61 protein-coding genes and 1 other RNA gene (2 of these 62 running past the window's edge) are annotated in these 53466 nt (G+C 71.0%); 26 read left to right on the forward strand and 36 right to left on the reverse strand.

The genetic code is table 11. The features are described from left to right. Both J3P31_RS15310 and J3P31_RS15315 read right to left on the reverse strand, forming a co-directional pair. A protein-coding gene (locus J3P31_RS15310; protein WP_210529360.1) for an extracellular solute-binding protein crosses the window boundary here: on the reverse strand, positions 1–1438 show its 5' portion. It extends 509 nt beyond the left edge of the window; only the first 1438 of its 1947 coding nucleotides appear in the window; its start codon is at positions 1436–1438; the stop codon falls past the left edge of the window. Positions 1439–1591: 153 nt separating this feature from the next. Then, a complete protein-coding gene (locus J3P31_RS15315; RefSeq protein WP_210529361.1) occupies positions 1592–2137 on the reverse strand; it encodes a c-type cytochrome in 546 nt (181 codons plus the stop codon). Between the two features lie 140 nt (positions 2138–2277). Between J3P31_RS15315 and J3P31_RS15320 the strand changes: the two genes are divergently transcribed. Further along, complete coding sequence (locus J3P31_RS15320; RefSeq protein ID WP_210529362.1) at positions 2278–3114, forward strand: prephenate dehydratase; 837 nt, start codon at positions 2278–2280, stop codon at positions 3112–3114. 30 nt (positions 3115–3144) lie between these two features. Here J3P31_RS15320 and nudC read toward each other — a convergent pair whose 3' ends face one another. Further along, a complete protein-coding gene (gene nudC / locus J3P31_RS15325) occupies positions 3145–4044 on the reverse strand; it encodes an NAD(+) diphosphatase (RefSeq protein WP_210529363.1) in 900 nt (299 codons plus the stop codon). A gap of 110 nt (positions 4045–4154) precedes the next feature. Between nudC and J3P31_RS15330 the strand changes: the two genes are divergently transcribed. Both J3P31_RS15330 and J3P31_RS15335 read left to right on the forward strand, forming a co-directional pair. Next, on the forward strand, positions 4155–6029 hold the full coding sequence (locus tag J3P31_RS15330; RefSeq protein ID WP_246849573.1) for a bifunctional 2',3'-cyclic-nucleotide 2'-phosphodiesterase/3'-nucleotidase: 1875 nt from the start codon (positions 4155–4157) through the stop codon (positions 6027–6029). A gap of 59 nt (positions 6030–6088) precedes the next feature. Next, positions 6089–6742 carry an HAD family hydrolase gene (locus tag J3P31_RS15335; protein ID WP_210529365.1) on the forward strand — a complete coding sequence of 218 codons (654 nt, stop codon included), beginning with the start codon at positions 6089–6091 and terminating at the stop codon, positions 6740–6742. On the opposite strand, the gene J3P31_RS15340 is transcribed toward J3P31_RS15335, so the two are convergent. Next, entirely contained in the window at positions 6739–7329 is a 591-nt protein-coding gene (locus J3P31_RS15340; RefSeq protein ID WP_368373089.1) for a histidine phosphatase family protein, read from the reverse strand. The genes J3P31_RS15335 and J3P31_RS15340 overlap by 4 nt on opposite strands. A gap of 119 nt (positions 7330–7448) precedes the next feature. After that, a complete protein-coding gene (rpsU, locus tag J3P31_RS15345; RefSeq protein ID WP_037282216.1) occupies positions 7449–7655 on the reverse strand; it encodes a 30S ribosomal protein S21 in 207 nt (68 codons plus the stop codon). A gap of 107 nt (positions 7656–7762) precedes the next feature. Between rpsU and J3P31_RS15350 the strand changes: the two genes are divergently transcribed. The 6 genes from J3P31_RS15350 to J3P31_RS15375 all read left to right on the forward strand — a co-directional run bounded on the left by J3P31_RS15350 (position 7763) and on the right by J3P31_RS15375 (position 11824). Further along, positions 7763–8473, forward strand: a complete 711-nt coding sequence (locus J3P31_RS15350) for a COQ9 family protein (protein WP_210529366.1) — start codon at positions 7763–7765, stop codon at positions 8471–8473. Further along, positions 8470–9453: an NAD(P)H-quinone oxidoreductase gene (locus tag J3P31_RS15355; protein WP_210529367.1), complete on the forward strand. Its 984-nt coding sequence runs from the start codon at positions 8470–8472 to the stop codon at positions 9451–9453. The genes J3P31_RS15350 and J3P31_RS15355 overlap by 4 nt, the downstream gene beginning before the upstream one ends. A 66-nt stretch (positions 9454–9519) precedes the next feature. Further along, positions 9520–9750: a hypothetical protein gene (locus J3P31_RS15360; protein WP_210529368.1), complete on the forward strand. Its 231-nt coding sequence runs from the start codon at positions 9520–9522 to the stop codon at positions 9748–9750. 48 nt (positions 9751–9798) lie between these two features. Further along, the gene (locus tag J3P31_RS15365) at positions 9799–10008 is read left to right on the forward strand and encodes a hypothetical protein (protein ID WP_210529369.1); all 210 of its coding nucleotides are present in this window, start codon (positions 9799–9801) and stop codon (positions 10006–10008) included. Positions 10009–10139: 131 nt separating this feature from the next. Continuing rightward, complete coding sequence (locus tag J3P31_RS15370; RefSeq protein WP_210529370.1) at positions 10140–10898, forward strand: electron transfer flavoprotein subunit beta/FixA family protein; 759 nt, start codon at positions 10140–10142, stop codon at positions 10896–10898. Then, the gene (locus tag J3P31_RS15375) at positions 10898–11824 is read left to right on the forward strand and encodes an electron transfer flavoprotein subunit alpha/FixB family protein (RefSeq protein ID WP_210529371.1); all 927 of its coding nucleotides are present in this window, start codon (positions 10898–10900) and stop codon (positions 11822–11824) included. The genes J3P31_RS15370 and J3P31_RS15375 overlap by 1 nt, the downstream gene beginning before the upstream one ends. On the opposite strand, the gene J3P31_RS15380 is transcribed toward J3P31_RS15375, so the two are convergent. Further along, positions 11808–12569: a DUF6473 family protein gene (locus tag J3P31_RS15380; RefSeq protein ID WP_210529372.1), complete on the reverse strand. Its 762-nt coding sequence runs from the start codon at positions 12567–12569 to the stop codon at positions 11808–11810. The genes J3P31_RS15375 and J3P31_RS15380 overlap by 17 nt on opposite strands. A gap of 159 nt (positions 12570–12728) precedes the next feature. On the opposite strand from J3P31_RS15380, the gene J3P31_RS15385 reads away from it, so the two are divergent. Continuing rightward, positions 12729–13616, forward strand: coding sequence for a 3-hydroxybutyryl-CoA dehydrogenase (locus J3P31_RS15385; RefSeq protein WP_210529373.1), 888 nt, complete (start codon positions 12729–12731; stop codon positions 13614–13616). Between the two features lie 30 nt (positions 13617–13646). Here the strand turns inward: J3P31_RS15385 and J3P31_RS15390 are convergent, their stop codons facing one another. The 6 genes from J3P31_RS15390 to J3P31_RS15415 form a co-directional block, all read right to left on the reverse strand. Further along, positions 13647–13916 (reverse strand): HPr family phosphocarrier protein, encoded by a 270-nt coding sequence (locus tag J3P31_RS15390; protein ID WP_210529374.1) that lies wholly within the window; start codon positions 13914–13916, stop codon positions 13647–13649. Then, positions 13916–14329 (reverse strand): PTS sugar transporter subunit IIA, encoded by a 414-nt coding sequence (locus J3P31_RS15395; protein ID WP_210529375.1) that lies wholly within the window; start codon positions 14327–14329, stop codon positions 13916–13918. The genes J3P31_RS15390 and J3P31_RS15395 overlap by 1 nt, the downstream gene beginning before the upstream one ends. Before the next feature lie 81 nt (positions 14330–14410). Continuing rightward, the gene (rapZ, locus tag J3P31_RS15400) at positions 14411–15343 is read right to left on the reverse strand and encodes an RNase adapter RapZ (protein WP_210529376.1); all 933 of its coding nucleotides are present in this window, start codon (positions 15341–15343) and stop codon (positions 14411–14413) included. After that, complete coding sequence (locus J3P31_RS15405; protein WP_210529377.1) at positions 15340–15786, reverse strand: HPr kinase/phosphorylase; 447 nt, start codon at positions 15784–15786, stop codon at positions 15340–15342. Before J3P31_RS15405 ends, rapZ begins: the two co-directional genes overlap by 4 nt. A 10-nt stretch (positions 15787–15796) precedes the next feature. Continuing rightward, positions 15797–17596 (reverse strand): sensor histidine kinase, encoded by a 1800-nt coding sequence (locus J3P31_RS15410; protein WP_210529378.1) that lies wholly within the window; start codon positions 17594–17596, stop codon positions 15797–15799. Positions 17597–17600: 4 nt separating this feature from the next. Then, positions 17601–18305 carry a response regulator transcription factor gene (locus tag J3P31_RS15415; RefSeq protein WP_210529379.1) on the reverse strand — a complete coding sequence of 235 codons (705 nt, stop codon included), beginning with the start codon at positions 18303–18305 and terminating at the stop codon, positions 17601–17603. A 300-nt stretch (positions 18306–18605) separates the two neighbouring features. On the opposite strand from J3P31_RS15415, the gene J3P31_RS15420 reads away from it, so the two are divergent. Beyond that, a complete protein-coding gene (locus J3P31_RS15420; protein ID WP_210529380.1) occupies positions 18606–20204 on the forward strand; it encodes a phosphoenolpyruvate carboxykinase in 1599 nt (532 codons plus the stop codon). A gap of 39 nt (positions 20205–20243) precedes the next feature. Here J3P31_RS15420 and J3P31_RS15425 read toward each other — a convergent pair whose 3' ends face one another. Then, positions 20244–20747 (reverse strand): lipocalin family protein, encoded by a 504-nt coding sequence (locus J3P31_RS15425; RefSeq protein ID WP_210529381.1) that lies wholly within the window; start codon positions 20745–20747, stop codon positions 20244–20246. 159 nt (positions 20748–20906) lie between these two features. Continuing rightward, positions 20907–21947: an aldo/keto reductase gene (locus tag J3P31_RS15430; RefSeq protein ID WP_210529382.1), complete on the reverse strand. Its 1041-nt coding sequence runs from the start codon at positions 21945–21947 to the stop codon at positions 20907–20909. A 155-nt stretch (positions 21948–22102) separates the two neighbouring features. Between J3P31_RS15430 and J3P31_RS15435 the strand changes: the two genes are divergently transcribed. Both J3P31_RS15435 and metG read left to right on the forward strand, forming a co-directional pair. Then, a complete protein-coding gene (locus tag J3P31_RS15435) occupies positions 22103–22843 on the forward strand; it encodes an SDR family NAD(P)-dependent oxidoreductase (RefSeq protein ID WP_210529383.1) in 741 nt (246 codons plus the stop codon). 71 nt (positions 22844–22914) lie between these two features. Further along, a complete protein-coding gene (gene metG, locus J3P31_RS15440; protein WP_210529384.1) occupies positions 22915–24645 on the forward strand; it encodes a methionine--tRNA ligase in 1731 nt (576 codons plus the stop codon). Positions 24646–24658: 13 nt separating this feature from the next. Here the strand turns inward: metG and J3P31_RS15445 are convergent, their stop codons facing one another. Together J3P31_RS15445 and J3P31_RS15450 are read right to left on the reverse strand one after the other, a co-directional pair. Next, on the reverse strand, positions 24659–25909 hold the full coding sequence (locus tag J3P31_RS15445) for an AI-2E family transporter (RefSeq protein ID WP_210529385.1): 1251 nt from the start codon (positions 25907–25909) through the stop codon (positions 24659–24661). Positions 25910–25973: 64 nt separating this feature from the next. Continuing rightward, complete coding sequence (locus J3P31_RS15450) at positions 25974–26594, reverse strand: ribonuclease T2 family protein (protein ID WP_210529386.1); 621 nt, start codon at positions 26592–26594, stop codon at positions 25974–25976. 125 nt (positions 26595–26719) lie between these two features. Between J3P31_RS15450 and J3P31_RS15455 the strand changes: the two genes are divergently transcribed. After that, positions 26720–27499: a DUF1013 domain-containing protein gene (locus J3P31_RS15455; protein WP_210529387.1), complete on the forward strand. Its 780-nt coding sequence runs from the start codon at positions 26720–26722 to the stop codon at positions 27497–27499. An 18-nt stretch (positions 27500–27517) separates the two neighbouring features. Here J3P31_RS15455 and J3P31_RS15460 read toward each other — a convergent pair whose 3' ends face one another. The 5 genes from J3P31_RS15460 to J3P31_RS15480 all read right to left on the reverse strand — a co-directional run bounded on the left by J3P31_RS15460 (position 27518) and on the right by J3P31_RS15480 (position 31883). After that, entirely contained in the window at positions 27518–27925 is a 408-nt protein-coding gene (locus J3P31_RS15460) for a CopD family protein (protein WP_210529388.1), read from the reverse strand. A 57-nt stretch (positions 27926–27982) separates the two neighbouring features. Further along, entirely contained in the window at positions 27983–28576 is a 594-nt protein-coding gene (recR, locus tag J3P31_RS15465) for a recombination mediator RecR (RefSeq protein WP_210529389.1), read from the reverse strand. 2 nt (positions 28577–28578) lie between these two features. After that, positions 28579–28929 (reverse strand): YbaB/EbfC family nucleoid-associated protein, encoded by a 351-nt coding sequence (locus tag J3P31_RS15470; RefSeq protein WP_210529390.1) that lies wholly within the window; start codon positions 28927–28929, stop codon positions 28579–28581. Positions 28930–28990: 61 nt separating this feature from the next. Next, complete coding sequence (locus tag J3P31_RS15475; protein ID WP_246849558.1) at positions 28991–30748, reverse strand: DNA polymerase III subunit gamma/tau; 1758 nt, start codon at positions 30746–30748, stop codon at positions 28991–28993. Between the two features lie 58 nt (positions 30749–30806). Further along, positions 30807–31883 (reverse strand): flavodoxin family protein, encoded by a 1077-nt coding sequence (locus tag J3P31_RS15480; RefSeq protein WP_210529391.1) that lies wholly within the window; start codon positions 31881–31883, stop codon positions 30807–30809. A gap of 225 nt (positions 31884–32108) precedes the next feature. Here J3P31_RS15480 and J3P31_RS15485 point away from each other — a divergent pair, with 225 nt between their 5' ends. Beyond that, positions 32109–32705: an NADPH-dependent FMN reductase gene (locus J3P31_RS15485; protein WP_210529392.1), complete on the forward strand. Its 597-nt coding sequence runs from the start codon at positions 32109–32111 to the stop codon at positions 32703–32705. 57 nt (positions 32706–32762) lie between these two features. On the opposite strand, the gene rsgA is transcribed toward J3P31_RS15485, so the two are convergent. The 3 genes from rsgA to J3P31_RS15500 form a co-directional block, all read right to left on the reverse strand. Continuing rightward, on the reverse strand, positions 32763–33797 hold the full coding sequence (rsgA, locus tag J3P31_RS15490; protein WP_246849557.1) for a ribosome small subunit-dependent GTPase A: 1035 nt from the start codon (positions 33795–33797) through the stop codon (positions 32763–32765). 145 nt (positions 33798–33942) lie between these two features. Continuing rightward, positions 33943–34040, reverse strand: an RNA gene (gene ffs, locus J3P31_RS15495) — signal recognition particle sRNA small type. Between the two features lie 49 nt (positions 34041–34089). After that, positions 34090–34548: an Lrp/AsnC family transcriptional regulator gene (locus J3P31_RS15500; protein ID WP_210529393.1), complete on the reverse strand. Its 459-nt coding sequence runs from the start codon at positions 34546–34548 to the stop codon at positions 34090–34092. A 130-nt stretch (positions 34549–34678) separates the two neighbouring features. Between J3P31_RS15500 and ald the strand changes: the two genes are divergently transcribed. Next, positions 34679–35791: an alanine dehydrogenase gene (gene ald, locus J3P31_RS15505; RefSeq protein ID WP_210529394.1), complete on the forward strand. Its 1113-nt coding sequence runs from the start codon at positions 34679–34681 to the stop codon at positions 35789–35791. Positions 35792–36206: 415 nt separating this feature from the next. Here the strand turns inward: ald and mscL are convergent, their stop codons facing one another. After that, the gene (gene mscL, locus J3P31_RS15510; RefSeq protein WP_210529395.1) at positions 36207–36695 is read right to left on the reverse strand and encodes a large conductance mechanosensitive channel protein MscL; all 489 of its coding nucleotides are present in this window, start codon (positions 36693–36695) and stop codon (positions 36207–36209) included. 146 nt (positions 36696–36841) lie between these two features. Between mscL and J3P31_RS15515 the strand changes: the two genes are divergently transcribed. Continuing rightward, positions 36842–37537 (forward strand): glutathione S-transferase family protein, encoded by a 696-nt coding sequence (locus J3P31_RS15515; protein ID WP_210529396.1) that lies wholly within the window; start codon positions 36842–36844, stop codon positions 37535–37537. A 39-nt stretch (positions 37538–37576) separates the two neighbouring features. On the opposite strand, the gene pheT is transcribed toward J3P31_RS15515, so the two are convergent. From pheT to pheS, 4 genes are all read right to left on the reverse strand, one after another. After that, the gene (pheT, locus tag J3P31_RS15520) at positions 37577–39973 is read right to left on the reverse strand and encodes a phenylalanine--tRNA ligase subunit beta (RefSeq protein ID WP_210529397.1); all 2397 of its coding nucleotides are present in this window, start codon (positions 39971–39973) and stop codon (positions 37577–37579) included. A gap of 31 nt (positions 39974–40004) precedes the next feature. Further along, a complete protein-coding gene (locus J3P31_RS15525; RefSeq protein ID WP_210529398.1) occupies positions 40005–40334 on the reverse strand; it encodes a DUF167 family protein in 330 nt (109 codons plus the stop codon). Positions 40335–40411: 77 nt separating this feature from the next. After that, positions 40412–40951 carry a hypothetical protein gene (locus J3P31_RS15530; RefSeq protein WP_210529399.1) on the reverse strand — a complete coding sequence of 180 codons (540 nt, stop codon included), beginning with the start codon at positions 40949–40951 and terminating at the stop codon, positions 40412–40414. A 7-nt stretch (positions 40952–40958) separates the two neighbouring features. Next, on the reverse strand, positions 40959–42026 hold the full coding sequence (pheS, locus tag J3P31_RS15535) for a phenylalanine--tRNA ligase subunit alpha (RefSeq protein WP_438270303.1): 1068 nt from the start codon (positions 42024–42026) through the stop codon (positions 40959–40961). A 187-nt stretch (positions 42027–42213) separates the two neighbouring features. On the opposite strand from pheS, the gene J3P31_RS15540 reads away from it, so the two are divergent. Together J3P31_RS15540 and J3P31_RS15545 are read left to right on the forward strand one after the other, a co-directional pair. Continuing rightward, on the forward strand, positions 42214–42453 hold the full coding sequence (locus J3P31_RS15540; protein WP_210529401.1) for a hypothetical protein: 240 nt from the start codon (positions 42214–42216) through the stop codon (positions 42451–42453). A 240-nt stretch (positions 42454–42693) separates the two neighbouring features. Next, a complete protein-coding gene (locus J3P31_RS15545) occupies positions 42694–42906 on the forward strand; it encodes a hypothetical protein (RefSeq protein ID WP_210529402.1) in 213 nt (70 codons plus the stop codon). A gap of 120 nt (positions 42907–43026) precedes the next feature. On the opposite strand, the gene rplT is transcribed toward J3P31_RS15545, so the two are convergent. The 3 genes from rplT to pyk all read right to left on the reverse strand — a co-directional run bounded on the left by rplT (position 43027) and on the right by pyk (position 45164). Next, a complete protein-coding gene (rplT, locus tag J3P31_RS15550) occupies positions 43027–43392 on the reverse strand; it encodes a 50S ribosomal protein L20 (protein WP_210529403.1) in 366 nt (121 codons plus the stop codon). A gap of 14 nt (positions 43393–43406) precedes the next feature. Continuing rightward, positions 43407–43607 carry a 50S ribosomal protein L35 gene (rpmI, locus tag J3P31_RS15555; protein ID WP_139077809.1) on the reverse strand — a complete coding sequence of 67 codons (201 nt, stop codon included), beginning with the start codon at positions 43605–43607 and terminating at the stop codon, positions 43407–43409. Positions 43608–43715: 108 nt separating this feature from the next. Further along, the gene (gene pyk, locus J3P31_RS15560; RefSeq protein WP_210529404.1) at positions 43716–45164 is read right to left on the reverse strand and encodes a pyruvate kinase; all 1449 of its coding nucleotides are present in this window, start codon (positions 45162–45164) and stop codon (positions 43716–43718) included. 110 nt (positions 45165–45274) lie between these two features. On the opposite strand from pyk, the gene J3P31_RS15565 reads away from it, so the two are divergent. The 3 genes from J3P31_RS15565 (at position 45275) to J3P31_RS15575 (ending at position 46715) form a co-directional block, all read left to right on the forward strand. Next, the gene (locus tag J3P31_RS15565) at positions 45275–46054 is read left to right on the forward strand and encodes an N-formylglutamate amidohydrolase (RefSeq protein ID WP_210529405.1); all 780 of its coding nucleotides are present in this window, start codon (positions 45275–45277) and stop codon (positions 46052–46054) included. Next, positions 46047–46364: a DUF1244 domain-containing protein gene (locus tag J3P31_RS15570; RefSeq protein WP_210529406.1), complete on the forward strand. Its 318-nt coding sequence runs from the start codon at positions 46047–46049 to the stop codon at positions 46362–46364. The genes J3P31_RS15565 and J3P31_RS15570 overlap by 8 nt, the downstream gene beginning before the upstream one ends. A gap of 174 nt (positions 46365–46538) precedes the next feature. Next, on the forward strand, positions 46539–46715 hold the full coding sequence (locus J3P31_RS15575) for a hypothetical protein (RefSeq protein WP_210529407.1): 177 nt from the start codon (positions 46539–46541) through the stop codon (positions 46713–46715). Between the two features lie 9 nt (positions 46716–46724). Here J3P31_RS15575 and J3P31_RS15580 read toward each other — a convergent pair whose 3' ends face one another. After that, positions 46725–47585 (reverse strand): D-amino-acid transaminase, encoded by an 861-nt coding sequence (locus J3P31_RS15580; RefSeq protein ID WP_210529408.1) that lies wholly within the window; start codon positions 47583–47585, stop codon positions 46725–46727. 2 nt (positions 47586–47587) lie between these two features. Beyond that, the gene (dgcA, locus tag J3P31_RS15585; protein ID WP_210529409.1) at positions 47588–48553 is read right to left on the reverse strand and encodes an N-acetyl-D-Glu racemase DgcA; all 966 of its coding nucleotides are present in this window, start codon (positions 48551–48553) and stop codon (positions 47588–47590) included. A 122-nt stretch (positions 48554–48675) separates the two neighbouring features. Here dgcA and J3P31_RS15590 point away from each other — a divergent pair, with 122 nt between their 5' ends. After that, positions 48676–49461, forward strand: coding sequence for a uracil-DNA glycosylase (locus tag J3P31_RS15590; protein WP_210529410.1), 786 nt, complete (start codon positions 48676–48678; stop codon positions 49459–49461). Positions 49462–49470: 9 nt separating this feature from the next. Then, complete coding sequence (gene moaB, locus J3P31_RS15595) at positions 49471–50010, forward strand: molybdenum cofactor biosynthesis protein B (RefSeq protein ID WP_210529411.1); 540 nt, start codon at positions 49471–49473, stop codon at positions 50008–50010. Positions 50011–50013: 3 nt separating this feature from the next. Here moaB and J3P31_RS15600 read toward each other — a convergent pair whose 3' ends face one another. Next, positions 50014–50814, reverse strand: a complete 801-nt coding sequence (locus tag J3P31_RS15600) for a protein-disulfide reductase DsbD domain-containing protein (RefSeq protein WP_210529412.1) — start codon at positions 50812–50814, stop codon at positions 50014–50016. A gap of 158 nt (positions 50815–50972) precedes the next feature. Here J3P31_RS15600 and J3P31_RS15605 point away from each other — a divergent pair, with 158 nt between their 5' ends. Continuing rightward, positions 50973–51542, forward strand: coding sequence for a YqgE/AlgH family protein (locus tag J3P31_RS15605; protein ID WP_246849556.1), 570 nt, complete (start codon positions 50973–50975; stop codon positions 51540–51542). 38 nt (positions 51543–51580) lie between these two features. Here J3P31_RS15605 and J3P31_RS15610 read toward each other — a convergent pair whose 3' ends face one another. Beyond that, on the reverse strand, positions 51581–52132 hold the full coding sequence (locus J3P31_RS15610; protein WP_210529413.1) for a TlpA disulfide reductase family protein: 552 nt from the start codon (positions 52130–52132) through the stop codon (positions 51581–51583). 19 nt (positions 52133–52151) lie between these two features. Between J3P31_RS15610 and argH the strand changes: the two genes are divergently transcribed. Beyond that, a protein-coding gene (gene argH, locus J3P31_RS15615) for an argininosuccinate lyase (RefSeq protein WP_210529414.1) crosses the window boundary here: on the forward strand, positions 52152–53466 show its 5' portion. 77 nt of this gene lie beyond the right edge of the window; only the first 1315 of its 1392 coding nucleotides appear in the window; its start codon is at positions 52152–52154; the stop codon falls past the right edge of the window.

The following is a 53466-nucleotide window of genomic DNA, read 5'->3' on the forward strand; positions in this document are numbered from 1 at the left end:
GCATGATCTCCAGCGAGAAGCGCTGCCCGTCCTTCACGAGGTGGCCGGTGTCGTCGGGCGTCCAGCCCGCCTCCTCCATGAGGCGCAGCGCCTGCCGCAGGTTGCCGCGGTCGAACTGGCTTTCGGCCGAGGATTCGTGCGGCACGGTCACCGGCTCGGTCAGGATGGCGGGGTCCACGAGGTCGGCCACCGATTGGAGGTAGTCCAGCTCCTTGCCCTCGGGGACGCCCCGGGCCTGCAGCTCGCTGTTCTGCCAGAAGCTCTCGCGCTGCTGGAAGAGGCCGTATTGCAGCGTTTCGTTGGTCCAGGCGAAGTTGAACATCAGGGCCAGGGCCTGCCGGACCCGAAGGTCCTGGAACTTGGCGTCGCGCAGGTTGAACACGACGCCCACCGCCGGGGGCAGGTTGCCGTTGGGCAACTCCTCCTTGAGGACCCAGCCCTTCGACAGCGACGGAAAGTCGTAGCGCGTCGCCCAGACGAGCGAGCTGTTCTCCTGACGGAAGGTGTATTCGCCCGCCTTGAACGCCTCGAAGGCCACGTCGGTGTCGGCGAAGTACTCGACCCGGATGCGGTCGAAGTTGTAGCGGCCCACGTTGATGGGCAGATCCTGGCCCCAGTAGTTGGGGTCGCGCCGGTACACGACGCGGCGGTTCACGTCATAGCTGTCTAGGACATAGGGGCCCGACCCGGGGCTGATGTCGTAGCTCGTCTTGTCGAGCCGCGACCCGGTCTTGTCGAACCACGCCTTGGACCAGACGGGCGTCCCCCCGGCCAGGCTGAAGGCGTCGCGCGGCTCGGCCCCTTCGGCGAGGGTCCATTTCACCGTGTGCTCGTCGAGCGCCTCGACCTTGGCGATCAGCGTCTTGGCGATCGCGGCGTAGGACGGGAGCCCCTGCTCGACCAGCAGGTTGTGCGAAAACACCACGTCCTCGGCCGTGATCGGCGTTCCGTCCGAGAAATGCGCCTCGGGCCGCATGTGGAAGGTGATCCAGGAGCGGTCCTCGGGGTATTCCAGCGTCTCGCAGAGCAGGCAGTAGAGCGAGCTCACCTCGTCGGCGGTCCCGGTGAGCAGGCTCTCGTAGCCGATGTTCGACAGCGCGGCGGCCCGACCCTCCCGGGAATAGGGGTTGAAGGTGTCGAAGGTGCCCTGCGCCCAGATCGAGATCTCGCCGCCCTTGGGCGCCTCGGGATTGACGTAGTCGAGATGCTGGAAGTCGGCGGGATACTTGAGGTCGCCGAAGGTCGAGTAGCCGTGGGACACGGTGACGCCCTGCGCCTCCACGCCGGCCGCAGCCGTCACGTCCCCCGCGACGTCCTGCGAGAGCGCGGGCCAGGCCGCAAGCGTGGCCGCCAGCGCCAGGGCGCCAAGGCCGGCCCATCGCATATCGAGGGCGGGCGCGAGCGCGAGCGCCGTGGCGCGGCGGCGGGGTCCGGGCATTCTGAGCCTCCTGTCGGCCTTGGTCGAAGCCAACTATCGGCCCGTCCCTCCGGGATTCAAGCCGAGATTGCGTGAGGTTCCGTGAGCCGGACGCGAAAAGGCCGCGCCCTTTGCGGGGGCACGGCCCATGTCTCTGCCGGTCGGGGGAACGGATCAGCCGCCGGGGTTCGTCGCCAGGTAGGCGATCAGGTTGGCGCGGTCCTGCACGTCGCGGATGCCGTTGAAGTTCATCTTGGTGCCCGGGGCGTACTGCTTGGGGTTGGTGATGAACAGGTTCAGGTGCTCGGGCGTCCAGACGTCGTTCACCTTCTCGATGGCGCCCGAATAGTCGAAGCCTTCGATCGAGTCGACCGGACGGTCCACGACGCCATACAGCGACGGGCCGGTGCGGTTCTCGCCCTGGGCGAGGCTGTGGCAGGCGGAGCAGGGGCGGAACTCGCCTTCGCCGGCGGCCGGATCGGCGGCGGCGAACGCTTCCTGGAACTGGGCGGTCAGTTCCTCGGGCGTGGGTCCCTCTTCGGCGGCGGCGCCCCCGGTCGCGTCCTCGACGGGGATCACGTAGGCCTGTTCCTCGCCTTCGCCATGGCCCCCTTCGCCCCCGCTGTAGATCGCTTCGGCCGCCCAGCCCCCGAGCAGGAAGACGAGGAAGGTCCCGCAGAAGCCTCCGACGATCTTGGTGAGGGTCATCGTGTCGAACATGTCGCGTTCCGTCCCAGGGTGCCGTGTCGCGCGCCATGTATCCGCTTCCGCCGGGGCTCCGCAAGGTGTAGGCGCCGTGGGACACGCAGGAGGGGTGCGGCATGACCGCGCTGCACCGCCCGTCACCGAAAGGGGTTTCCATGCCGCGCATCGCATTCCAGGGCGAGGTGGGCGCCTATGGCCACCAGGCCTGCCTGGAGGCTCGCCCCGATTTCGACCCCCTTCCCTGCCCCACCTTCGAGGATGCGCTCGAGGCCGTGCGCTCGGGCGCGGCCGACCTGGGCATGATCGCGATCGAGAACTCGACCTACGGACGTGTGGCCGACGTGCACCAGCTCCTCCCCGAGAGCGGGCTCCACATCGTCGACGAGGCCTTCCTGCGCGTGCGCATCAGCGTGCTGGGCGTGAAGGGCGCCCGGATCGAGGATCTTCGCCGCGTGCGCGGCATGGCGATCCTGCTGGGCCAGGCCCGCGGCTTCGTCCGCGCCCACGGGCTCCAGACCCTGGCCTGGTCCGACAACGCCGCCGGCGCGCGCGAGGTGGCCCGCCTGGGCGACCCGTCCGAGGGCTCGCTCGCCCCCGAGATCGCGGCCCGGGTCTACGGGCTCGACATCCTGGCCTCCGGGGTGGAGGACCACGAGGGCAACACCACCCGCTTCCTCATCATGTCGCGCGAGGCGGACCAGTCGCGGCGTGGCGACCTTGGCATGATGACGAGCTTCGTGTTCCGCGTCCGCAACATCCCCGCCGCGCTCTACAAGGCGCTGGGGGGCTTCGCGACCAACGGCGTGAACATGACCAAGCTCGAATCCTACATGGTCGAGGGCCGCTTCTCCGCGACCCAGTTCTACGCCGAGGTCGAGGGGCACCCCGAGGACGCCCCCGTCGCCCGCGCCCTCGAGGAGCTCCACTACTTCTCGGACCGGCTGCACCTGATGGGGGTCTTTCCGGCCGCGCGGCTGCGCCACGAGGGCTGACCCGGGCGCTGACACGGGCGCTGACCCCGGTCAGTCGAGCCGGTCGGCCAGCCACCCCTGCATCAGGAACGCCGCGATCGAGCCGTGGCGCGGCGCCCGGATCGCTTCGTCCTGCCCCATGAAGGCGCGCGCCAGCCGCTCCCGCGAGACCCAGAGCGCGGATTCCAGCTCCTTCGGATCGACCGAGATCTCGTGGGACAGCGCCTCGCCCCGGCACCCCAGCATCAGCGAGGCCGGAAAGGGCCAGGGCTGGCTGGCGAGGTAGCCGACCCGCCCCACGCGCACGCCGGCCTCCTCCCAGACCTCGCGGCGGACGGCGGCCTCGACCGTCTCTCCGGGCTCGATGAAGCCCGCGAGGAGCGAGTGCATTCCTTCGGGCCAGCCGGGCGACCGGCCCAGGAGCAGGTCGTTGCCGCGCGTGATCAGCATGATGACCACCGGGTCGGTCCGCGGGAAATGCTGCGTCCCGCAGGCGGGGCAGTCCCGGCGCCAGCCGGACTGGGTGATCCCGCTCGCCGCCCCGCAGGCCGCGCAGAAGCCGTGGCTCCGGTGCCAGCCCAGCACCGCCTTGGCCGTCGCCGCCAGCTCGGCGTCGCGCGGCGACAGGCGCGCCATGACGGACCTCAGCTCGGTCCAGGTGCCCTGCTCCGGCTCCATCCCCTCGGGGGCCGCCGCCGCCCAGATCCCCTCCTCGCCCTCGCGGCCCAGGAACACCGGCGCAGCCCCCGCCTTGGGCGCGCCGGACAGGGGCAGCCGTGTCAGGCGGGGCGCCTCCTCCGGGCCTTCGATGAGGGGCTCACCCCCGCGCAGGAGCACGAGCCGCGCCCCGGGCCGCGCCGCCAGCGGGCCAAGGGCCGCCTCGTCGCCGCGCAGCTCCGCCGCCCGGTCAAGCCCCGATCCGCCAAAGGTCACAAGTTCCGCTGTTTCCATGTCTCTGCTCGTTCTTTTCACAATTGCGCCTTGAAAAAGGGCGCGTCCCGCAGGATTCAACCAAAGATTGCGCTTTGCGCCAGAACAGGAGTCGTGGGACTGTGAAGGAGATGCGGCCGGGGACCGGCGGTCCTGTCACGGCACGGCTGCGCCTGCTGGCCACCACGGATCTCCATGCCCACTTGCTGCCCTATGACTACTATGCCGATCGGCCAAGGCCCGCCACCGGTCTCGCCCAGGCGGCGCGGCTGATCCGGCAGCTCCGGGCCGAGATGCCGGAGGGCGCCTGCCTCCTGCTCGACAACGGCGACTTCCTGACCGGCGGGCTCCTGTCCGACCTGCTCGCGGCGCGGTTCAAGGTCCTCGCCCCCGATGCGGCCGAGGGGCGGCGCCCGGCGCATCCCATGGTCATGGCCATGAACGTCCTGGGCTACGATGCGGCAGCCCTGGGCAACCACGAGTTCGACCACGGCCTGGCCTTTCTGCGGGCGGCCCTGGCGGAGGCCGGGTTTCCGGTCCTGTCCGCCAACCTGAAGCCCGCCGACGGGCTTCCCCTCGCCCAGCCCTCCACCCTGATCGCGCGCAGGGTTCCGGGATCGGACGGGACGTGGCACGACATCACGGTCGGGGTCCTGGGCCTCACGCCGCCCCAGGTCGCGGCCTGGAACGCCCTCGTGATGGGCGGAGGCATGGCGACCCGCGACATCCTCGACGCCGCGCGCGACGAGATCCCGCGGCTGCGCGCCGCCGGAGCCGACCTGGTCGTGGCGCTCTGCCATTCCGGCATCGGCTGCGCCATCCCCGAGCCCGGGATGGAGAACGCCGCCCTGCCCGTGGCCGCCCTGCCCGGCCTCGACGCCCTGGTGGTGGGGCATACCCATCGCACCTTCCCGGACCGGGGCTGGCCCCGCTCGGAGGGCGTCGACCCCATCGCGGGCACGCTGCATGGCCGGCCCGCCGTCCAGCCCGGCTTCTTCGGCAGCCATGTCGGCGTCATGGACCTCGATCTGACCCGGGACGCGGACGGCTGGCGCATCGGCCGCCATGCCGTCCGCCTCGTCCCCGTCCCGCCCGAGACGCCGCCCGACGACGGGGTGGCCGCCTCCTCCGCCGAGGCGCACCGGATCCTTCACGCCTTTGCGCAATGGCCGGTCGGCGCCTCCGAGGTCCCGCTCCAGAGCTACTTCTCGCTGGTGGCCGCGGACGCCACCCTCGACGTGGTGGCCGACGCCAAGCGGTCCGAGGCCCGGCGGCTCCTCCGCGGCCGGCCCGAAGCCGACCTGCCGATCCTGTGCGCGGTGGCGCCCTTCAAGTCGGGCGGGCGGGGCGGCCCGACGAACTACATCGACATCCCTGCCGGCCCCCTGGCGCTCCGGCAGGCGGCGGACCTTTACATCCACCCCAACACGCTCTGCCTCATCGAGGTCACGGGCGCGCAGGTCCGCGACTGGCTGGAGCGCAGCCTGTCCCAGTTCAGCACCCTGCGCCCCGGGGTGATGGACCAGCCGCTGCTCGACCCCGCCTTTCCGTCCTACAACTTCGACGTGATCGACGGGGCCTCCTGGGCGGTCGATGCCAGCCAGCCGCCCCGCACCGACGCCGAGGGGCGCATCCTGGACCGCAGCGCCTCGCGCGTCCGGGACCTGCGGCACGACGGGCGGCCCGTCGCCGACAGCGACCGCTTCCTCCTGGCGACCAACAGCTACCGCCTGGGCGCCGGGGGCGGCTTCGGCGCGGTCGAGGGCGCGCGCGTCGTGCTGCGCAGCGCCATCCTCATGCGCGACATCGTGCTGGCCCACCTGCGAACGGTGTCGCTCGCGCCCCAGCCGCGGCCGCGCTGGCGCTTCGCCCCCCTGCCCGGCACCGCCGCCTGGTTCGACAGCGGGCCCGGCGCGGCCCGTCACATCGAAGCGGCCCAGGACAGGGCCATCGAGCCCATCGGCCCCGGCGAGCCCGGCTTCCACCGGTATCGCCTGCACCTCTGACCCTCGACAGCGGGGGACAGGGCCGGTATCACCACCGCCGTCCGCCCTCCGGAGGCCCGATGTCCCCCCGCTTTGACGCCGTCGTCTTCGATCTCGACGGCACCCTGATCGATACCGAACACCTGTGCAACCTTGCCGGAGTCGAGGCCTGCGCGAACCTCGGCTTCCCCGTCTCCCAGGCCTTCTTCGAAAGCCTGGCCGGGATCGACGACCGCACGCGCGCCCGGATGATCGAGGAGCATGTGGGCTCCACCGTCGAGTTGGGGGCCTTCCTGGCCGAATGGGACCGCCTCTGCTCCGAACGGTTCGCGCAGGGCATCCCGATCAAGCCCGGCGCGGTCGAGCTGCTCGAGCGCCTTGGCGCGGCCGGGGTGCCCGTGGCGCTCGCCACCTCGTCGCGGCGCGGCCCCGCCGAGGAGAAGGTCGCGGCGGCCGACCTGGGGCGGCACTTCCGCACGCTCGTGACCTTTGACGACGTGGCCGCGCCCAAGCCCGCGCCGGACCCGTATCTCCTTGCCGCCGAGCGGCTGGGCGTCCCGCCCTCCCGCTGCCTGGCCTTCGAGGACAGCGAGACGGGCGCCCGCTCCGCCCATGCGGCCGGGCTGACGGTGGTGCAGGTGCCCGACCTCCACCCGACCAAGGGCGCCCATGCCCACCACGTCGCGGCGACGCTTCTCGAGGGCGCGACGGCGGCGGGCCTCCTCGACGGCTAGGCCTCCGGCGGCTGTTCCATCGGCCGCCAGTCATGGATCAGCGTGGCGGGGCCCAGGGCGAACCCGATGTGGTGCCCGCCCCCGGGGGGCTGATCCTCGCGCCGGGCGATGGGACGGCCGGCCAGCGCGCATTTGAGCAGCGTCCCCACGGCGCCATGACCCACGAACAGGGCGGGACGGTCCGGAGCCTGGGCGACCGCCGCCCGCACCGCCCCGAGGATTCGCGCCTGGGCGGCGCGGGCCGTCTCCCAGCCGCGCACCGACCGGTCGGGATCGGCGAAGAACTGGTCCGCGACGGCCTCGAAGGCCTCCGGCGGCAGATAGCCGGTCGCGCTCCGGTCGTTCTCGTGGAGCCCGGGGCGAACCTCGACCACGAGGCCCAGAGCCTCGCCCAGGAGGGCGGCGGCCTCGCGGGCCTTTGTTTCCTCGCTGGACAGGATGCGCCGGACGCGGCGGACCCAGGGCTCGGCGCAAAGGCGGCCCATGCGCGCGCGTCCGACATCGGACAGGCTCCAGAGGGGAACCGGCCGGGCGGGATCGATCCGCACCTGGGGATGCGTCAGGTAGAGATGGATGTCAGCCCCCACGGGCCCGGACGGCCCTGCCGCAGGCGTTTCACGGATCGTCTGCCGTCCGGACAAACGAAAACCCCCGGAGCGCAGGGCTCACGGGGGTTGAATCGCTCGTCAGGCGACGCGCAAGGGGCTCAGAGGAGCCCTTCACGCTGAAGCTTCTTGCGGGCGAGCTTGCGCTGGCGACGAATCGCCTCGGCCTTCTCGCGCGCCTTCTTTTCGGAGGGCTTCTCGAAATGCTGCTTGAGCTTCATTTCGCGGAACACGCCCTCGCGCTGCAACTTCTTCTTGAGCGCACGGAGCGCTTGGTCGACGTTGTTATCGCGGACGGAAACCTGCATCGGTTGTCACCACCTTTCCGGGTTTGAGTTTCGCATGGCAATGCAGGAGGTCCGGCCTATAGCAAGAGGGAAGCGGCCTGTCCAGCGCCGCCGCCAGGGGGACAAGAATGACCGACATCGATCCGGCCACCGATTTTGGCACCGACCCGACGCGGACGGCACTCCTTCGCGCGATCCTACCGCATGTGCCGTTCGATGGCTGGTCCGACAAGGCCTTTGCCACGGCGGCGCGGGAGGCCGAGGTCACCCTGGCCGAGGCGCGGGGCGTGGCGCCGCGCGGCGCGCTCGACCTTGCGGTCGAGTGGCATCGCGAAGGGGACCGGCTGATGCTGCGCACCCTGCGGACGTCCGACCTGTCCCAGATGCGGATGCGCGACCGGATCGCCTTTGCCATCAAGGCCCGCATGGCCGCCCTGCCCGAGCGCGAGGCCCTGCGCCGCTCGGCCGCGCTGTTCGCGATGCCCCAGAACGCGGCCCTCGCGGCCAGCCTGCTCTGGGAAACCGCGGACGCCATATGGACCGCCCTGGGCGACACCTCGCGCGATGGGAACTGGTATTCCAAGCGGGCGACGCTCTCGGCGGTGCTGGCCTCGGTGGCGCTGTACCGCCTCGGGGACGAATCACCCCGGCTCGACCGGACGGGCGAGTTCATCGACCGCCGCATCGACGGGGTCATGGCCTTCGAGAAGTGGAAGGCCGGCGCCCGGGACAACCCGGTGCTCCGCCCGATCGCCCGCCCGCTGGGCTGGATCATGCGCCAGATCCGGGCCCCGATCCGTCCGCCTGACCTCCCAGGAGGATGGAGACCCGAGGAATGACCCCCCTGATGCGCGCGGTCGAGATCTCGCGGCCCGGCGGGCCGGAGGTGCTCGTCCCGGTCCAGCGCCCCCGGCCCGAGCCCGGCCCCGGCGAGGTGCGGATCAGGCTGGCCTATGCCGGGGTGAACCGCCCGGACGCGCTCCAGCGTGCCGGGGCCTACGCGCCGCCGCCCGGCGCCTCGGACCTGCCGGGGCTCGAAGGCTCGGGGACGGTGGACGCCCTTGGCCCGGGGGTGACCGGCCTCGTGCCGGGGGACGAGGTCTGCGCGCTCCTGCCGGGCGGCGGCTACGCCGAATACGCCATCGCGCCGGCGGCCCACTGCCTTCCCGTCCCGCCGGGCCTGCCGCTGCGCGAAGCGGCGGCGCTGCCGGAAACCGCCTTCACCGTCTGGTCGAACGTCGTCATGCGCGGGGGCCTGCGCGCCGGAGAACGGTTCCTCGTGCACGGCGGCGCCTCCGGCATCGGGACGACCGCGATCCAGATCGCCGCCGCCCTGGGCGCGCGGGTCTGGGCCACGGCCGGCGGGCCCGATCGCGCCCGCGCCTGCGAGGCGCTGGGGGCCGAACGCGGCATCGACCGTCACGCCGAGGACTTCGTGGAGATCCTGCAGGCCCAGGGCGGCGCGGACGTCATCCTCGACATGGTGGGCGGCCCCTACCTGCCCCGCAACCTCCAGGCGCTGGCCGAGGATGGCCGGCTCGTGCAGATCGCCTTCCTCCAGGGCCCCAGATCCGAGATCGACCTCAATGCGGTGATGCGGCGGCGGCTGACCATCACCGGCTCGACGCTCCGCCCGCAATCCGTGGCCGCCAAGGCCCGCATCGCCGAGGAGCTTCGCCGCGAGGCCTGGCCCCTGATCGCGGCCGGGCGCGTCCGCCCCGTGATGGACGCCGAGTTCCCGCTGGACCAGGCCGGGGAGGCGCACCGGCGGCTCGAAGCGAACGGGGTGGTGGGCAAGGTCGTGCTCCGCATCGCGTGATCCGGCCTTGGCGGGGGCGGCGGGGGCTCTAGCTCCCGCCTTCCACCCCCTGAAGGAGGGCGCATCATGGCAGGCACGACCGACGATGAGGGCGACGCCGAACTCACCGCCAACCCGGGCGGGATGTTCGCCGGACAGGGCGACCCCGAGAACGGCAAGAGCAAGGACTGGATCCAGGGCGCGGGCATGGGCGGCACCGCCGCCCAGGACCATGCGGACCGGCGCGGCAAGGCCGGCAAGGGCATGGTGGACAAGGGCGGCCCGCTCGAAGGCAGCACCGACACCCCCAGCCAGTGACGACCCCGGCCAACGGCTGCCCCAGCCAGTGACGGAAGGAGATACCCCATGACCAAGACCGGCGTGACGCACACCAACACCTCGACGGGCGACGGCCACGGCCAGTTGTCCGAGAACCCGAACCCGCCCTCGCCCGAAGGCGGCTCCCAACCCCAGACCCAGGCCCCCGCGCCGTCGTCGGGCTCCTACTACGAGGCCGAGGACGACACCCGGCACGAATCCGGCAAGTCGGACAAGGGCCAGGGCCAGCAGGGCTGACCCCGGCGGCAGGGACGCCGCTCTTCGACCCGCGCGGCGTCCCTGCGACCCATCCTGTCGGTTTTGCCCTGTCCCTCGGGGCGCGGGCGGGCTAACACCTGCCGCAAAGGTCACCCCCAGGGAGAGCGCAGATGAAGGTCCTCGTGCCGGTCAAGCGCGTGATCGACTACAACGTGAAGGTCCGCGTCCGCGCGGACGGCTCGGGCGTCGATCTCGCCAACGTCAAGATGTCGATGAACCCCTTCGACGAGATCGCCGTCGAAGAGGCCATCCGCCTCAAGGAGGCCGGAACGGCGACCGAGGTCGTCGCCGTCTCCATCGGGGTGAAACAGGCGCAGGAAACGCTGCGCACCGCGCTCGCCATGGGCGCGGACCGCGCGATCCTGGTGGTGGCCTCCGAGGACGTCCACCAGGACATCGAGCCGCTGGCCGTCGCCAAGATCCTCGCGGGCGTCGTCAAGGACGAGGCTCCGGGGCTCGTGCTGTGCGGCAAGCAGGCCATCGACAACGACATGAACGCCACGGGCCAGATGCTGGCCGCGCTCCTGGGCTGGGGCCAGGCGACCTTCGCCTCCGAGCTCAAGGTCGAGGGCGAGACCGCGACCGTCACCCGCGAGGTCGATGGCGGCCTCCAGGCGATCAGCGTCAGGATGCCCGCGGTGGTCACCGTGGACCTCCGCATGAACGAGCCGCGCTACGCGTCGCTGCCCAACATCATGAAGGCCAAGAAGAAGCCGCTCGAGGAAAAGACCCCCGCCGACTACGGCGTGGACGTCGCGCCCCGGCTGACGGTGATCAAGACGACCGAGCCCGCCAGCCGCAAGGCCGGCGTGGTGGCCAAGTCGGTCGATGAACTCGTGGACATGATCAAGGGCGCGGGGCTGGTCTGATGGCTGTTCTTCTTCTGGCGGACGTGAGCGAAGGCAAGCTCGTGCGTGACGCGGTGGCCAAGGCGCTCAGCGCGGTGGCCCCCCTGGGCGAGGTGCATGTCCTGGTCGCGGGCCAGGGCGGCGACGCCGCGGCGGCCGAGGCCGCCACGCTGCAGGGCGTGTCCAAGGTGCTTTTCGCGGGCGACCACGCCTACTGCCACGGCATGGCCGAGCCGACGGCGGCGCTCGTCGTGGGCCTGGCGTCGGGCTACAGCCACGTGGCCGCCCCGGCGACGGCGGATGCCAAGAACATCCTGCCCCGCGTGGCCGCCCTTCTCGACGTGATGGTCATCACCGACGTGACCGCGATCCAGGGCGCCGACACCTTCGAGCGGCCGATCTACGCCGGCAACGCCATCCAGACGGTCAAGTCCTCCGATCCGGTCAAGGTGCTGACCATCCGCACCGCGGGCTTCGAGGCGGCGCCGGCCGGCGGATCGGCCCCGGTCGAGGCCGTGCCGGGCGCGCAGGACCCGGGCCTGTCCCAATGGATCGAGGACCGCGTGGCGCATTCGGGTCGCCCCGAGCTCACCTCGGCCCCGGTCGTGGTCTCGGGCGGGCGCGGCATCGGCTCCAAGGAAGGCTTCGAGATCGTCGAGAAGCTGGCCGACAAGCTGGGCGCGGCCGTGGGCGCGTCCCGCGCCGCCGTGGACGCGGGCTATGCCCCGAACGACTGGCAGGTGGGCCAGACCGGCAAGGTGGTCGCGCCCAACCTTTACGTCGCGCTGGGCATCTCGGGCGCCATCCAGCACCTCGCGGGGATGAAGGACTCCAAGTTCATCGTCGCCATCAACAAGGACGCCGAGGCGCCGATCTTCCAGGTCGCCGACTTCGGCCTCGTGGCCGACCTGTTCACCGCCGTCCCGGAACTCACCGAGAAGCTCTGAGCGCCTCGGCCAAGGCGGCCGCGACGGGACCTTCCAGGGCGGCCGCCACCTCCCGGTGCGCGGCCGCCTTGCGATTGCCGCCACGCCACGCCACGGTCACCACGTCGCGCACCAGCGGGCGCAGCGCCTCCACCATCCGGTCCGTCACGAACAACGGCGCCGGGCCGAAGGGACCCGCCACCTCGTCGCCCTCGATCCGGAGGAGGATGACGCGCGATCCGATGCGGTCCAGGAACGCCTGCATCCGCGCCAACCAGGCCAGCCGCAACTCCTCTTCCACGATGTCGAAGCGGTCCGGGGCCACCTCGTACAGATGCCGCAGCAGGTGCCGGGTGAAACAGACCTCGGCCGTGTCGGCCTCGGGGAAGATCGCCCGCAGGGCCGGGGACACGCGCAGGAAGCGGTCGTTCCGGCGGGGATGCACCGTGTAGAGCCGGTTGGACAGGTTGGCCGCGCCCATGACCTCCAGCACGGTCACGTCCGCCGCCCGGCAGGCCGCCGGCACCACCGGATCGGCCAGGAAGGCCTCGACCGAGGCGTTGGCCTGCCCGAAGTTGACGCAGACCCCGCCCACGGCCTCTTCGACCAGCGCCGGGAACGGCCGGACGACCCCTTGGCCAAGCGTCGTGCTCCCCCCGACGAAGGCCGTGAACCGGCCCCGGAGCGGTCGCCCCGGCCCCCGGAACACGGCGCGCGAGGGCTCGTAGCGGCATGTCTCGTAACCCAACTCCGGACTGGCCAGCATCCCGCGCCCCATCGCCCTGCCATGAAACGATCACCCATGTGACAGGATGTCGGCCGATGCTTGCGAAATGGCTAAAGATCGGATTGTCGCGATTTCCCCGGCCTTGCACGGTCGCAGTCCCTCCCCCATGCTGCGGGGCGGCATGAGGGAGAGGGCGCAATGACAAGGGCCGAGGGCATTGAACGCGTGGGCGTCGTGGGCGCGGGCCAGATGGGCAACGGCATCGCCCATGTCTTCGCGCTGGCCGGCTACGAGGTGCTGGTCACGGACACCAACCCCGAGGCCCTGGCCGCCATCCCCGTGATCGTCAGCCGGAACCTCGACCGGCAGGTGAACAAGGGCGCGATCACCGCCGAGGCCAAGGCGGATGCCCTGGGCCGGATCCGCGCCACGCCCGACATGCCGGACCTCGGCCCGCTCGACCTCATCATCGAGGCCGCGACCGAACGCGAGCCGGTCAAGACCGCGATCTTCGAAGCCCTGGTCCCCCATCTCGCGCCGCACACGATCCTGGCGACGAACACCTCGTCCATCTCGATCACGCGGCTGGCCTCGCGCACCGACCGGCCGGGCAAGTTCCTGGGCGTGCACTTCATGAACCCCGTCCCGGTCATGCAACTCGTGGAGCTGATCCGGGGCATCGCCACCGACGAGCCGACCTTCGAACGCGCCCTGTCGGTGGTGCAGAGCCTGGGCAAGACCGCCGCCGTGGCCCAGGACTTTCCGGCCTTCATCGTCAACCGCGTCCTGATCCCCATGATCAACGAAGCGGTCTACACGCTCTATGAAGGCGTGGGCACGGTGTCCTCGATCGACCTGGCGATGAAGCTGGGGGCGAATCACCCCATGGGACCGCTGGAGCTGGCGGATTTCATCGGGCTCGACACCTGCCTGGCCATCATGAACGTGCTTCACGACGGCTTTGCCGACACCAAGTACCGGCCCTGCCCCCTGCTCACCAAGTATGTCGAGGCCGGCTGGCTGGGGCGCAAGACCAAGCGGGGCTTCTACGACTACCACGGGGACGCGCCTGTCCCGACCCGCTAGGTCCGGCGCCCAGCGGCGCCAGGGGCCCGGTCAGTCGCCTTCGCCGAACTTGTCGGCGACCAGGGCCTCGATCGCGTCGGCGAGCCGGTCCGCCTCGGGGCCATCGGTCTCGACCTCGATCTCGCTGCCCTTGCCGGCGGCAAGCATCAGGAGGCCCATGATGCTGTCGCCCGAGGTGGACATGCCGTCCTTGCTCACGGTGGCGCTGGCGTCATGCGCCTCCACCACCTCGACCAGACGGGCCGAGGCGCGCGCGTGCAGGCCCTTGATGTTCATGATCCGCAGGCGGCGTTGCGCCATCAGGTGCCCACCGCGCGGTCCAGATCCTCGCCCACCACCTGGCTGTCGATGTATTTCCGGCCCGCATCCATGGCGGCCGCCACCGCGTCCGGCACGGACTTGCGCCGCGACTTGGCCAGCTTGATCAGCATGGGCAGGTTCGCGCCGTACAGGATCCGGCGGTTCGAGGGGCCGCAGGCCCGCAGGCTCAGGTTCGACGGCGAGCCCCCGAACATGTCGGTGACGACGACCACGCCGTCGCCTTCGTCCACCGCATCCGCGGCGTCGCAGATCTCGCTCTGCTTCTGGGCCCGGTCATCCTCGGGCTGGATGGTGATGGCCTTCACGCCGGCCTGATGGCCCACCACATGCTCGACGGCGGCGAGGTATTCCTTCGCCAGGCCGCCATGCGCCACGATCACGATTCCGATCATCGGCGACACCCCGCAGGGGTCATGGTCCCGATACCGTTCATGCTGGCAGTCCCTTGCGGGCCAAGCTCACGTCCGACCACGTCATTGCCCTCGGGCCATTCCAACCCCGACCTCGGCCCGCCGTTCCAGTTCCCGATGCCGTTTAGACACCCGCCAACCCTCCTTCGCAAGGGCCTCGGCCAGCCTTTCGGCGACAGTGACGGAACGGTGTTGCCCGCCCGTGCAGCCCAGGCCCACCGCCAGATGCGATTTCCCCTCGTCCCGGTAGGCCGGCAGGAGCAGGCCCAGCAGGTCCATGAGCCTTTGGAAGAAGGCCTCGTAGCGTGGGTCCGCCTCCACATAGGTGGCCACCGCCGCGTCCCGCCCGTCATGGGGGCGCAGGGCCGCCTCCCAGTGCGGATTGCGCAGGAAACGGCAGTCCATCACCAGGTCGAGCCCCGGCGGGAGCCCCCGCTTGTAGGAAAAGCTTTCGATCGACACCGTCAGGGGCCGTCCGCCGGGCGGCGCGAACCAGCGGGCCACCTCCGCCCGCAGCTCGTGGGGGCTGAGGGCCGTGGTGTCGACCAGGATGTCGGCGCGCTCCCGCACCGGGGCGAGCAGCGCCCGCTCGGCCGCGATCCCGGTGGCCGGCGCGTCGTCGGGCGCCAGGGGATGCGGCCGGCGCGTTTCCGAATAGCGGCGCAGCAGCACCTCGTCCGAGCATTCAAGGAACAGGATCTCGACCGGCGCGCCGAAGGCCGTGGCGAGCTGCTCCTGGGCGCGGATCAGCGCGCCGGCGGAAAAGTCGCGGTTGCGGACATCGAAGCCGAGCGCCAGCGGCCGCTCGAGCGGCGGTCCCTTCGCCAGGCGCGGCAGGAAGGACAGCGGCAGGTTGTCGATGACCTCGTAGCCCAGGTCCTCCAGGGCCCGGACCGCCGTGGAGCGGCCGGCGCCGGAGGGTCCGGTGACAAGGGCGATGCGATGGCCCCCGTCCGGCGCGGCGGAACGGGGCAAGTGCGCGAGGGGGCGCGTCATGTTGGCCTCTGGGTGGCCGGAACGCTCCGGCCGGACTTCAGATATTGAAGGATTCCGGCGGCGAAATGCCCACTCTCGGGCTTGTGAACGCAAGGCAGCGGAACCCCGAGGATGACCTCCTCGCGCCAGGGCGGCAGGCGTTCCGGTTCGATCCGGTCGAGGTCCACCACAAGCGCCACCACGGCCTCCTCCACTGCGCGTGCCTCCAATAGGCCAAGCCCGCGCGCTTCGATCAAGCCCCGGATTGCCGCAGGGCAGCGAGCGATCACCTGACCGTGCCCTCCGGCCCTCAGCTCCGTGCGATCGTCCGCCACCAAGCGGGCGCCCCAGGCCATCAGCTCCAGCCCGAGCGAGGATTTGCCCGATCCCGACGCCCCGCGGATCAGCACGGCCCGGCCGCGCCAGGCGACGGTGGTCGCATGAAGGATCAGGGGGGCGGCCATGGGCGGCCTGTCAGACCGGCAGGCCCACGACGAAGCGGGCCCCCAGCGGCTCCGACGTGGGGTCGGCGTCGGTCGGGCGGATGTTCTCGGCCCAGATCACCCCGCCATGCGCTTCGACGATCTGCTTGGAAATGGCGAGCCCCAGCCCCGAGTTGTTGCCGAACTGCCCCGCCGGCCGCTCCGAATAGAAGCGCTGGAAGATCTTGGACAGGGACTCCTCGGGGATTCCGGGGCCGGTGTCCTCGACGACGACCAGGACGCGGTTCTCGCGCTGGCGGGCCCAGACGCGGATGGCGTCGCCTTCCTCGCAGAAGGACACCGCGTTGGTGATCAGGTTCACGAAGACCTGCGCCAGCCGACCTTCCAGCCCCTGGATCACGATCGGCTGCGACGGCAGGTCGGTGATGAAGTCGATCCCCTTGGCGCGCGCTTCCTCGCCCAGGAAATCCTCGAGCGAGCGCAGCATCTTGAGGAGGTCGAAGGGTTTCTCCTCCTCCTTGACCAGCTCGCTGTCCAGCCGCGACGCGTTCGAGATGTCCGACACCAGCCGGTCGAGCCGCCGGACATCGTGCTCGATGATCTCGAGCAGCTTCTCGCGCTGGTCGTCCCGCCGGGCGAACGGAAAGCTGCCGACCGCCGACCGCAGCGAGGCGAGCGGGTTCTTGATCTCGTGCGCCACGTCGGCCGCGAACTGCTCGTTGGCCTCGATCCGTTCGTAAAGCGCCGTGACCATGCCGCGCATCGCCGCCGACAGGCGCCCGATCTCGTCGGGGCGCGCGGTGAGGTCGGGGATGCGCACGCGGCGGGGCGCCATGCTGCGGGCGTTGGGCTCGCGCCCGGACTCGGCGGCGGCGGCCAGGTCGGACAGGGGGTTCGCGATGGTCGAGGCCAGAACCAGGCTGAGGCCGATGGACACCAGCGCCACGACCGAGAACATCCGCAGGACCTGCTCGCGTTCGCGGCGCGCCAGGGCATCCACCTCGCCCGCGGGGTTGCGGACCACCACGACGCCAACCGGCTGGCCGTCCCGGACCACCGGAACGGCGACGGTCAGGATCGTGTGCCCGTCCGCGTCGGTCAGGGTCTCGATCCGGGTGCCATGGGCCAGCGCGTGCTCCAGGAGCGCGCTCGGGGTGCCGCGCCCGGGGTCCTGCCCGCCGCCGCCCCACTGGGCCGCGTCGCCGGCCGGCAGCAGGTCCGCCAGCCCGTCCCAGAAGCCGTTGAGCAGGTCGGTGAGCAGCGTCTGCCCTGCCTCCTCGTCGAGATCCGGCACCGCCTCGCCCCGCTTCGGCGCGGCGACGGCCACGAGCTGGCGCTCGGCGTCGAACAGGAAGCCCTGCACCCCGCCGCTCAGACCGAGTCCCGCGAAGGCGGCGCCGACCTCGCGGGCCGCCTCGGTGCCGCGCCGCATCGGCCCTTCCCCCGGCAGGCGGGCGGCGACGAGCTGCGCCACCAGCTCCGCCTCGCTCACGAGGCCGCGGGCGCGCTGCACCGTGAGGCTGCTGCGGGACGGAGAGATCCAGAGCATCCCCGCCACCAGCAGCACCAGCGCGATCAGGTTGAAGAGGATGATCTTCCGCGCGAGCGGCGAGTGATGCAGCGTGATCAGGCTGTGCAGGCGCGACCGTGGCCCTGCGCCCTCCGCCGAGGAGGTCCAGTCGTCGCCCAGGATGACCTCGCTGGCCGACTCCGCACCCGTCTCGTGCTCCGGCGCCTCCGACCTGTGGGTCAGGGCCCGGAGCGCGTGGCGCACCGACTTCAGGTCCCGGACATCGACCGTCTGATGCGCCTCGTCGGGCCCGGAGGCCATCGCGTCACTCTTCGTTGTAGCGGTATCCGATGCCGTACAACGTCTCGATGGCGGAGAAGTCGTCGTCAACCATGCGCATCTTCTTCCGCAGCCGCTTGATGTGGCTGTCGATCGTGCGGTCGTCCACATAGACCTGGTCGTCGTAGGCCACGTCCATGAGCTGGTCGCGCGACTTCACGAAGCCGGGCCGCTGGGCCAGCGCCTGCAGCAGCAGGAACTCGGTCACCGTGAGCGAGACGTCCTTGCCCTTCCACTTCACCGCATGGCGCAGCGGGTCCATGACGAGGTTGCCGCGCACCAGGGTCCGGGTCTCGGCCTCGGGCTCGGCGGATTCGGGGATGGCGCGGGCCTCCTGGCGGCGCAGCAGGGCGCGGATGCGCTCGACCAGCAGGCGCTGCGAGAACGGCTTCTTGACGTAGTCGTCCGCCCCCATGCGCAGGCCCAGGACCTCGTCGATCTCGTCGTCCTTCGAGGTCAGGAAGATGACGGGGATCGACGACTTCTGCCGCAGGCGCTGCAGCAGGTCCATGCCGTCCATCCGGGGCATCTTGATATCGAGCACCGCCATGTCGGGCATGCGCTTGCTGAAGGCCTCGAAAGCCGACTGCCCGTCATTGTAGGTCTCGACCTCGAAGCCTTCGGCTTCCAGGGTCATGGATACGGACGTCAGGATATTCCTGTCGTCATCCACGAGAGCGATCTTCGACATCCGCGTCTCCCTCGACTGCGTGGGTGATTTCTTGTCGGTGTGGCCTCAGCCGGCTGTGTCACTTCTGCCCGAACGAATCAACCCTTGGATGTATGGGGCGACATTGTGTCCTGTCTCATCCTCTTGAACCCATCATTCTGGCTGAATCCAGTCCTTGACGCCCTAAACGTAAACAAGATCCTAACGCTGGTTGCGCTAACATGACAAGTGCTTGCGCTAACAGACTTTTTCCATTTTTCAGCTCTGCTATGTCGGTTGGACAGGCGCCGGTGGGGCGCCTTTGCAACAGGAGCGAGGACGATGGATCACGGACGCGTCAACCCGGCCATGCCGATCGAGGCGCAGGGATTTTCGGGGCTCGCGTCGGTCTATTACAACCTGCTCGAGCCCGATCTGGTCGAAGCCGCGCTCTGCGCGGGCGAAGGACGGCTGGGCCGCGGCGGGGTTCTCCTGGTCGAAACGGGCAAGTTCACCGGCCGTTCGCCCAAGGACAAGCACGTCGTCCGCCGCCCCGCCTCCGAGGACCAGGTCTGGTGGGACTGCAACGCGAGCATGGAGCCCGGGGCCTTCGAGCGCCTCAAGGCCGACATGCTGGCGCATCTCGAGGACCGCTCGGTCCATGTCCAGGACCTGTGGGCCGGCGCGGACGAGACGCTCCGCCTGAACATGCGGATGGTCACGGAACGCGCCTGGCACGCGCTCTTCGTGCGCCATCTGCTGCGCCGCCCCCCGCGCGAGGCGCTGGACAGCTTCGCCCCCGACTGGACGCTGCTCAACTGCCCGTCCTTCACCGCCGATCCGGAACGCCACGGCTGCCGCAGCGGCACGGTGATCGCCCTCGACCTCGAACAGCGGTGGGTCCTGATCGCCGGGACCGACTACGCGGGCGAGAACAAGAAGGCCGTCTTCACCATCCTGAACTGGCTCCTGCCCGACCAGGGCGTGCTGCCCATGCACTGCTCGGCCAACCACGCGCCCGGCGACCCGGATGACGCGGCGGTGTTCTTCGGCCTGTCGGGGACCGGCAAGACCACGCTGTCCGCGGACCCCTCGCGCGTGCTGCTGGGCGACGACGAGCATGGCTGGTCCGACCGCGGCCTCTTCAACATGGAGGGGGGCTGCTACGCCAAGACGCTGAACCTGTCGGCCGAGGCCGAGCCCGCGATCTTCGCCACCACCTCGCGCTTCGGCACCGTGATCGAGAACATGGGCTACGACGCCGAGACCTGCGAGCTCGACTTCGCGGACGCCTCGCGCACGGCGAACACCCGCTGCGCCTACCCGCTGGACGCGATCCCGAACGCTTCGGCGACCGGGCTGTCGGGCCATCCCCGGCACGTGGTCATGCTGACCTGCGACGCCTTCGGGGTGCTGCCGCCCATCGCGCGCCTCACCCCCGCGCAGGCGATGTACCACTTCCTGTCCGGCTTCACCGCCAAGGTCGCGGGCACCGAGCGCGGCGTCACCGAGCCCGAGCCCACCTTCTCGGCCTGCTTCGGCGCGCCGTTCCTGCCGCGCCGCCCCGAGGCCTACGGCAAGCTCCTGGCCGCCAAGATGGCCCGGCACGGCGCGGAGTGCTGGCTCGTGAACACCGGCTGGACCGGCGGCGCCTACGGGACGGGCCGGCGGATGCCCATCGCGGCGACGCGGGCGCTCCTGGCTTCGGCGCTGGACGGACGCCTGTCCCGGGGGCGGTTCCGCCGCGACCCGTTCTTCGGCTTCGAGGTGCCGGTCGCCGTGGAGGGGGTGGACCCCGCCCTCCTCGACCCGCGCGGCACCTGGGCCGATCCGCTGGCCTACGACGCGCAGGCCAGGAAGCTGGTGGGGATGTTCGCCCAGAACTTCGAACGGTTCGAGCGGCTCATCGACGAGGACACCCGCGCCGTGGCCCTGGGCTGAGGCGCGGGGGCGGCCCGCCCGGTGTCGGAGCCGGGCGGGTCAGGCCCCTGACAGCCGCGACAGGTCGTAGCCGTTGAAGTCCAGCATCTCCCGCGCCGCGACGGCCCGGTCGGGAGAGGCCTCGCCCGGCCGGTCCATGACCCAGCCGAACCGCCCATCCGGGGTGCCGACGACCGCCGTCCGGAAGTCGTCATCGACCCAAAGCACCCAAAGCTCCAGCCCGCCCTCTTCCCGGGGGACGAAGCGGCCCTGCCCGGCGGCCGTCGTCGAGACCCGCTCGGTCCCGCCCGGCCCAGCAAAGCTCCAGCCCGCGCTCGCGTCCGACCCCACCGCGATCGAGACCCGCGTCCCGGGGCTCGCGAAGGGCAGGCCGGGATAGGACTGCGCGATCACCCAGTCCCCCGCGAGATCCGAGGCCGTCCCGCGCAGCGTCGAGGCGATGGGCTGCCCCCGGTCGCGGAACGACGGCGCCGCGGCGGGCGGCGTCGCGGCCTCCCGCCCGCAGGCGGCAAGGAGGAGGAGCAGGGCAAGGGCACGGCGCATGGGGATCTCCGAATGGCGTCCGGCCAGCATAGCGGCTGCGGCGACGCGCTCCACCCCCGGGCCGGGCCCGCTCCGCAAAGGAAACGGGACCGGACCGGCGGCCCCGCCCCGGCCTCAGCGCCGGCGGCCGCCGCCCCTCGGGCGCAAGGCCGGCCGACCCTAGTAGGGCAGCGGATGGGCGCGGTTGACCTCGTCGATCCGCTTGGCGAGATCCGGCCCCACGCTCGTCTCAAGTCCGGCCAGGATGCGGGACAACTGGTTGGCGCTGGTCGCCCCGAAGATGGGGATGCTCGGAAAGGGCCGCGTCCGGTGCCAGGCCAGCGCCATGTGGACCGGGTCCATCCCCGCCTCGCGCGCGACGCCATGGTAGGCCGCCACCGCGCCGTCCACGCGGGGGCTGGCGCGTCCGCCCAGGTCGCCGTTCAGCGCCTTCCTCGACGCCGGGGGCAACGCGCCGTCCAGGTACTTGCCGGTCAACAGCCCCGCCCCCAGCGGCGAAAAGGCGAGCAGCGTCACGCCTTCGTTCACCGCCACCTCGGCCAGGTCGGTGTCGTACAGCCGCGCAAGCAGCGAATATTCGTTCTGCACCGTGCGGACCACCGGCGCGCCCAGCGCCTCGGCCCGGTCGATCCAGCGCACCGTCCCCCAGGCGGTCTCGTTCGACAGCCCGAACTCCCGGATCTTGCCCTCGGCCCGCAGATCCGACAGCTGCCCCAGCACGTCGTCCATGACCGACAGGTTCGCGGCCTTGTCCTGGCTCGACGGGTCGTAGCTCCAGTTGCGCCGGAAATGGTAATGGGACCGCGCCGGCCAGTGCAGCTGGTACAGGTCGATCACATCCGTCCGCAGCCGCTTCAGCGACGCCTCGCACGCGGCCTTGACGGTGCCGTCCCCGAACCCCTGCGCGCCCCGGATGGCGTTGTTCGGCCCGCAGACCTTGGTCGCCAGCACCACCTCGGCCCGGCGGCCGCGGGCGGCGAACCAGCGGCCCAGGAACTCCTCGCTCCGGCCCGCCGTTTCCTTGGTGACCGGGTTCACCGGATACATCTCGGCGCAATCCCAAAGCGTGACGCCCGCCTCCAGCGCCATGTCCATCTGGCGGTGCGCGTCGTCCTCGGGCGTCTGGTTGCCAAAGGTCATCGTCCCCAGCGCCCATTCCGACACCCGGACGCCCGACCGCCCCAGTTCCACTTGCCGCATTCCCGTCCCTTTCGCCTGGTCGCGCGGACCTTAAGGCGCCGCGCCAAAGGGGCAAGCGCCGGACAGGCAGGCGCCGGGCCGCCGCCTTGACCCGGATCAAGGTGCGCGGCCGATCCGGCAGGCTAACTTCGCCCCGACGCAACACGGAGGCTTCCATGCCGAACGACTTCACTGGACAGACCGCCATCGTCACCGGGGCCGCCTCGGGCATCGGCCTCGCCATCGCGCGGGAGCTGGCGCAGTCCGGCGCCCGCGTCATCCTGAGCGACCTCCACGAGGAGGCGCTGGCCCGCGCCACGGACGGCCACCCGGATGCCCTCACCAAGGCCTGCGACGTGGCCGACGCCGCCCAGGTCGAGGCGCTGGTGAACTTTGCCGTCGAACGGACCGGCGGCCTCCACCTCCTCGTCAACAACGCCGGGATCGGCGGCCCCTCGGCGCCCACCGGCGAATATCCCCTCGACGGCTGGCACAAGGTCATCGACATCAACCTGCACGGCGTCTTCTACGGGATGCGCTACGGGCTGCCCGCCATCGAACGGTCCGGCGGCGGCGCCATCGTCAACATCACCTCGATCCTGGGATCGGTGGGCTTCGCGGGCGCCCCGGCCTATGTCGCGGCCAAGCACGCCGTGGTGGGCCTGACCAAGAACGCCGCCATCGAGTATGCGACCCGGGGCGTCCGCATCAATGCGGTCGGCCCCGCCTTCATCCGCACCCCCCTCCTCGACGCCCTGGGCGAGGAGGCCCTGACCGCCATCGCCCAGCGCCATCCGGTCCAGCGGCTCGGCACGCCCGAGGAGGTCGCGGCCCTGACCTGCTTCCTCCTGTCCAAGGAAGCGAGCTTCATCACCGGCAGCTACCACCTCGTGGACGGGGCCTACACCGCCCAGTAGCGCAAGGCAGCGTTGCTCTAGCGGTCGCCGGAATCGGCCGCTACATGGGGGGCGCATCGAAAGGGCCCCCCATGGCGCGTCACCTCATCACTTCGGCCATCCCCTACATCAACGGCATCAAGCACCTGGGCAACCTCGTGGGGTCCCAGCTGCCCGCCGACCTTTACGCCCGCTACCTGCGCGGGCGCGGCCATGAGGTACTGTTCCTGTGCGCCACCGACGAACACGGCACCCCCGCCGAGCTGGCCGCCGCCAAGACCGGCGAGCCCGTAGCCGAGTACTGCGCCCGGATGCACAAGGTGCAAAGCGAGATCGCCGAAGGGTTCCGCCTGTCCTTCGACCATTTCGGCCGCTCGTCCTCGCCCCAGAACCACCGCCTGACCCAGCATTTCGCGGGCCAGCTCGACGCCGCCGGCCTGATCGCCGAGGTGCCCGAGCGTCAGGTCTATTCCGTGGCCGACGGCCGCTTCCTCCCCGACCGCTACGTCGAGGGGACCTGCCCCAATTGCGGCTACCCCAAGGCGCGCGGCGACCAGTGCGAGAACTGCACCAAGCAGCTCGACCCCACCGACCTGATCGAGCCCCGCTCGGCCATCTCCGGCTCGACGGACCTGGAGATCCGCGAGACCAAGCACCTCCACCTCCGCCAGTCCGCGATGAAGGACCGGCTGCTGGAATGGATCGACTCCAAGACCGACTGGCCCGTCCTCACCACCTCCATCGCGAAGAAGTGGCTCCTCGACGGCGAGGGGCTGCAGGACCGGGGCATCACCCGCGACCTCGACTGGGGCGTGCCCGTCCAGAAGGGCGACCAGCCCTGGCCCGGCATGGAGGGCAAGGTCTTCTACGTCTGGTTCGACGCCCCCATCGAATACATCGCCTGCGCCAAGGAATGGACCGACGCGGCAGGGCGCCCCGACGCCGACTGGGAGCGCTGGTGGCGGACCGAGCGTGGCGCAAGCGACGTCCGCTACACGCAGTTCATGGGCAAGGACAACGTCCCCTTCCACACCCTGTCCTTCCCCGTGACCATCATGGGCGCCAACACGCAAGCAGGGCAGGACTGGAAGCTCGTCGACTACATCAAGTCGTTCAACTACCTGAACTACGACGGCGGCCAGTTCTCCACCTCCCAGGGCCGCGGCGTCTTCATGGACCAGGCCCTCTCCATCCTGCCCGCCGACTACTGGCGCTGGTGGCTGCTCTCCCACGCCCCCGAATCCTCCGACTCCGAATTCACCTGGGAGAATTTCCAGGCCTCGGTGAACAAGGACCTCGCGGACGTGCTGGGCAACTTCGTTTCCCGCATCACCAAGTTCTGCCGGAGCAAGTTCGGCGAAACGGTGCCCGAGGGCGGCCGATGGGACGAACGCGAGGGGATGCTGCTGGCCGACCTCGCCACCCGTCTCCAGGCCTATGAATCCGCCATGGACGCCATCGAGGTCCGCAAGGCCGCGCAGGAGCTTCGGGCCATCTGGGTGCTCGGCAACGAATACCTCCAGGCCGCCGCGCCCTGGACCAGCTTCAAGACCGACCCCGACCGCGCGGCGATGCAGACGCGGCTCGGCCTCAACCTGATCCGGCTCTATGCGGTGCTGTCGCGGCCCTTCATCCCCGACGCGGCGCAGCAGATGATGGACGCCCTGGGCTCGGACGACTGGTCCTGGCCCGGCGACCTCGAGGAGGCCCTCCGCGCCCTCGCCCCCGGCCAGGCCTTCACGGTGCCCGAGGTGACCTTCCGCAAGATCACCGACGAGGAGCGGGCCGACTGGCAGACCCGCTTCGCGGGGGTCCGGACCTGACGCCGCCGCCCGTTCAGGGATGCGGCGCGGCCTGACCGCTGGGCCGCGTCGCCTCGTCGAGCCCCGCCCACTCGGTCTTGTTCGACAGGAGCAGCGCCCAGGGCCGCAGCACGGGCACATGCGCGCCCAGCACCACCAGCGCCACCGTCACCGGCACCGCCAGCAGGGCCCCGGCGATGCCCCAGGTCCAGCCCCAGAAGGCCAGCGCGACCAGCACGACCAGAGGGGACAGCGCCACGTTCTGGCCCTGGATGCGCGGCCCCACGAGGTTCCCCATCACGTTCTCGATGGCCAGGATGCCCGCCCCCACCGCCACCGCCGTTCCCACGTCGCGGGTCAGCAGCGTATAGGCCACGGGCAGCGTTCCCCCGACCAGCGACCCGATCGTCGGGATGAAGTTCAGCACGAAGATCAGCAGCGGCCAGACCAGCAGCAGCCCGATCCCCCAGAAGCCGAGCCAGACCGCATACAGCACGGCCGAGATGAACCCCAGCCCCGCCTGGATCATCAGGTAGGCCCGCACCTTGCTCGCGATCACCTCGGCCGACTCGGTCAGGCGCCAGTCCTCCGGCCAGGGCAGCGCGGCGGCGACCTTGCGCCGCCAGTCGCCGCTCTCGCCCAGGATCAGGAGCGTCAGGAACAGCACGAGCACGAGGCCCCCCAGCACCGCGAAGGCCGAGTTCAGGATCGCCGCCGCGGCCCCGCCCGCCGCGCCCAGCGCGCGCTCGCCCAGGCCGCGCAGGGACTCGAGGGTGGACCCCGACAGCAGATCGCCGCCATCCTCCCCGGCCTCCGGAGCGCCGCCCTGCGGCCCGCCCGCCCCCGCCTGGAGGTCGCTCGACGCGCCGGCCTGCGCGCCCTCGGCCACGCCGGCCCGCTCCGACCCGCCCCCCGCGCCCTGGATCATCTCGACCACCTGCCCGGGCTCGACGGGGATCTCGGCCACGATCTGGCGCGCGGCCAGCACCAGCACCCCGGCAAAGATGGCCAGGACCACCAGGACCGTCCCCATGGCCGCGACCAGCCCGGCCCAGGACAGCCAGCCGGGCAGCCAGGACGCGACCCGGTCGCGGATCGGCATCACCGCCAGGGCGATCAGGATGGCGGCCGTCAGGGGCATCAGCACCGTCGCCAGCCCCTTCACCGCCCAGCCCACGAGGATCAGGGTCACCACCGCCAGCATCACGAGCCGCAGGTCCGACCGGCTCCGCGTGGGTGCGGGGCCGTCCTGCGTTGCGGCGCGGGTGCCATCCTGGTCGGCCATGCATCGTCCTCCGTTCGTGGGTCCGGTCCGAACGGGGGGCGGCGCGCCGCGGTTCCCCTTGGCCTCAGGGCACCGGCGCCATCAGGGCGTGCCGCAGGCGGCAGTCGCGGATCGCGTCCGCCCCGCAGCGGCGCGGCTCCAGGTCCCGCGTCAGGCAGAGGCGGACCTCCTGGATGCGGCCCTCGCGGCAGGTCACCGTGACCTCGTCGCGGGCCAGGCCGGGGTCCGCGCGCAGGAACGCCTCCTCGACCACCGAGGCGGGCAGCTCGACCGCCCGGGGCAGCCGCGCGAAGACGTCGGGGATCGCGACCGCCTCGTAGGCCTCGCGCGCGAGGGCGAAGTACCCCTCGGGCGACAGGCCCGAGCACGAGCCGTGCTTGCGCCATTCGTGCCGGGCCAGGTCGCCGGTGCCCATGATGTCCGCCATCGCCGCCGTCTCGCGCCGGGACGGGTCGGGGTGCCCGCTGTCGCAATATTGCGGCCAGCCTTCCTCGAACTGCGGCCAGAGCCCATGGAGCACCCAGCCGAAGTCCGCGTCGGGGTCGCATTGCGGCGACCCCTCGGCCGCGCCCTCCAGCGCGCACCAGTTGGGCGACCAGGACAGCGACAGGACGTAGTAATCGAACCCCTGCGCCCGCAGGGGCGCAGCCACCAGCAGGCCAAGGGCCAGGAGGGCACGTCGCATGGCGCTTTCCTTCCGCGTCAGGCGCGACTATATAGCGCCCCGAGTTCCCCGACAGCGTGAACCGGCCCCGCAAGGGGCGCCTCCTGGCGGGGCCCCGGGGAGGATTTGACCAACGAGGTGTCACGATGACCGACAAACCGCTCATGGCCCGCGCCACCGCCGTCTGGCTCGTGGACAACACGACGCTGAACTTCAAGCAGATCGGCGACTTCTGCGGGATGCACGAGCTCGAGGTCCAGGGCATCGCCGACGGCGAGGTGGCGCAGGGGGTCAAGGGCTTCGACCCCGTGGCCAACAACCAGCTCACCCTCGAAGAGATCAAGAAGGCCGAGGCCAACCCGCTCCACCGGCTGAAGCTCAAGTTCAACCCCGCCGCCGTGGGCGAGGAAAAGCGCCGCGGCCCGCGCTACACCCCGCTCTCCAAGCGGCAGGACCGCCCGGCGGCGATCTACTGGCTCGTGAAGTTTCACCCCGAGCTGTCGGACGGCCAGATCTCCAAGCTCGTCGGCACCACCAAGCCCACGATCCAGGCCATCCGCGAGCGGACCCACTGGAACATCCAGAACATCGAGGCCATCGACCCCGTCGCGCTCGGCCTCTGCCGGCAGAGCGAGCTTGACGCCGCCATCCAGAAGGCGATCGCCGCCAAGGCCCACGAGGGCGGCGTGATGAGCGACGACGAGCGGCGCAAGCTCGTCTCGACCCAGCTTTCGCTGTCCATGCCGACCGATCCCCGGATGTCCTCCGGCACCTCCGGCCTCGAGACCTTCGGCCTGAACGACCGCAAGGACGCGCGCGAGGACACCGAGGAGGAGGAGGGCCTGCCCGACATCCGCGACGCCGACGCGTTCTTCAACCTGCCCGGCGGCGACGAGGACGAGGACGACGAGCCCCAGCGCCGCTGAGGCCCGCAAAGCCCTTCGTCAGAAGGGCTTCCATTCCGCCATCAGCACCGCGCCGAAGACCAGGACCAGCACGATCCAGGGAAGCGCGCGAAGGAGGCCCGGGATCTCTCCGCCGGGCTCCAGCCGCCGCAGCCGGCCCAGCGCGATCCCGTGCAGGGCCGACAGCGCCAGCACGAAGACCAGCTTCACGTGCAGCCAGCCGTCGTCGAACCAGCCGCCCTGCACGGCGTTGGCGATGCCCAGCACCCAGGTCAGCACCAGCCCCGGCGTGGCGAGCCCGCGGAACGCCCCGCGCAGGCGGTCCAGCGTTTCCGGCTTGGGCACATGCGGCCCATAGCGCCCCAGGATCACGGGGACGGCGATCATCGGCGCCATCCAGAGCACCATCGCCACGAGGTGCAGGGTCACGGTCAGGATATACAGCATGCGGACGCTCCTTTGCTGCCCGCCACTTAGCGGGCCTTCGCGTCCGGCGCGAGGGGATCAGAGCGCGCGCCGCGCGCGCAGCGCCGCGCCGATCGTCCCCTCGTCGAGGTAATCGAGCTCGCCCCCGACCGGCACGCCCTGCGCCAGCGTGGTCACCTCCACCCCGTTCAGGCGGTCGGCGATGTAATGGGCGGTTGTCTGCCCGTCCACGGTCGCGCCCAGGGCCAGGATCACCTCGGACACGCCCTCGTCCTTGACGCGCTCGGCCAGCTTGGGGATGCGCAGCTCCTCGGGCCCGACCGAATCCAGCGCCGACAGCGTGCCGCCCAGCACATGGTAGCGGCCCCGGAAGGCGCCGGTCCGCTCCATGGCCCACAGGTCCTCGACATCCTCGACCACGCAGATCTGGCCGTTCTGCCGGCGCTCGTCCTCGCAGATGCCGCACAGGTCGTGGTGGCCGATGTTGCCGCAGTTGACGCATTCCCGCGCCGTCGTCCCCACCTCGCGCATGGCATCGGCCAGCGGCAGGAGCAGCGTCCCCCGCTTCTTGACCAGATGCAGCACCGCTCGCCGCGCCGACCGGGGGCCCAGCCCCGGCAGCCGCGCCATCAGCGCGATCAGGCTCTCGATGTCGGCGGGGGCGTCGGCCATCGTCAGAACGGCATCTTCATGCCCGGCGGCAGGCCCAGTTCCTCGGAGATGCGGCTCATCTCCTCGTTCACCCGCTCGCCCGCCCTGGCCTGCGCGTCCTTGACGGCGGCCAGGATCAGGTCCTCGACCATCTCGCGGTCCTCCTCGCGGAAGATCGACGGATCGATGGACAGCGACTTCAGCTCGCCCTTGGCGGTGGCCGTCGCCTTGACGAGGCCCGCGCCGGCCGAGCCCTCGACCATGATGGTGTCCAGGCTCGCCTGCATCTCGGCCATCTTGCCCTGCATCTCCTGGGCGGCCTTCATCATCTTGGCCATGTCGCCCAGGCCCCCAAGGCCCAATCCCTTCAGCATCGCGCGCCCTTTCGCTTGGTTCAGGTGGAGATATTCACGCGCGCGAGCCCGGGCAAGCCCTTCACTCCTCGAAGGGGTCCCACTCGTCGGGGACCTCGGGCAGCGCCTCGGCCTCGGCCGCCTGCGCCTTCTCCTCGCGCGACTGGACCTTGAGCTTCGCGCCCGGGAACGCCTTGAGCGCCGCCTGCACCAGCGGATGCGCCAGCGCCTCCGCCTCCAGCGCCGAGGCTTCGGCCATCTGCGCTTCGCGGATCGTGGGCTGCCCGCCCTCGTTCACCACCGACACGCCCCAGCGCGTCCCGGTCCAGGCCTGGAGCTTCTGCCCCAGCCGCTGCGCCAGGTCCGCCGAGGCCATGGGTCCCGGCTCGAACTCGATCCGCCCCGGCTGGTAGCGCACGAGCCGCACGCCGGTTTCGACCTCCATCAACAGCCCGATGTCCCGCTGGTCGCGGACAAGCTGCACCACGTCCTCGAAGCGCGCGAACCGGTCGAGGGGGTGCGGCGCCCGAGCCGCCATCGCCACCGGCCCGCCCCCTGGCATCCCCCCCGCCATGCCGCCCGACAGGCTCCGGGACGCCTGCGGCACCGGGGCGCGCGGCGCGGGCCCCGGAACCCCCTGCCCCATGGCCGGCGTCCCCCTGGCGTTCTGCAACTGGCGCACCAGCTCGTCCGGGCTGGGCAGGTCGGCCACATGCGTCAGCCGGATCACCGCCATCTCGGCCGCCATCATGGCGTTCGGCGCGATGGCCACCTCCTCCAGCGCCTTGAGCAGCATCTGCCAGAACCGCGCGAGCACCCGCATCGGAAGGGCCTGCGCCATCGCCTGCCCGCGGGCGCGCTCGTCGGGCGCGACGGTCGGGTCCTCCGAGGCCGAGGGCGAGACCTTGAGGACCGACACCCAATGCGCGATCTCCGCGAGGTCGCGCAGCACCATCACCGGGTCGGCCCCGTCGGCGTATTGCGCACCCAGCTCCTCGAGCGCCGCCGCCGCCTCGCCCTTCAGGATCAGGTCGAACAGGTCCAGCACCCGCCCCCGGTCCGCCAGGCCCAGCATCGCGCGCACCTGCTCGGCGGTGGCGGCGCCGCCCCCGGCGATCGCCTGATCCAGAAGCGAGGTCGCATCCCGCGCCGAGCCTTCCGCCGCCCGCGCGATCAGCGCCAGCGCCCCGTCCTCGATCCCCGCGCCCTCGGCGGTCGCGATCCGGCGCAAAAGGTCCATCATCACCTCGGGCTCGATCCGCCGCAGGTCGAAGCGCTGGCAGCGCGACAGCACCGTGACCGGCACCTTGCGGATCTCGGTGGTGGCAAAGATGAACTTCACATGCTCGGGCGGCTCCTCCAGCGTCTTCAACAGGGCGTTGAAGGCGTTGGTGGACAGCATGTGCACTTCGTCGATGATGTAGACCTTGTAGCGCGCCTCGGCGGCCCGGTAGCGCACGCTCTCGATGATCTCGCGGATGTCGCCCACGCCCGTCCGGCTGGCCGCGTCCATCTCCAGGACGTCGACATGCCGCCCTTCGCTGATCGCGCGGCAATGCACGCAGAGGCCGCAGGGCTCGGTGGTGGGGCCGCCGGTGCCGTCCGGCCCGATGCAGTTCAGCCCCTTGGCGATGATGCGCGCCGTGGTGGTCTTTCCGGTGCCCCGGATGCCGGTCAGGATGAAGGCCTGCGCGATCCGCCCCGCCTTGAAGGCGTTCCGCAGCGTGCGCACCATCGCCTCCTGCCCCACGAGGTCGGCAAAGGTCTCGGGCCGGTACTTGCGCGCCAGCACGCGATAGGAGGTCTCGGGGGCGGCAGGCTCGGGGATCAGGTCTTGCAACGGAGGGGCTCCTGGGCGGACCGGCCCAACCTAAGCCCTGCCCCCGCCCCCGGCAACGTCACTTGTTCCGCGCGACCGGAAGGCCCCCGCTCATGTCGGCGTAATGCCCCGCCCGGTGCGCCGCGACGCCCGCCAGCAGCGTCCGCGCCGCATTCCGCACCTCCTCCTGAAGCGCCGTGTCCTGATCAAGGGCGTCGTGGCTCGTGGCATAGGGCTCCCAGTAGCCGATATAGCGGTCCAGCTCCGCCAGCCGCCCCGCCGGGCGCAGCTCCATGAACGACAGCCAGTCCGAGATCGACCGACGCACGTTCTCCGCCCCCTCCACGTCGCCATGCACCACCACGGAAAACAGCCGGTCCTTCAGGTGCCGCGGATAGGGCCAGCCTTCCAGTTCCAGCCGCTTGGCCCGGGCGGCGTCCTTGCCATGCGTCGACGACGGGTCCGGGTTGCCCCCGTCCGCGCAGACCAGCCGGTCGATCATCGCCTTCAGCGGCGTGCTGGCCTGATACCAGTGCACCGGCGTCACGATCATGATCCCGTGCGCCTCGACCCACATGGGATAGATCTCGTTCATCCAGTCCTGCGCCTGCCCCAGGCTGTAGTTCGGATAGCACGAGCACGGCCAATGGCAGAGCGCCGCCGCCGTGGAGAAGCACGCCTTGCACGGATGGATGTTCCGCCCGTACTCCGAGGCGGTGCGCGACAGGTCCAGCACCTCGACCTCGGCCTTCCCCGCCTCCAGCACCTCGCGCGCCATCTCCACCAGCCGCCAGGTCTTGGACATCTCGCCCGGGCAGGTGTGCTCGCTCCGGGTCGATCCGTTGACGAGGAGGATGCGCGAGGGCCGCGACCGGTCCTCGTGCCGCGCCTGCGCCGCCTCGATGGCGGCCCGGGCGGCGATCCAGTCCACGGCCAGGTCATAGTCCGGGTCGGCATGGCCCGGCCCGGCCTTGCGGGTGTGCGGGCTCTTGCGGCTGGCCTCGTATTCTTCCCAGGCGGCGTCGGTGATCCGGCCCAGCTCGCTCCCCAGCGCGTCGAAGGCGGGGCCCTTGAACTGCGCCCGGAACCGCGCCTCGAACTCCGCACGGTCGAGCTTCACGGGCGGCATCCCCTTGCGGGGTCGGGGGGCGAACATGGGCACACTCCTCGGGATGGGGCCGGATCGGGGCCGGATCGGGGCGCCAGGCAGAGGCCGGGTCGGCGGCCCGATCCCACAAGCCGGCAGCGCAGCGAACGGTTCCTCACCGCGCAACCCTGCCATGCGCCCAGCGGGACGCCACGACCCTGTTACCGCCCTCCTGCCGCCCGTATCTCCCCTTGATACCCAAGACCTGACACCCAAGACCCCAGGGAGGCCCTCATGGCCCTGAAACTCAAGATCGTCGTCGGCTCGACCCGACCCGGCCGCGTGGGCCCCACCATCGGCCAGTGGCTCGCCCAGGCCGCCTCGGCGCACGGGCTCTTCGACGTGGAGCTGGTGGACCTCGCCGAGATCGGCCTTCCCCTCCTCGACGAGCCCGCGCATCCCCGCGCCCAGCAGTACCAGCACGACCACACCAAGCGCTGGGCCCGCATCGTCGATTCCGCCGACGCCTTCCTGTTCGTGACGCCGGAATACGACTACTTCCCGCCCGCCGCGCTGATCAACGCGGTGCAGGTGCTGGCCCGCGAATGGGCGCACAAGCCCGCGGGCGTGCTCAGCTACGGCGGCGTCTCGGGGGGGCTGCGCGCGGCGCAGGTGCTCCGCACGCTGCTGTCCAACGTCAATATGCACACGCTGCCGAACGTGGTCCCGGTGCCGATGTTCGCCCAGCACCTCAAGGACGGGGTCTTCCACCCGACCGAGCCGGTCTCGTCCGGCACCGAGGCCCTGCTCGGCGACCTGCACGGCTGGGCCACCGCCCTCAAGACCCTGCGCGACGATCAGGCCAAGGCCGCCAAGGCCAAGGCCGCCTGACCGCGACCTGGCCCGCGCCCTCCCGCGCGGGCCGTCCGCCCCCGTCTCCGGGGGCGCTCAGTCCTCCTCGGGGCCGCGCCGCTTCCACCTGGCGCGGGCCGACCCCTGAGAAGTCGCCTTGGCCCAGCTGCGGGTACGGGCGTGCTTCTCGTGCAGCGCCTCGGTATGCAGCCGGTCCTCCCGCTCCAGCTTGCGCCAGCGCCGCAGCCGGCCCTCCTCGATGATGCCCGCCACGATGGCCGCCTGCACCGCGCAGCCCGGCTCCCCCTCGTGGGCGCAGTCGCGGAACCGGCACTGCGTCGCCAGCTCCTCGATGTCGGCGAACAGCTGCGCGATCCCCTCCGAGGCTTCCAGCATCCCCAGTTCCCGCATCCCGGGCGTGTCGATCAGGCAGCCCCCGGCCCGCGTGCGCCGGAGCGCCCGGGCCGTGGTCGTATGCCGCCCCCGGGCGTCGTCCTCGCGGATGTCCTGCGTCGCGGCCTCGGTGCCGGTCAGGGCGTTCTGGATGGTGGTCTTGCCCACGCCCGACGAGCCCACCAGCGCCAGAGTCCGCCCCGGCCCCACCCAGGGGTGCATCCGCGCCACCTCCTCCGGGTCCTTGGCGTTCAGCGCCAGCGCCGTCACCAGCGGCGACAGCCGCCGCGCCTCGCTCAGGTAGGTCTCGGGGTCCTCGGCCTGGTCGGCCTTGGTCAGGACGACCAGCGGCAGGCAGCCCGCGCTCATGGCGATGGCGACGTAGCGCTCGAGCCGCGCCACCGAGAAGTCGGCGTTGCACGAGGTGACGATGCCCAGCGTGTCCACGTTGGACACGATGAGCTGCCGCTCCGACCCTTCGCCCGCGCCCTTGCGCGTGATCTCGGTGGACGGGTCGAGGCGGCGGAGGACGCGGGCGCCGTCGTGCAGCACCCAGTCGCCCACGGCCAGGCGTCCCGTGCCTTCGGGCGCGACAAGGCGTGTCGGGCCGGGCAGGACGGTGAGGTGGCTTCGCTGCACCTCGGACACGCGGGCCGGCAGCAGGTGGTCGTCGTCAGGCGTGACCTGACGGGAAAAGAACGGAGTCCAGCCCAGGCTGGACAGATCGGTGATGATCAAGATGAGGGTCCCGGAACGAAGGAAGGATCACGCCGGGCGCAGGCCCAGGCGCAGCTTCGCATCGGGCGACGGAGGCCTGTTACCGGCGTCCGGCCCGGAGGGTGACGGCAATGTCCATCTTCGCCCTCCCTGTTCCAGGGTTGATCGGTGAGAGGCTGAACACGACCCAAGCGGGACTCGTTGCGGCTGCTTCCTTCCGGACCTGACCGGGTTGGCGAGGCGCCTGCCCGCGCCAACCTCTCGCCGCCGCATATAGGCCCAAGGCCCCCCTCACGCAAGGTCGTGAATGACCTCAGACCGGCAGAGCCGTCGTCTGCCGCACGGTGCGGAGCGCAAAGCTCGACTGGATGCCCTGAACGCCGGGAATGGTCGCGAGGCTCCGGCGATGGATGCGGGCGAAATCCTCGGTGTCGAGCGCCGCCACCTTGAGCAGGTAGTCCGCCGATCCCGACATCAGGTGGCATTCCAGCACCTCGGGGATGCGCGCCACCGCCTTCTCGAAGGAATCGAGCACCTCGTCGGCCTGCCCGGACAGGGTCACCTCCACGAAGACCGTGGTCGTCCGGCCAAGCTTGCGCGGGTCGAGCAGCGCGACATAGCCCTTGATGTAGCCCTCCTCCTCGAGCCGCTGGACGCGCCGGTGGCTGGCCGAGGGGGACAGGCCGACCCGTTCGGACAGGTCCTGATTCGACAGCCGCCCCTGCTTCTGGAGCGTCTCCAGGATGCGGCGGTCGATGGCATCGAGCGGCATGGCGCAAGCTTCTCCGGCAAACTCGGAACCCAAAGGAAGTTTCTGCGTCAAACGACCGATTGGCAAGGCGATGTTGCCAAGCTTTTGCGTCGACCCGGCGCGAGGATTCCCCAAAACAGGAGGTTCCCCCATGCGCATCGGCTGTCCCAAGGAGATCAAGCCGCAGGAGTTCCGTGTCGGCCTGACGCCCCACGCGGCGCGCGAGGTGATCGCGCATGGCCACGAGGTGGTGGTCGAGGCCGGCGCGGGCCTGGGCGCGGGCTTTGCCGACCAGGATTACGCGGCGCAGGGCGCGCGCATCGCCGACGCCGCCGAGGAGGTCTGGAGCGCCTCGGACCTCGTGATCAAGGTCAAGGAGCCGCAGGCGGTGGAGCGCCAGCGCCTGCGCGAGGGGCAGGTGCTGTTCACCTACCTCCACCTCGCCCCCGATCCGGAGCAGACGCGCGACCTCATGGCCTCGGGCGCGACCTGCATCGCCTACGAGACGGTGACGGATGCGCAGGGCGGGCTGCCGCTGCTGGCGCCGATGTCCGAGGTGGCGGGCAAGCTCGCCCCGCAGGTGGGCGCCTGGACGCTGCAGAAGGCCAATGGCGGGCGCGGCGTGCTGCTGGGCGGCATCCCGGGGGTGCAGCCGGGCAAGGTGGTGGTGATCGGCGGCGGCGTCGTCGGCACGCAGGCGGCGCGCGTCGCGGCGGGCATGGGGGCGGAGGTGCTGGTGCTCGACCGCTCGCTGCCGCGGCTGCGGCATCTGGACGAGGTCTTCGGGCGCGAGTTCCGCACCGCCCATGCGAGCGCCGGCGTCCTGGCCGATGCGGTGGCGGAGGCGGACCTTGTCATCGGGGCGGTGCTGATCCCGGGGGCGGCGGCGCCGAAGCTCGTCAGCCGCGCGCAACTGTCCACCATGAAGCCGGGCGCGGCGATCGTGGACGTCGCCATCGACCAGGGCGGCTGCTTCGAGACCTCGCGCCCCACCACCCACGAGGACCCGATCTACGAGGTGGACGGCGTCATGCACTACTGCGTCGCCAACATGCCGGGCGCGGTCGCCCGCACCTCGACGCTGGGCCTGGGCAACGCCACCCTGCCCTTCCTCCTCGCGCTGGCCGACAAGGGCTGGCAGGCGGCGCTCGCCGCCGATCCGCACCTGCGGGCCGGGCTCAACGTCCATGCCGGGCGGATCGCCCATCCGGCGGTCGCCGAGGCCCTGGGCCTGCCCCTGGCGGAGGTGCCCGTCGCCGCCTGACGGCAGGGCATAGGCCGCCGCGAGGAAGGCGGCGAGGAGGTCGTCCTCGGCGGTGGCGCGGGCGGCCTCCTCGCCCTCGGGACCGACGCAGAGCGCGCTCATCCGGGCGATGCGCCCCCGGACGGCCCGGTCGCGGGCCGCGATCAGAGACGGATCGGACGGGGGCGCCGTGGGGGGCCAGGCCGCCTGGAGCCGGTCGAGGAACTCCTGCGCGCCCCGCTGCGGGTCCGGGCGCGGCGGCGCGGGCCGCGGGACCGGCCAGCCCATGGCGCGCAGGCAGGCCAGGCGGGGCGGGTCGCGGCGGAGGGCGTCAAGGATCCGGGTCATGGCAGGCCTTTGCTCTGGGGTCGCCAAAGCCTGCCATCCGAGCGTTAACGCCCCTCGAGGGCACCGCGCGTTGCGCGGGTTCCCCCTGTCATTCCGCCGGTCCCATGGTCGTGGGCGAGGCGGCGTTGGCCGGAGGCACGCTGGCGTTCCCCGTGGCGAGGATGTTGCGGATGTCGGTCAGCAGTTCCTCCTGGGTCGGCCCCGTGGCCGAGCCGGGGACCTCCTCGCCCTTCCGCAGGGCGGCGTCCTTGATGCGGTTCACCGCCTTGACCAGCAGGAAGACCACGAAGGCGATGATGAGGAAGTTGATCACCGCCGTGATGAAGGACCCGTAGGCGAAGACCGCCGCGCCGGAGTCCTTGGCGGTCTGCAGGCCCGCGCCCTCGGGCACGGTGCCGGACATGACCCAGTACAGGTTGGTGAAGTCGAGCCCGCCGATGATGACCCCGATGATCGGGTTGATGATGTCCTGCACGAGGCTGTTGACGATGGCCGTGAACGCCGCGCCGATGATGATCCCCACGGCGAGGTCCATCACGTTGCCCTTGGCGATGAAGTCGCGGAATTCCTTGATCATGGTGCTCCCCTTGTCGACCTGGCCCCATGGACGCAGCGGGCCGTTCCTCTCCTAATGTGCGAGTTGCTGTTCGCTTTTCCACGGTTTTCTTGCCGTAGCGGCAAGGTTACGTCTGTCCTGTTTCATCTGCCAAGGAGCGCCCCATCGTGGCCGATCTGTCCGCCTTCCCGATCACCCAGAAGTGGCCCGTCCAGGACCCGACGAAGCTGCAGCTGTTCTCGTATCCCACGCCCAACGGGCAGAAGGTGTCCTGCTTCCTCGAGGAGTCGGGGCTGCCCTACGAGGCGCACCGCGTGACGCTGGAGGACGCCAACGTGCGGTCCCCCGAGTTCCTGTCGCTGAACCCGAACAACAAGATCCCGGCGATCATCGACCCCGACGGGCCGGGCGGCCAGCCGCTGGGCCTGTTCGAAAGCGGCGCGATCCTGATCTACCTCGCCGAGAAGACGGGCATGTTCCTGGGCGCCACGCCCGCCGACCGGATCCGCGTGATCCAGTGGGTGATGTGGCAGATGGGCGGCCTGGGGCCGATGCTGGGGCAGATGGGCTTCTTCGTGAAGTTCGCGGGCGCCCAGATCGAGGACCCCCGCCCGCGCGAGCGCTTCGTGAACGAGGCCAAGCGGCTCCTGAACGTCCTGGAAAAGGAGCTGGAGGGCAAGGTGTGGATCGCGGGCGAGTATTCCATCGCCGACATGGCGATCGGGCCCTGGCTCGGCACGCTCGACTTCTATGGGGCCAAGCCGCATGTCGGCTGGGACGAGCTGGTGAACGTCCCGGCCTATGTGGACCGGTTCTTTGCCCGGCCCGCGGCGCAGGCGGCGCGGAACATCCCGCCGCGCTGAGACCGGATCGGGGGCGGTCCCGGCCGCCCCCGTTCGTCGTCAGGTCCGCAGCGTGGCGCCGGTGGCCTTGGACACCTTGTCGACGATCCGGGCGCTGACCTGCTCGATCTCGGCGTCGGTCAGGGTCGCGGTCCGGGGTTGCAGGCGGACGGTGAGGGCGAGGGACTTCTTGCCCTCGGGCAGGGTGCCGCCCTGGAAGGCGTCGAAGACCCGCACCTCGGCGATCAGCGCCTTGTCGGCGCCTTGGGCCGCCTGGACGAGCGCCTGCGATTCGACGCGGGCGTCCACGACGAAGGCGAAGTCCCGCTCGACGGCCTGGAAGTCGCTCGCCTCCAGGCGCGGCCGGGCGCGGGTGGCGGCGCGGGGCAGCGGCACGGCGTCGGGCCAGAGCGTGAAGGCCACGGCGGGGCCCTTCACGTCGAGCGCCTTGAGCACGCGGGGGTGAAGCTCCCCGAACTCGCCCAGCACGGTCTTGGGGCCGAGCGTGATGACGCCGTGGCGGCCGGGGTGCCACCAGCCGCTGCCGTCGCGGCGGATCTGGAGCTTGGCGGGCGCGCCGAGGGCGGAGAGCACCGCCTCAAGATCGGCCTTGGCGTCGAACACGTCATAGGCGCGGGCCGGGCCGTGGACGCCCTTGGCCTGCGCGCGGCCGACCAGAAGGCCCGCCACCTCGGCCCGCTGCTCGCCGGGTTCGCCGCCGGTGAAGCTTTCGGAGGCTTCGAAGAGGGCGAGGTCCCCCTGCCCGCGCGCCTGGTTGCGCTGGGCGGCCTTGAGGAGGCCGGGGAGGAGCGAGGGGCGCAGGTCGCTCAGGTCCGAGGCGATGGGGTTGCCGATGCGCCGCGCCTCGTCGCCGCCGCCGAACAGCGCGGCGGCAGCGCGGTCGATGAAGGCGTAGGTCACGCATTCGTTGTAGCCGAGCGTCGCCATGGTCCGCTTGGCGCGGCCGAGGCGGGCCTGGGCGGGGGTCAGCACCGGCTTGGGGATCGCCGGGCCCCGGGCGGCGAGCGGCGCGCCCTGGAGCCGGGTCAGGGAGGCGACGCGGGCCACCTCCTCCACGATGTCGGCGTCGCCCAGCACGTCGGGGCGCCAGGAGGGCACATGGGCGCGGTCGCCCTCGGTGCGGAAGCCCAGCGCGTCGAGGATGCGGCGCTGCTCGCCCTCGGGGAGGTCGAGGCCCACGAGGGTCCGCAGGCGGTCGGGGTCGAAGCGGTAGGCGCGCGCGGTGTCGGGAACGGCCCCGGCGGTGGTGCGGTGCGAGGCCTCTCCGCCCGCGACGGACAGGATCATCGCCACGGCGCGGTCGAGCCCTTCCTCGGCGAAGGCGGGGTCGACGCCGCGTTCGAAGCGGTAGCGGGCGTCGGAGACGATCTTCTGCGCGCGCCCCGTCGCGGCGATGCGGATCGGGTCCCAGAGCGCGGACTCGACAAGGACGTTCGTCGTGGTGTCGGTGACGCCCGACTCCTCGCCGCCCATGATGCCGGCAAGGCTTTGGGGGCCGTGGTCGTCGGCGATGACCATCTGCCCCGCGGTCAGGGTGTAGGTCTTGCCGTCGAGCGCGAGCAGCGTCTCACCCTCCCGGGCGGGGCGCACGGTCAGGCCGCCCGCCAGCTTGTCGGCGTCGAAGACGTGGAGCGGGCGGTTCAGGTCGAAGGTGAAGAAGTTGGTGACGTCCACCAGGAAGCTGATCGGACGCAGGCCGATGGCGCGGAGGCGGGCCTGCAGCCATTCGGGCGAGGGGCCGTTGCGGACGCTCCGGATCAGGCGCGCGGCAAAGAGCGGACAGCCGCCGTCGAGGCCTTCGTCGAGGGTGATCGCGACCGGGTTGTCGAAGGCCCCCTCCACCGCGACGGGCGGCCGCGGTTTCAGCGTGCCGAGGCCCCGGGCGGCGAGGTCGCGGGCCACGCCGCGGATGCCCAGCGCGTCGGGGCGGTTGGGGGTGATCTTGATCTCGATGACCGGGTCGACGCGGGCCGGATCATGGGCTTGCAGCCAGTCGGCGAAGCTTTGGCCGACCTCGCCCGAGGGCAGTTCGATGATGCCGTTGTGTTCGTCCGACAACTCCAGCTCTCGCTCGGACGCCATCATGCCGAAGCTTTCGACGCCCCGGATCTTGCCCACGCCGATGGTCGTGTCGATGCCGGGGACGTAGGTGCCGGGGCTGGCGAGCACGACCGTGATGCCCGCCCGCGCGTTGGGAGCGCCGCAGACGATCTGCTGGAGGCCGTCCTTGGTCTCGACCTGGCAGACGCGCAGCTTGTCGGCGTTCGGATGCTGTTGCGCGTCGCGGACCTTGGCGATCGTGAACGGGCGAAGGGCGGCGGCCGGGTCGTGGATGCCCTCGACCTCGAGCCCGAGGTCGGTCAGCGCCTCGGCGATCTCCGGGACGGAGGCCGTCGTGTCGAGGTGGTCGCGGAGCCAGGACAGGGTGAGTTTCATGCGGCGTGCCTTCCGGTCGGGTCGGCGGTTCCTAGCGCGGGGGGCGCGGGACGTCCAGTTGGCCGCATCCGAGCCGCGCCGCGAGGTCCGCCGGGTCGCCGTCGACGTGCAGCGTCTTGAGCCGGGCGGTGTCGCCCGCGACGAGGGTGATGGCGGATTTCGGAACGCCGAGGTGCCGGGCCAGCAGCACGATCACGGCGGCGTTGGCGCGGCCGTTCTCGGGGACGGCGCGGGTGCGGAGGCGCAGGACGCAGGTGCCGTCCGCCAGCGTCTCGGGGCCGTCGATGCGGTCGGCGCTGGCATTCGGAGTGACGCGGACCCGCAGGCGCAGGCCGGTGGGGGTCGGGGTGAAGGGAGGCATGGGTGGCGCCGCCTCGGGGTCAGGACCAGGGAGCCCGGCGCCGCATGTCCGGCCAGACCCCCTTGAAGCGTTCCGGGTCAGCCATCGGCGTCGCCATCGAGCGGAAAGATCCCGGCCAGCTGGGTCCGGGCCGTCTGCAAGGGGATGCCGAAGGCATCGGCCCTCGCCTCGGCCAGGGACCTGATCCGGGCGTCGCGGCAGAAGGTGAACGCCTCGCGCAGGGATTCGGCCTGACGCGCCGGAACGGACAGCTGGCCCAGGCCCATCTTGGCCCGGATGTGGGACCGAAGGATGTCGAGACAGGCGACATACCGGAAGCATTGGTCGATGACGGGCTTCTCGCCGTAATAGGCGAGGCTTTCCTGGCTGCGCAGGAGAGCGAAGTGGTAGCGGCTCCCGTTCTCCAGCACCTCGGCCGCGTGATCGCTGTCGCGCAGGGCGATGCGCAGCGCGAGATAGTAGTCCGTGGTCGCCGCGAAGAAGCCGTCATAGACCTTGCGGCGTTCGGATTGGAGCTGGAGCCTGCGGTCCTGCTCCTTCTGGTAGCGGTAGGCCAGGAAGGCCACGAGCAGGGTGGTCGCAGACGCCACCAGCGCCGCGGCGAGCGTCCACCACATCGCCGTCCTACAATCCGCCCGCCAGCGTCGGCACCTCCAGCGCGCCGAAACCGTAATGGCGCAGCCAGCGCAGGTCGCTTTCGAAGAAGGCGCGCAGGTCGGGGATGCCGTATTTCAGCATGGCGATCCGGTCGATGCCCATGCCGAAGGCGAAGCCCTGCCATTCATTCGGGTCGATGCCGCCCGCCTGGAGGACCTTGGGGTGGACCATGCCGCTGCCCAGGATCTCGAGCCAGGAGTCGCCTTCGCCGAGCTTGAGGGTGCCGTTCTCCCAGGAGCAGCGGACGTCCACTTCGGCCGAGGGCTCGGTGAAGGGGAAGTGGCTGGCGCGGAAGCGGAGATCGACCGAGGGCACCTCGAAGAAGGCCTTGAGGAACTCCTCCAGCGTCCATTTCAGGTTCGCCATGGTGATGTCGCGGTCGATGGCGAGCCCCTCGACCTGGTGGAACATCGGCGAGTGGGTCTGGTCGTAGTCGGCGCGGAAGACTCGGCCCGGGCAGATGACGCGGAGCGGCGCGCCCTGCCCCTGCATGGCGCGGATCTGCACGGGGCTCGTGTGGGTCCGCAGGACGTGGGGGGCGCGGTTGTCGCCCTGGGCCCGCGCCATGTAGAAGGTGTCGTGCTCCTGCCGGGCGGGATGTTCGGGCGCGATGTTGAGCGCGTCGAAGTTGTGCCAATCGTCCTCGACCTGCGGGCCTTCGGCGACGGCGTAACCCATGGCGGCGAAGATCTGCGTCACCTCCTCGGTCACCTGGGTGATCGGGTGGATGCTGCCCTGGCGGCGCGGGCGGACCGGGAGCGTGACGTCCAGCCATTCCGCGCGCAGCCGTTCGTCCAGCGCGGCGTCCTGGAAGGCCTGCTTCTTGGCGATGATGGCGGCCGCGACCTCGTCCCGAAGGGCGTTGAGGGCGGGGGCCACGGTCATCCGCTCCTCCGGGCTCATCTGGCCCAGCTCGCGCATGCGGAGGGCGATCTCGCCCTTCTTGCCCAAGGCCTGGAGGCGAACCTCCTCGAGCGCGGCCTCGCTGTCCGCCGCCGCCACGAGGTCCAGCCATTTGCCGCGAAAATCGTCCATGGATCCCATCCTTGCCGGTCGGGCCTGCGGTTACCGCTGCCCGCCCCATGAAGCAAGCGGGATGGGGCGCTGAAACGATCCGACCGATCTGGCCGTTGACTTGTCAGGCGGAGGACATAATCTCGACTAAGTGAATCGAGATTTAATCGAGAGCCGAGCCACTGGGCGCCGAAGGCAGGAGGACAGGATGTCGCTGAGTCACCTGATGATCGGAGTGCTGGGAGGATTGGCGGCCGTGGTGGCCTGGGTGGTCCTGGGTCATTCGTGGTGGCTGGTTCCCTTCGTCTATCCCTTGGCCGGGAACCTGTGCCTGGCCCTGAGCTTCGTTCTGCGTCTGGGCTGGGACCATGTGCGGCGGACGGCCCACCGCGCGCCGTCGTCGGCCTGGCGCACGGCACCGGCCCACGGGACGCGCCTCGCGCACTGAGGCCGGGCCTCCGTCACATCATCGGACAACAGCCCCTTCGGGCGCTGATCCACGGTCCTGCGGGCCGGATTGTGTCCTGCTTGCAAGCCCGGTGACCGGGCGCAGGCCTGCAACCGACGCTTAGGGAACTTAACCATCTTCTCAACCTTTGATTTATAAAGGTTGAGATTTAAGTCCCCTTTAACCCTTTGGGGCTCAATCGGTGGCTGCGGGCAACAACCCGACAGCCGAGGAGGACCGATGATGATACTGGGTCATCTGCTTGTCGCCGTGACGGGCGGGGTGGGCGCTGCAGTCGCCTCGCTGGCGGCCGGGCAATCGCCTTGGATGGCGGCGCTGCTTTATGTGGCGGGCGGGAACGCGGGACTGGGGCTGAGCGTGGCCGCCCAGCTCCTGCGGCACCAGATGGCCCATGAGGAGGCCGCGTCGCGCGCCACGGCCGCGGTCCGCTGATCGGCCTGGCCCCCGGGCGCCCGTCCCTGCCCTGTTCCCGGATCTCGGACCCCGGGTCCCCGACATGACAACGGGCGCCGGATGATCCGACGCCCGTTTTCGATGCGATGATCGCGCGGCTCAGGCCGGCAGAGCGGCGCGGGCCTTGTCGGCGATGGCGTTGAACGCCTCGGGCTCATGCACGGCGAGATCGGCGAGGACCTTGCGGTCGACCTCGATGCCGGCGAGCGACAGGCCGTTGATGAAGCGCGAGTAGGTCAGCGACGCGTCGAACGCGCGCACGGCGGCATTGATGCGCTGGATCCAGAGGGCGCGGAACTCCCGCTTGCGGACGCGGCGGTCGCGGGTGGCGTACTGGTTCGCCTTGTCGACGGCCTGCTTGGCGACCTTGAAGGTGCGGCGGCGGTGATCGTAGTAGCCCTTGGCGGCCTCGAGGACCTTCTTGTGGCGGCGGTGGGTGACGGGACCGGTCTTGGTACGGGACATCTATCCGATTCCTCTCAGCGGGCGTAGGGCATGTAGGACTTGATGATCTTCGTGTCCTGTTCGGACAGGACCGTGGTTCCCCGCGCCTGGCGGATGAACTTGGTGGTCCGCTTGATCATGCCGTGACGCTTGCCGGTCTGGCCGGCCTTGATCAGGCCGGAGGCGGTCACCTTGAAGCGCTTCTTGGCGCTCGACTTGGTCTTCATCTTGGGCATTTTAGGCTCCTTGCATGAGCGTGGCGCACGGGGAGGCAATGCCACTTGGCCATCCGTGCGAGAGTCGGAGCGCGCCCTATAGGGGCGCGCGCGGCGAAGGGCAAGCCCTCACTCGGGCTCGCCTTCGTAGACGAGGCGTTCCTGGCAGGGCGCGACCCGCAGGATGTTGGTCGAGCCCGGCGTGTTGAAGGGCACGCCCGCGGTGACCACGATGCGGTCGGTCGGATCGGCGAAGCCCTGCCCCACGGCGGCGTGGATCGCGGCGAGCACCGCCTTCTTGAAGCGGTCCACCGGGTCGGCGATCACGCAGTTGATGCCCCAGCTCAGGCACAGCCGGCGGGCCGTCTTCTCGATGGAGGTCAGCGCGATGATCGGCACGCGGGGCCGTTCGCGCGCCACGAGGAGCGCGGTGGTCCCGGATTCGGAGAAGCAGGCGATGGCCTTGACGTCCGTCGCCTCGGCGATCTCGCGCGCCGCCGCCACGATGCCGTCGGCCACGGTCTTGCGGGACACGGTGCGCGAGGCTTCGATGATCTGCGTGTAGGTCGGGTCGGATTCGACCTCGCGGGCGACGGCGTCCATGGTGGACACGGCCTCGCGCGGGTACTGGCCGGCGGCCGATTCGGCGGACAGCATGATGGCGTCCGCGCCCTCGTAGATGGCGGTGGCGACGTCCGACACCTCGGCCCGGGTGGGCACGGGCGATTCGATCATGGATTCGAGCATCTGCGTCGCGACGATCACCGGCTTGGCGGCGGCGCGGCACTTGCGGACGAGCCGCTTCTGGATCGGCGGGACGTTCTGGACGGGCAGTTCGACGCCCAGGTCGCCGCGCGCCACCATGATGCCGTCCGACACCGCGAGGATGCCGTCGAAGTCATTCACGGCGGCCGGCTTCTCGATCTTGGACAGGATGCTGGCGCGGCCGCGGGCGAGGGCGCGCGCCTCCTCCACGTCGGCGGCGCGCTGCACGAAGGACAGCGCGAGCCAGTCCACGCCCAGCTCGCAGACGAATTCGAGGTCGCGGCGGTCCTTTTCGGACAGCGCGGCCAGCGGCAGCACCACGTCGGGGACGTTCACGCCCTTGCGGTTCGAGATGGTGCCGCCGACCACGACGACGCAGTTGGCGAAGTCGGGACCGCATTCCTGCACGCGCAGGCGGATCTTGCCGTCGTTGACGAGAAGCGAGGAGCCGGGCTCCAGCGCCTCGAAGATCTCCTTGTGGGGAAGCTGCACGCGGGTCGCGTCGCCCGGCGCGGCGTCGAGGTCGAGCCGGAAGGGCGCGCCCACCTGGAGGTCGAAGGCCCCTTCGCCGCCAAAGACGCCGACGCGGAGCTTGGGCCCCTGCAGGTCGGCCAGGATGCCGATGGGCGAGCCCAGCTCGGCCTCGACCTCGCGGATGGCGCGATGGCGCGCGGCCACGTCCTCATGGCCCCCATGGCTCATGTTGAGGCGGAAGACGTCGGCGCCGGCCTCGTGGAGAGTCCGGATCATCTCCTTGGACGAGGAAGCGGGGCCAAGGGTGGCCACGATCTTGACGTTGCGGTGGCGTCTCATGCCGATCTCCCGATGCGTCCTGGCGGTGCGTTAGCGCTAACGGAGCGCTTCCGTGCGCGGGGGCTTATGGCGCGATTTCCTTCGCGCCACAACTGGCCTATGGGTGGGTCATGACCCTGCGCGCCGACCCGTTCGTCACCGACCCCGCCTACGACATCGTCGACCTCGAGGCTCCCGGTCCCTGGGTGGTGACCTGCGACCATGCCTCGAATGCGGTGCCGGACTGGGTGGCGGGCGGCGACCTGGGGCTGCCGGCCTGGGACATGGCACGCCACATCGCCTACGACGTGGGGGCGGCGGGCCTTGCGCGGGCGCTGGCGCGGCGGCTGGACAGCCCCGCGATCCTGGCCCGGTTCTCGCGGCTCGTGATCGACCCCAACCGGGGCGAGGACGATCCGACGCTGGTCATGCGCCTTTACGACGGATCGATCATCCCGGCGAACCGCCGGCTGGGCCCGGACGACATCGAGGCGCGGCTCGACCGGCTCCACCGGCCCTATCACGCCGCCCTGGAGGCGCTGATCGGCGCGCGGGAGGATGCCGCGGTGCTGGCGATCCACAGCTTCACGCCCCAGCTTCAGGGCCGCCCGCCCCGGCCCTGGCAGGTCGCGGTGCTCCATTCGCATCTGGATGGGCGGCTGGCCCTGCCGCTGCTGGCCCGCCTGGGCGCCGAGGCAGACCTTTGCGTGGGCGACAACGAACCGTATTCGGGCCACCTTCCCGGCGATTCGATCGACCGTCATGCGCTGGCGCCGGGGCGGCTCAACGTGCTGATCGAGGTCAGGAACGACCTGATCGCCACGCCCGAGGACCAGGAGGTCTGGGCCGCCCGGCTCGCGCCCCTGTTGCAGGATTCCCTTTCCGAGGCCCGGAGGACCCGCCATGGATGACGCCACCCGCACCGAGATCGAGGCCGCCGCCTTCCGCGCCCTGCGGGCGCATCTGCTGGAAGCCCGGCCCGACGTGCAGAACATCGACCTGATGAACCTCGCGGGCTTCTGCCGGAACTGCCTGAGCCGCTGGATGCAGGAGGCCGCCGCCGAGCGGGGGGTCGCGCTCAGCAAGGAGGAAGGGCGCGAACTGTTCTACGGAATGCCCTATCCGGACTGGGTCGCCGCCCATCAGACCGAGGCGGACGAGGCCAAGACGGCGGCGTTCCAGGTCGCCTTCGCGGAGAACGTGAAGCCCCGAAAAGACTGACAAATCAAGGTTGAGCAGTCCGCTGAAACGCACAGGTGTGTCGGCGAAAACCCGCCGAACTGCGAAAAAGATAGGTGCCGCGGCGGAAACGACAGGAAACTATTCCTTAACCTTCGCGTTGAGTCGCAGGTCGGCGCGCAGGGCGTGTGGACTGTTCTTGGTTTCGGAGACGACATGTTCCTTACCTCCTTCGTTGCGAGCTTCACCTCGGTGCAGAAGCGTCGCGCCGTCGCATCGACGGACGGGGGCCACCCCGATCTCGATGGGGCCCTGGAGGAACTGTTCGCCGTCTGGCCGCTCGACCCGGAGGAGGAGCGGGAGGTGAGGGCGCGCTACGCCGCGCCCCGCTGACGCCCGGCCTCAGATCGCCGACTTGCGGCTTTCCTCGATGTAGATCTCGCGCAGGCGCGCGGCGATGGCGCCGGGCTTGCCGCGTCCGATGTCCCGTCCGTCGATCCGCACCACCGGCATGACGAAGGTCGTGGCCGAGGTGATGAAGGCCTCGTCGGCGGCCAGCGCCTCGTCGAGGGTGAAGGGACGCTCCTCCACCTTCATCTGCGCCTCGCGGGCGAAGCGGAGGACGGCGGCGCGGGTGATGCCCGACAGGATCTGCGGCCCGAGGTCGCGGGTGACGATGGTGTCGCCCTTGACGATGTAGGCGTTGTTCGAGGTGCCTTCGGTGATGACGCCGTCCTCGATCATCCAGGCGTCGTCGGCGCCCTGCGCCTTGGCCATCATCTTGCCCATGGACGGATAAAGGAGCTGAACCGTCTTGATGTCCCGCCGCGCCCAGCGCTGGTCGGGGATGGACACGACGGTCATGCCGGTCCGGGCCAGGGGGCTGTCGGCGAGGCCGGGCTTGGACTGGGTGAAGAGCACCAGCGTCGGCGGCACCGAGGCGTCGGGGTAGACGAAATCGCGGTCGGCGGGCGCGCCGCGCGTGACCTGGAGGTAGATCATCCCGTCGGAGAGGTCGTTGCGGGCGACCAGCTCGCGGTGGATGGCGAGCAGCTCCTCGTCGGTGGCGGGCGAGGGCATGTCCAGTTCGGACAGCGAGCGGCGCAGGCGCGCGGTGTGGCCGTCGAAGTCCACGAGCTTGCCGCCGAGGACCGAGGTCACCTCGTAGACGGCGTCGGCCATCAGGAAGCCGCGGTCGAAGACGGACACCTTGGCCTCCCCCTCGGGCAGGTATTGGCCATTGACGTAGACGATGCGGCTCATGCTCACCCCCAGAGTTCCGCCGACGGCGGATGGACCCCCGCCTCGGAATAGTCGAGCGGACGGGGGCGGTCCTGAGCGAGAAGCAGCGGCCCGTCAAGGTCGGCCACGTCGCAGCCCTGCGCCACCAGCACGGCGGGCGCCATGGCGAGCGAGGTGCCCACCATGCAGCCGACCATCAGGCGGAAGCCCATGGCCTGCGCCGCCTCCCGCAGGGCCATCGCCTCGGTCAGGCCGCCGGTCTTGTCGAGCTTGATGTTGACGGCGTCGTAGCGGCCGCGCAGCGCGGGGAGCGAGGCGCGGTCGTGGCAGCTTTCGTCGGCGCAGACCGGCAGGGGGCGGGCCATGTGGGCCAGCGCCTCGTCCTGCCCGGCGGGGAGGGGCTGTTCCACCAGTTCGACGCCGAGGCGGAGGAGATGGGGCGCGAGGGCCGCGTAAAGCTCGGGCGTCCAGCCTTCGTTGGCGTCCACGATCAGGCGGGAGCGGGGCGCGCCGCGACGCACGGCCTCGAGGCGCGGCATGTCGGATTCGGTGCCGAGCTTGATCTTGAGGAGGGGCCGGTGGGCATGGAGGCGGGCCTGCGCCTCCATGGCCTCGGGGGCGTCGAGGGACAGGGTGAAGGCGGTGACGACCGGCTGCGGCGCGGGCAGGCCCCAAAGGTCCCAGACCCGCACGCCCGCCTGCTTGGCCGCGAGGTCCCAGAGCGCGCAGTCGGCGGCGTTGCGGGCGGCGCCGGGCGGCAGGAGATCGGAGAGGGTGGCAAGGCTCGCGTCCGGGGGCAGCGCGGCGATGGCCTGGGCCACGCCCTCCACCGTTTCGCCGTAGCGGGCGTAGGGGACGCATTCGCCCCGGCCCGTCGCGCCGTCGCGGGCCACGGTGGCCGTGACCACCCGCGCCTCGGTCTTGGAGCCCCGGCTGATGGTGAAGGCCTGGGCGAGGCGGAAGCTCTCGATGGCGGCGGCGAAGGACATGGGACCGGCTCCTCGGATGGCTGGTCCCTGTTATCCGGCGCAGGACGCGCGGACCAGCCGGGCGGCTCGGGATCGCGACCGGCCCCCTGCCCTTCCGGCGCGCGGTCGGCTAGATTGGGTCCATGGACCCCGCCCTCCTCCATGCGCGCGCCGCGCTCGACTGGCTTCTGGAGCTCGGCGCCGACGAGGCGATCGGGGAGGACCCGGTCAACCGCTACGACCTGGCGGCCCGCGCGCCGGCCCCGGCCCCCGCGGCGCCCGCCGCCCCGCCGATGTCCGCGCCGGCCGTGGCGACCGGCCCGGCCGACCCGGTGGCGACCGCGCGGGCGCTGGCGCGCGAGGCGCGGGACCTGGCCGCCCTGGCCGCCGCGATGGAGGGGTTCGACTGCGAGCTCAGGCCCGGGGCGCGGAGCTTCGTCTTCGCGGATGGCACGGCGGGGGCGCCGCTGATGGTCGTGGGCGAGGCGCCGGGGCGGGACGAGGACATCCAGGGCAAGCCCTTCGTGGGCGCGGCGGGGCAGCTTCTCGACAAGATGCTCGCGGCCATCGGGCGGGACCGGACGGACCCGGATCCGGCCCGCGCCGTCTACATCTCGAACGTGCTGCCCTGGCGCCCGCCGGGAAACCGACGCCCCGAAACGCCCGAGATCGACCGCTGGCGGCCCTTCCTGCAACGGCACATCGAACTGGCCGCGCCCAGGGTCGTGCTGATCATGGGCAATTCGCCCGCGATCGCGCTGCTGAACCGGGGCGGGATCACGCAGATCCGGGGCCAGTGGACCGAGGCCGTGGGCCGTCCGGCGCTGCCGTCCTTCCACCCGAGTTATCTCCTGCGGAACCCGCCCGCCAAGCGCGAGGCCTGGGCGGACCTCCTGTCGCTTCATGCGCGGCTGCGCGCCCTGCCCTAAGGATCCCGGATGTCCCGCATCGACGAATCACGTCCCTTCCACCCCGTGCGGATCGCCCTGCTCACCGTGTCGGACACCCGGACGCCCGGCACCGATCGGTCCGGCGACACCCTGGCCGAGCGGATCGCCGGGGCCGGGCACGTCCTGGCCGCCCGCGCGATCCTGCCCGACGAGCGGGGGCAGATCGCGGGGCAGCTGCGCCACTGGATCGAGGACCCGGACATCGACGTGGTGATCTCGACGGGGGGCACCGGGCTCACCGGGCGGGACGTGACCGTCGAGGCCCACCGGGATGTCTACGAGAAGGAGATCGAGGCCTTCGGGACGATCTTCGCGCTGGTCAGCTACGAGACCATCGGCACCAGCGCGGTGCAAAGCCGCGCCACCGGGGGCGTGGCGAACGGGACCTACCTGTTCGCGCTGCCCGGCAGCCCGGGCGCCTGCCGCGACGCCTGGGACCGCATCCTGAAGCTCCAGCTCGACAGCCGGCACATGCCCTGCAACTTCGTGGAGATCATGCCCCGGCTGGGCGAGGGCCGCCCCGGCTGAGCCCTAGCCCGCCTGGCAGCCCCGGATGTCCACCGCCTGCCCGTCGCCCAGGACGGTGATCCGCAGGGCGGACCGGTCGATGGCGAGCGGCCCGCCATTGCGCGCCAGCGCCTCGGCGGTGGCCACGAGGGTCCCGCCCTGCCGTTCGGCGGCGGCTTCGGAGACCCAGAGCCCGGGATCGCTCGATTCGATGACCACGGCCTCGTCGGGGCCGAGCGGCGGCAGGGCCAGATGCACCGTGAGCCCCAGGCCGTCACTTTCGGGCGCGACGGCGCAGGTGGCCTGCGCGCCCGCCTCCTCGGAGGTCAGCGGCTGGTCCACGAGAGCCGCCGCGATGGCCGGGTCGCGCCGTCCGCCGTCGGGCAGGTCGGCGGCGAAGCTGAGGCGGACGGGGACGCAGATCTCGTCGCAGACGCCGATCTCGATCTCTCCGGCGAGGTGGACCGGCCCCTTGGCGGGATCGAGCGCGAGGTCGATGGGGATGGTCACGGAGTCGTGGTAGCCGATGGACCGCATTCCGTTGAAATGGAACACCTCGGGAATGGGCCAGCGTGGCTCGGCGGCGGCGATCCCGGTGGACTGGCCGAAGTCGAGGATCGGGGCGAGCCCCGCCGCGCCGGGCGCGCGCCAGTAGGTCTTCCAGCCGGGCGCGAGGGTGAGGCGCAGCGCGGCCATGTGGTGCCCCGACTCGGTGCGCCAGCCCGGCAGCACCTGGAGCTGCACGAGATCGGCGGGGAGCTCCTCCGCCAGGGCGGGGGAGGCGGACAGGAGGGCCAGGGCGGGAAGGATCAGGGAAAGGCGCATGACCCTGTCATCACCGACGGGCGCGCCGGAACAAAGTCACCTTCGCGCGAACGCGGGCCCCGGGCCCGGGTCCATCGCGCGGGCGTGCCCGGTCCGCGACAGGTCCGTGATCGGCGCCGCCCTTGATCCCCCCTCCCCCGCGCCCCATCATGGATCCCATGGACACATCCAATTTCCTGGCCGGGAAGCTCCTGATCGCCATGCCCGCCATGGGCGACCCCCGCTTCGAGCGGAGCGTCGTCTACCTTTGCGCGCACGGCGAGGACGGGGCCATGGGCATCATCGTCAACAAGCCGGTGACCGAGCTGCGCTTTGCCGACCTGCTGGAGCAGCTGGGCATCCCCCGGCCCGAGAAGGGCGTCCGCGACACCCGCGTGCATTTCGGCGGCCCGGTCGAGGGCGGGCGCGGCTTCGTGCTGCATTCCTCGGACTACGAATCCGAAGGCGGCACGATGCGGATCGACGACGAGGTGTCCATGACCGCCACGCTCGACATCCTCCGCAAGATCGCGGCGGGGGACGGGCCCAAGTCGTCCATGCTGGCGCTGGGCTATGCGGGCTGGGGTCCGGGGCAACTGGAGCAGGAGATCGCGCAGAACGCCTGGCTGACCGGCCCCGCGCGGAGCGAGATCCTGTTCGGCCGCGCCAACGAGCACAAGTGGAACGCCGCGCTCAAGGCCATCGGCGTGGACCCGCAGGGACTGTCGTCCAGCGCCGGGCACGCCTGAGGCGCATCCGGCCCCCCCGGGCATCCCGCGGCAGGAGGCTAGGCCCCCTGCGCGACGATGGCCCGCAGGATCGCCAGCGCGCTTTCGCTCGACCAGTCGGCCTCGCCCTGGAGGCGGGCGATCTCCTGCCCCTCGCGGTCGAGGATCACGGTGATGGGCAGGCCCAGGACGCCCATCTCGCGGGCGAGGCTCTGGTTCGGGTCGCGCCAGAGCGGCAGGTTCGCGGCGCCCGCCTCCTCCATGAACGTCTGCTGCTCCAGGGGGTCGTTGCGCCCGGTCGCGATGGTGGCCACGCGCACGCCTTCGTCGCCCAGCTCCTCCTGCAGCTTGGCCAGGGTCGGCATCTCCTCGCGGCAGGGGGCGCACCAGGTGGCCCAGAAGTTCACCACCACGACCTCTCCCTTGAGGTCCTGGAGCGTCATCTCGGCCCCGCCATCCCCTTCGAAGGGCGCGGAGGACACCTCGGCCGGCACCTCGAGGAGGGCGAGCTTGCGCATGTCCCCGTCCTGCAGGGCGGCGAGGTCCTGGGCCGGCGCGGCGTTTGCGGCGAGCAGCGCCCCCGTGTAGAGAACCGCGACAAGCTTACGCATGGATACCTCCAGAGGACGCATGGCCGAGAAAACCGCAAACGCGATGTGGGGCGGGCGCTTCGCCTCCGGACCGGACGCCATCATGGAGGCGATCAACGCCTCCATCGGCTTCGACCAGCGGCTCGCCGCCCAGGACATCGCGGGCTCGCGGGCCCATGCGGCGATGCTCGCTGCGGTGGGCATCCTGACTGATAGTGACGCGCAGGCGATCCGGGAAGGGCTCCTCACCGTTCTGTCAGAGATCGAGGCGGGACGGTTCCAGTTCTCGACCGCGCTGGAGGACATCCACATGAACGTGGAGTCCCGCCTGGGCGAGCTGATCGGCGAGCCCGCCAAGCGGCTCCACACGGCGCGGAGCCGGAACGACCAGGTGGCGGTGGACTTCCGGCTCTGGGTCCGCGACCAGTGCGACGCGGCGGACGGGGCGCTGGCGGCGCTCCAGCGCGCGCTGCTGGGACAGGCGGAGGCGGGCGCGGACTGGGTGATGCCGGGCTTCACGCACCTGCAATCCGCCCAGCCGGTGACCTGGGGCCACCACATGATGGCCTATGTGGAGATGCTGAACCGCGACCGGGGCCGCTTTGCCGACGCGCGCCGGCGGATGAACGAAAGCCCGCTGGGCGCGGCGGCGCTCGCGGGGACGTCCTTCCCCATCGACCGCGCGATGACCGCGCGGGAGTTGGGCTTCGACCGGCCCATGGCGAACAGCCTGGACGCGGTGTCGGACCGCGACTTCGCGCTCGAGTTCCTGGGCGCGGCCAGCATCTGCGCCATGCACCTGAGCCGCCTCGCCGAGGAGCTGGTGATCTGGTCCACGGCGCAGTTCCGCTTCGTCCGGCTGTCGGACCGCTTCTCGACCGGGTCCTCGATCATGCCGCAGAAGCGCAACCCGGATGCCGCGGAGCTGGTGCGCGCCAAGACGGGGCGCGTCTTCGGGGCCTCGGTGGCGCTGCTGACGATCATGAAGGGGCTGCCGCTGGCCTATTCCAAGGACATGCAGGAGGACAAGGAGCAGGTCTTCGACGCGGCGGATTCGCTGATGCTGGCGCTGGCCGCGACCACCGGCATGATGGAGGACCTGCAGGCCAGCCCCGAGCGGATGCGCGCGGCGGCGGGCGCGGGCTTCGCCACGGCGACGGACCTCGCCGACTGGCTGGTGCGCGCCAAGGGAATGCCCTTCCGCGAGGCGCATCACGTCACCGGCGCGCTGGTCGCCAAGGCCGAAGCGAAGGGCGGCGATCTGCCCGATCTGTCCCTGCCGGAGATGCAGGAGATCCACGGCGGCATCACCGAGGATGTCTTCGCCGTTCTGGGCGTGGACAACTCTGTCCGCA

This window comes from Rubellimicrobium arenae, assembly GCF_017916275.1.
Classification (GTDB): domain Bacteria; phylum Pseudomonadota; class Alphaproteobacteria; order Rhodobacterales; family Rhodobacteraceae; genus Rubellimicrobium; species Rubellimicrobium arenae.

Bases quoted from the DNA above. Each gene is read 5' to 3' on its own strand.
- recR (WP_210529389.1), bottom strand. From the start codon at position 28,576: ATGGCCGACGCCCCCGCCGACATCGAGAGCCTGATCGCGCTGATGGCG.
- J3P31_RS15605 (WP_246849556.1), top strand. From the start codon at position 50,973: ATGGACACATCCAATTTCCTGGCCGGGAAGCTCCTGATCGCCATGCCC.
- J3P31_RS15380 (WP_210529372.1), bottom strand. From the start codon at position 12,569: ATGCTGGCCAGTCCGGAGTTGGGTTACGAGACATGCCGCTACGAGCCC.
- ald (WP_210529394.1), top strand. From the start codon at position 34,679: ATGCGCATCGGCTGTCCCAAGGAGATCAAGCCGCAGGAGTTCCGTGTC.
- J3P31_RS15580 (WP_210529408.1), bottom strand. From the start codon at position 47,585: ATGAGCCGCATCGTCTACGTCAATGGCCAATACCTGCCCGAGGGGGAG.
- J3P31_RS15610 (WP_210529413.1), bottom strand. From the start codon at position 52,132: ATGCGTAAGCTTGTCGCGGTTCTCTACACGGGGGCGCTGCTCGCCGCA.
- moaB (WP_210529411.1), top strand. From the start codon at position 49,471: ATGTCCCGCATCGACGAATCACGTCCCTTCCACCCCGTGCGGATCGCC.
- J3P31_RS15565 (WP_210529405.1), top strand. From the start codon at position 45,275: ATGACCCTGCGCGCCGACCCGTTCGTCACCGACCCCGCCTACGACATC.
- J3P31_RS15355 (WP_210529367.1), top strand. From the start codon at position 8,470: ATGACCCCCCTGATGCGCGCGGTCGAGATCTCGCGGCCCGGCGGGCCG.
- rapZ (WP_210529376.1), bottom strand. From the start codon at position 15,343: ATGACGCGCCCCCTCGCGCACTTGCCCCGTTCCGCCGCGCCGGACGGG.
- J3P31_RS15365 (WP_210529369.1), top strand. From the start codon at position 9,799: ATGACCAAGACCGGCGTGACGCACACCAACACCTCGACGGGCGACGGC.
- J3P31_RS15330 (WP_246849573.1), top strand. From the start codon at position 4,155: ATGCGGCCGGGGACCGGCGGTCCTGTCACGGCACGGCTGCGCCTGCTG.
- J3P31_RS15430 (WP_210529382.1), bottom strand. From the start codon at position 21,947: ATGCGGCAAGTGGAACTGGGGCGGTCGGGCGTCCGGGTGTCGGAATGG.
- J3P31_RS15435 (WP_210529383.1), top strand. From the start codon at position 22,103: ATGCCGAACGACTTCACTGGACAGACCGCCATCGTCACCGGGGCCGCC.
- J3P31_RS15390 (WP_210529374.1), bottom strand. From the start codon at position 13,916: ATGGCGCAACGCCGCCTGCGGATCATGAACATCAAGGGCCTGCACGCG.
- rplT (WP_210529403.1), bottom strand. From the start codon at position 43,392: ATGTCCCGTACCAAGACCGGTCCCGTCACCCACCGCCGCCACAAGAAG.
- J3P31_RS15420 (WP_210529380.1), top strand. From the start codon at position 18,606: ATGGATCACGGACGCGTCAACCCGGCCATGCCGATCGAGGCGCAGGGA.
- mscL (WP_210529395.1), bottom strand. From the start codon at position 36,695: ATGATCAAGGAATTCCGCGACTTCATCGCCAAGGGCAACGTGATGGAC.
- J3P31_RS15455 (WP_210529387.1), top strand. From the start codon at position 26,720: ATGACCGACAAACCGCTCATGGCCCGCGCCACCGCCGTCTGGCTCGTG.
- J3P31_RS15320 (WP_210529362.1), top strand. From the start codon at position 2,278: ATGCCGCGCATCGCATTCCAGGGCGAGGTGGGCGCCTATGGCCACCAG.
- dgcA (WP_210529409.1), bottom strand. From the start codon at position 48,553: ATGTCCTTCGCCGCCGCCATCGAGAGCTTCCGCCTCGCCCAGGCCTTC.
- J3P31_RS15370 (WP_210529370.1), top strand. From the start codon at position 10,140: ATGAAGGTCCTCGTGCCGGTCAAGCGCGTGATCGACTACAACGTGAAG.
- J3P31_RS15405 (WP_210529377.1), bottom strand. From the start codon at position 15,786: ATGGCCGCCCCCCTGATCCTTCATGCGACCACCGTCGCCTGGCGCGGC.
- J3P31_RS15425 (WP_210529381.1), bottom strand. From the start codon at position 20,747: ATGCGCCGTGCCCTTGCCCTGCTCCTCCTCCTTGCCGCCTGCGGGCGG.
- nudC (WP_210529363.1), bottom strand. From the start codon at position 4,044: ATGGAAACAGCGGAACTTGTGACCTTTGGCGGATCGGGGCTTGACCGG.
- J3P31_RS15500 (WP_210529393.1), bottom strand. From the start codon at position 34,548: ATGCCGCTCGATGCCATCGACCGCCGCATCCTGGAGACGCTCCAGAAG.
- J3P31_RS15335 (WP_210529365.1), top strand. From the start codon at position 6,089: ATGTCCCCCCGCTTTGACGCCGTCGTCTTCGATCTCGACGGCACCCTG.
- J3P31_RS15485 (WP_210529392.1), top strand. From the start codon at position 32,109: ATGGCCCTGAAACTCAAGATCGTCGTCGGCTCGACCCGACCCGGCCGC.
- J3P31_RS15385 (WP_210529373.1), top strand. From the start codon at position 12,729: ATGACAAGGGCCGAGGGCATTGAACGCGTGGGCGTCGTGGGCGCGGGC.
- J3P31_RS15600 (WP_210529412.1), bottom strand. From the start codon at position 50,814: ATGCGCCTTTCCCTGATCCTTCCCGCCCTGGCCCTCCTGTCCGCCTCC.
- J3P31_RS15525 (WP_210529398.1), bottom strand. From the start codon at position 40,334: ATGCCTCCCTTCACCCCGACCCCCACCGGCCTGCGCCTGCGGGTCCGC.
- J3P31_RS15350 (WP_210529366.1), top strand. From the start codon at position 7,763: ATGACCGACATCGATCCGGCCACCGATTTTGGCACCGACCCGACGCGG.
- J3P31_RS15375 (WP_210529371.1), top strand. From the start codon at position 10,898: ATGGCTGTTCTTCTTCTGGCGGACGTGAGCGAAGGCAAGCTCGTGCGT.
- J3P31_RS15590 (WP_210529410.1), top strand. From the start codon at position 48,676: ATGGACCCCGCCCTCCTCCATGCGCGCGCCGCGCTCGACTGGCTTCTG.
- J3P31_RS15530 (WP_210529399.1), bottom strand. From the start codon at position 40,951: ATGTGGTGGACGCTCGCCGCGGCGCTGGTGGCGTCTGCGACCACCCTG.
- J3P31_RS15450 (WP_210529386.1), bottom strand. From the start codon at position 26,594: ATGCGACGTGCCCTCCTGGCCCTTGGCCTGCTGGTGGCTGCGCCCCTG.
- J3P31_RS15410 (WP_210529378.1), bottom strand. From the start codon at position 17,596: ATGGCCTCCGGGCCCGACGAGGCGCATCAGACGGTCGATGTCCGGGAC.
- J3P31_RS15540 (WP_210529401.1), top strand. From the start codon at position 42,214: ATGTCGCTGAGTCACCTGATGATCGGAGTGCTGGGAGGATTGGCGGCC.
- J3P31_RS15460 (WP_210529388.1), bottom strand. From the start codon at position 27,925: ATGCTGTATATCCTGACCGTGACCCTGCACCTCGTGGCGATGGTGCTC.
- J3P31_RS15445 (WP_210529385.1), bottom strand. From the start codon at position 25,909: ATGGCCGACCAGGATGGCACCCGCGCCGCAACGCAGGACGGCCCCGCA.
- J3P31_RS15315 (WP_210529361.1), bottom strand. From the start codon at position 2,137: ATGTTCGACACGATGACCCTCACCAAGATCGTCGGAGGCTTCTGCGGG.
- pheT (WP_210529397.1), bottom strand. From the start codon at position 39,973: ATGAAACTCACCCTGTCCTGGCTCCGCGACCACCTCGACACGACGGCC.
- pyk (WP_210529404.1), bottom strand. From the start codon at position 45,164: ATGAGACGCCACCGCAACGTCAAGATCGTGGCCACCCTTGGCCCCGCT.
- pheS (WP_438270303.1), bottom strand. From the start codon at position 42,026: ATGGACGATTTTCGCGGCAAATGGCTGGACCTCGTGGCGGCGGCGGAC.
- J3P31_RS15480 (WP_210529391.1), bottom strand. From the start codon at position 31,883: ATGTTCGCCCCCCGACCCCGCAAGGGGATGCCGCCCGTGAAGCTCGAC.
- J3P31_RS15360 (WP_210529368.1), top strand. From the start codon at position 9,520: ATGGCAGGCACGACCGACGATGAGGGCGACGCCGAACTCACCGCCAAC.
- J3P31_RS15415 (WP_210529379.1), bottom strand. From the start codon at position 18,305: ATGTCGAAGATCGCTCTCGTGGATGACGACAGGAATATCCTGACGTCC.
- J3P31_RS15395 (WP_210529375.1), bottom strand. From the start codon at position 14,329: ATGATCGGAATCGTGATCGTGGCGCATGGCGGCCTGGCGAAGGAATAC.
- J3P31_RS15575 (WP_210529407.1), top strand. From the start codon at position 46,539: ATGTTCCTTACCTCCTTCGTTGCGAGCTTCACCTCGGTGCAGAAGCGT.
- rpmI (WP_139077809.1), bottom strand. From the start codon at position 43,607: ATGCCCAAGATGAAGACCAAGTCGAGCGCCAAGAAGCGCTTCAAGGTG.
- rpsU (WP_037282216.1), bottom strand. From the start codon at position 7,655: ATGCAGGTTTCCGTCCGCGATAACAACGTCGACCAAGCGCTCCGTGCG.
- metG (WP_210529384.1), top strand. From the start codon at position 22,915: ATGGCGCGTCACCTCATCACTTCGGCCATCCCCTACATCAACGGCATC.
- J3P31_RS15570 (WP_210529406.1), top strand. From the start codon at position 46,047: ATGGATGACGCCACCCGCACCGAGATCGAGGCCGCCGCCTTCCGCGCC.
- J3P31_RS15470 (WP_210529390.1), bottom strand. From the start codon at position 28,929: ATGCTGAAGGGATTGGGCCTTGGGGGCCTGGGCGACATGGCCAAGATG.
- J3P31_RS15545 (WP_210529402.1), top strand. From the start codon at position 42,694: ATGATGATACTGGGTCATCTGCTTGTCGCCGTGACGGGCGGGGTGGGC.